At 59.7% G+C, this 55,459-nt stretch carries 55 protein-coding genes and 7 pseudogenes (1 of these 62 cut by a window edge); 34 read left to right on the top strand and 28 right to left on the bottom strand.

Annotated features, from left to right (window positions below):
- A pseudogene (locus FHT71_RS31970) lies at positions 1-192 on the top strand (hypothetical protein); its annotated part reaches 140 nt to the left of the window's first position; the annotation flags it as partial.
- Positions 193-556: 364 nt separating this feature from the next.
- Here FHT71_RS31970 and FHT71_RS28065 read toward each other — a convergent pair.
- Positions 557-769, bottom strand: coding sequence for a hypothetical protein (locus tag FHT71_RS28065; protein WP_165933232.1), 213 nt, complete (start codon positions 767-769; stop codon positions 557-559).
- A 120-nt stretch (positions 770-889) separates the two neighbouring features.
- Between FHT71_RS28065 and FHT71_RS28060 the strand changes: the two genes are divergently transcribed.
- Positions 890-2,410, top strand: coding sequence for a type II toxin-antitoxin system VapC family toxin (locus FHT71_RS28060; protein ID WP_183722945.1), 1,521 nt, complete (start codon positions 890-892; stop codon positions 2,408-2,410).
- 512 nt (positions 2,411-2,922) lie between these two features.
- On the opposite strand, the gene FHT71_RS28055 is transcribed toward FHT71_RS28060, so the two are convergent.
- Together FHT71_RS28055 and FHT71_RS28050 are read right to left on the bottom strand one after the other, a co-directional pair.
- Positions 2,923-4,521 carry a DHA2 family efflux MFS transporter permease subunit gene (locus tag FHT71_RS28055; protein WP_183722944.1) on the bottom strand — a complete coding sequence of 533 codons (1,599 nt, stop codon included), beginning with the start codon at positions 4,519-4,521 and terminating at the stop codon, positions 2,923-2,925.
- A gap of 38 nt (positions 4,522-4,559) precedes the next feature.
- Complete coding sequence (locus FHT71_RS28050) at positions 4,560-5,753, bottom strand: HlyD family secretion protein (RefSeq protein WP_132594248.1); 1,194 nt, start codon at positions 5,751-5,753, stop codon at positions 4,560-4,562.
- Between the two features lie 122 nt (positions 5,754-5,875).
- Between FHT71_RS28050 and FHT71_RS28045 the strand changes: the two genes are divergently transcribed.
- Complete coding sequence (locus FHT71_RS28045; RefSeq protein WP_183722942.1) at positions 5,876-6,529, top strand: TetR/AcrR family transcriptional regulator; 654 nt, start codon at positions 5,876-5,878, stop codon at positions 6,527-6,529.
- A gap of 220 nt (positions 6,530-6,749) precedes the next feature.
- Positions 6,750-7,400 (top strand): TetR/AcrR family transcriptional regulator, encoded by a 651-nt coding sequence (locus FHT71_RS28040; RefSeq protein ID WP_132594244.1) that lies wholly within the window; start codon positions 6,750-6,752, stop codon positions 7,398-7,400.
- Positions 7,401-7,446: 46 nt separating this feature from the next.
- On the opposite strand, the pseudogene FHT71_RS31965 reads toward FHT71_RS28040, so the two are convergent.
- Positions 7,447-7,569: pseudogene (locus FHT71_RS31965) on the bottom strand (LysR family transcriptional regulator); the annotation flags it as partial.
- 306 nt (positions 7,570-7,875) lie between these two features.
- Between FHT71_RS31965 and FHT71_RS28030 the strand changes: the two are divergent.
- Positions 7,876-8,706: an alpha/beta hydrolase gene (locus FHT71_RS28030; protein WP_007792703.1), complete on the top strand. Its 831-nt coding sequence runs from the start codon at positions 7,876-7,878 to the stop codon at positions 8,704-8,706.
- Positions 8,707-8,841: 135 nt separating this feature from the next.
- Positions 8,842-9,780: an MBL fold metallo-hydrolase gene (locus FHT71_RS28025; RefSeq protein ID WP_165933196.1), complete on the top strand. Its 939-nt coding sequence runs from the start codon at positions 8,842-8,844 to the stop codon at positions 9,778-9,780.
- Positions 9,781-9,792: 12 nt separating this feature from the next.
- Here the strand turns inward: FHT71_RS28025 and FHT71_RS28020 are convergent, their stop codons facing one another.
- Positions 9,793-9,966 carry a hypothetical protein gene (locus FHT71_RS28020; protein WP_165933195.1) on the bottom strand — a complete coding sequence of 58 codons (174 nt, stop codon included), beginning with the start codon at positions 9,964-9,966 and terminating at the stop codon, positions 9,793-9,795.
- A 211-nt stretch (positions 9,967-10,177) separates the two neighbouring features.
- Between FHT71_RS28020 and FHT71_RS31960 the strand changes: the two are divergent.
- Together FHT71_RS31960 and FHT71_RS28015 are read left to right on the top strand one after the other, a co-directional pair.
- Positions 10,178-10,431: pseudogene (locus FHT71_RS31960) on the top strand (DUF2188 domain-containing protein).
- A 2-nt stretch (positions 10,432-10,433) separates the two neighbouring features.
- Positions 10,434-10,760, top strand: a complete 327-nt coding sequence (locus FHT71_RS28015; RefSeq protein ID WP_132594242.1) for a hypothetical protein — start codon at positions 10,434-10,436, stop codon at positions 10,758-10,760.
- A gap of 240 nt (positions 10,761-11,000) precedes the next feature.
- Here FHT71_RS28015 and FHT71_RS28010 read toward each other — a convergent pair whose 3' ends face one another.
- Positions 11,001-11,198 carry a hypothetical protein gene (locus FHT71_RS28010; RefSeq protein WP_132594240.1) on the bottom strand — a complete coding sequence of 66 codons (198 nt, stop codon included), beginning with the start codon at positions 11,196-11,198 and terminating at the stop codon, positions 11,001-11,003.
- A gap of 228 nt (positions 11,199-11,426) precedes the next feature.
- Entirely contained in the window at positions 11,427-12,455 is a 1,029-nt protein-coding gene (gene ftsZ, locus FHT71_RS28005) for a cell division protein FtsZ (protein ID WP_007792717.1), read from the bottom strand.
- Positions 12,456-12,651: 196 nt separating this feature from the next.
- Between ftsZ and FHT71_RS28000 the strand changes: the two genes are divergently transcribed.
- Together FHT71_RS28000 and FHT71_RS27995 are read left to right on the top strand one after the other, a co-directional pair.
- Positions 12,652-12,867 (top strand): hypothetical protein, encoded by a 216-nt coding sequence (locus FHT71_RS28000; protein WP_037117532.1) that lies wholly within the window; start codon positions 12,652-12,654, stop codon positions 12,865-12,867.
- Between the two features lie 70 nt (positions 12,868-12,937).
- Positions 12,938-13,945: a 2-dehydropantoate 2-reductase gene (locus tag FHT71_RS27995; RefSeq protein WP_132594238.1), complete on the top strand. Its 1,008-nt coding sequence runs from the start codon at positions 12,938-12,940 to the stop codon at positions 13,943-13,945.
- Positions 13,946-14,034: 89 nt separating this feature from the next.
- Here the strand turns inward: FHT71_RS27995 and FHT71_RS27990 are convergent, their stop codons facing one another.
- The gene (locus FHT71_RS27990) at positions 14,035-15,192 is read right to left on the bottom strand and encodes an aminotransferase class I/II-fold pyridoxal phosphate-dependent enzyme (RefSeq protein ID WP_183722940.1); all 1,158 of its coding nucleotides are present in this window, start codon (positions 15,190-15,192) and stop codon (positions 14,035-14,037) included.
- Between the two features lie 210 nt (positions 15,193-15,402).
- On the opposite strand from FHT71_RS27990, the gene FHT71_RS27985 reads away from it, so the two are divergent.
- The 5 genes from FHT71_RS27985 (at position 15,403) to aat (ending at position 19,217) form a co-directional block, all read left to right on the top strand.
- The gene (locus FHT71_RS27985) at positions 15,403-16,161 is read left to right on the top strand and encodes a DsbA family protein (RefSeq protein ID WP_007792729.1); all 759 of its coding nucleotides are present in this window, start codon (positions 15,403-15,405) and stop codon (positions 16,159-16,161) included.
- Between the two features lie 144 nt (positions 16,162-16,305).
- The gene (gene aroQ, locus FHT71_RS27980) at positions 16,306-16,743 is read left to right on the top strand and encodes a type II 3-dehydroquinate dehydratase (RefSeq protein WP_007792731.1); all 438 of its coding nucleotides are present in this window, start codon (positions 16,306-16,308) and stop codon (positions 16,741-16,743) included.
- Positions 16,744-16,765: 22 nt separating this feature from the next.
- Positions 16,766-17,239, top strand: coding sequence for an acetyl-CoA carboxylase biotin carboxyl carrier protein (accB, locus tag FHT71_RS27975; protein ID WP_007792734.1), 474 nt, complete (start codon positions 16,766-16,768; stop codon positions 17,237-17,239).
- Positions 17,240-17,249: 10 nt separating this feature from the next.
- Complete coding sequence (accC, locus tag FHT71_RS27970; protein WP_007792735.1) at positions 17,250-18,596, top strand: acetyl-CoA carboxylase biotin carboxylase subunit; 1,347 nt, start codon at positions 17,250-17,252, stop codon at positions 18,594-18,596.
- A gap of 6 nt (positions 18,597-18,602) precedes the next feature.
- Positions 18,603-19,217 carry a leucyl/phenylalanyl-tRNA--protein transferase gene (gene aat, locus FHT71_RS27965; protein ID WP_007792737.1) on the top strand — a complete coding sequence of 205 codons (615 nt, stop codon included), beginning with the start codon at positions 18,603-18,605 and terminating at the stop codon, positions 19,215-19,217.
- A gap of 3 nt (positions 19,218-19,220) precedes the next feature.
- Here aat and FHT71_RS27960 read toward each other — a convergent pair whose 3' ends face one another.
- From FHT71_RS27960 to gatB, 5 genes and pseudogenes are all read right to left on the bottom strand, one after another.
- Positions 19,221-19,646 (bottom strand): DUF2155 domain-containing protein, encoded by a 426-nt coding sequence (locus FHT71_RS27960; protein WP_007792740.1) that lies wholly within the window; start codon positions 19,644-19,646, stop codon positions 19,221-19,223.
- A gap of 104 nt (positions 19,647-19,750) precedes the next feature.
- Positions 19,751-20,149: an NADH:ubiquinone oxidoreductase subunit NDUFA12 gene (locus tag FHT71_RS27955; protein WP_007792741.1), complete on the bottom strand. Its 399-nt coding sequence runs from the start codon at positions 20,147-20,149 to the stop codon at positions 19,751-19,753.
- 104 nt (positions 20,150-20,253) lie between these two features.
- Positions 20,254-20,716: pseudogene (locus FHT71_RS27950) on the bottom strand (GNAT family N-acetyltransferase).
- A 13-nt stretch (positions 20,717-20,729) separates the two neighbouring features.
- On the bottom strand, positions 20,730-21,233 hold the full coding sequence (locus tag FHT71_RS27945; protein ID WP_007792746.1) for a GNAT family N-acetyltransferase: 504 nt from the start codon (positions 21,231-21,233) through the stop codon (positions 20,730-20,732).
- Positions 21,234-21,237: 4 nt separating this feature from the next.
- A complete protein-coding gene (gene gatB / locus FHT71_RS27940) occupies positions 21,238-22,740 on the bottom strand; it encodes an Asp-tRNA(Asn)/Glu-tRNA(Gln) amidotransferase subunit GatB (RefSeq protein ID WP_132594234.1) in 1,503 nt (500 codons plus the stop codon).
- A gap of 139 nt (positions 22,741-22,879) precedes the next feature.
- On the opposite strand from gatB, the gene FHT71_RS27935 reads away from it, so the two are divergent.
- The gene (locus FHT71_RS27935) at positions 22,880-23,194 is read left to right on the top strand and encodes a DUF1294 domain-containing protein (protein WP_132594232.1); all 315 of its coding nucleotides are present in this window, start codon (positions 22,880-22,882) and stop codon (positions 23,192-23,194) included.
- On the opposite strand, the gene FHT71_RS27930 is transcribed toward FHT71_RS27935, so the two are convergent.
- Positions 23,186-23,692, bottom strand: a complete 507-nt coding sequence (locus tag FHT71_RS27930) for a GNAT family N-acetyltransferase (protein WP_132594230.1) — start codon at positions 23,690-23,692, stop codon at positions 23,186-23,188. The genes FHT71_RS27935 and FHT71_RS27930 overlap by 9 nt on opposite strands.
- 293 nt (positions 23,693-23,985) lie before the next feature.
- Here FHT71_RS27930 and FHT71_RS27925 point away from each other — a divergent pair.
- Positions 23,986-24,242, top strand: a pseudogene (locus FHT71_RS27925) (YjhX family toxin).
- A 36-nt stretch (positions 24,243-24,278) separates the two neighbouring features.
- On the opposite strand, the gene FHT71_RS27920 reads toward FHT71_RS27925, so the two are convergent.
- From FHT71_RS27920 to FHT71_RS27900, 5 genes are all read right to left on the bottom strand, one after another.
- The gene (locus FHT71_RS27920) at positions 24,279-24,554 is read right to left on the bottom strand and encodes a hypothetical protein (RefSeq protein WP_132594228.1); all 276 of its coding nucleotides are present in this window, start codon (positions 24,552-24,554) and stop codon (positions 24,279-24,281) included.
- Between the two features lie 24 nt (positions 24,555-24,578).
- Positions 24,579-25,043, bottom strand: coding sequence for a GNAT family N-acetyltransferase (locus tag FHT71_RS27915; RefSeq protein WP_132594227.1), 465 nt, complete (start codon positions 25,041-25,043; stop codon positions 24,579-24,581).
- Between the two features lie 21 nt (positions 25,044-25,064).
- A complete protein-coding gene (gene gatA, locus FHT71_RS27910) occupies positions 25,065-26,546 on the bottom strand; it encodes an Asp-tRNA(Asn)/Glu-tRNA(Gln) amidotransferase subunit GatA (protein WP_132594226.1) in 1,482 nt (493 codons plus the stop codon).
- Between the two features lie 54 nt (positions 26,547-26,600).
- A complete protein-coding gene (gene gatC / locus FHT71_RS27905) occupies positions 26,601-26,888 on the bottom strand; it encodes an Asp-tRNA(Asn)/Glu-tRNA(Gln) amidotransferase subunit GatC (RefSeq protein WP_007792766.1) in 288 nt (95 codons plus the stop codon).
- Between the two features lie 125 nt (positions 26,889-27,013).
- The gene (locus tag FHT71_RS27900; protein WP_007792769.1) at positions 27,014-27,718 is read right to left on the bottom strand and encodes a metal-dependent hydrolase; all 705 of its coding nucleotides are present in this window, start codon (positions 27,716-27,718) and stop codon (positions 27,014-27,016) included.
- A 117-nt stretch (positions 27,719-27,835) separates the two neighbouring features.
- Here FHT71_RS27900 and ruvX point away from each other — a divergent pair, with 117 nt between their 5' ends.
- Complete coding sequence (ruvX, locus tag FHT71_RS27895; RefSeq protein WP_007792771.1) at positions 27,836-28,330, top strand: Holliday junction resolvase RuvX; 495 nt, start codon at positions 27,836-27,838, stop codon at positions 28,328-28,330.
- Here the strand turns inward: ruvX and FHT71_RS27890 are convergent.
- The 4 genes from FHT71_RS27890 to FHT71_RS27875 all read right to left on the bottom strand — a co-directional run bounded on the left by FHT71_RS27890 (position 28,267) and on the right by FHT71_RS27875 (position 31,972).
- Positions 28,267-28,599 (bottom strand): DUF6105 family protein, encoded by a 333-nt coding sequence (locus FHT71_RS27890; RefSeq protein ID WP_007792773.1) that lies wholly within the window; start codon positions 28,597-28,599, stop codon positions 28,267-28,269. The two genes, ruvX and FHT71_RS27890, sit on opposite strands and share 64 nt — an antisense overlap.
- A gap of 294 nt (positions 28,600-28,893) precedes the next feature.
- The gene (locus FHT71_RS27885) at positions 28,894-29,556 is read right to left on the bottom strand and encodes a TetR/AcrR family transcriptional regulator (protein ID WP_007792778.1); all 663 of its coding nucleotides are present in this window, start codon (positions 29,554-29,556) and stop codon (positions 28,894-28,896) included.
- Between the two features lie 149 nt (positions 29,557-29,705).
- Positions 29,706-30,323: a GNAT family N-acetyltransferase gene (locus FHT71_RS27880; protein ID WP_132594224.1), complete on the bottom strand. Its 618-nt coding sequence runs from the start codon at positions 30,321-30,323 to the stop codon at positions 29,706-29,708.
- The gene (locus tag FHT71_RS27875; RefSeq protein WP_132594222.1) at positions 30,323-31,972 is read right to left on the bottom strand and encodes an acyl-CoA dehydrogenase family protein; all 1,650 of its coding nucleotides are present in this window, start codon (positions 31,970-31,972) and stop codon (positions 30,323-30,325) included. Before FHT71_RS27875 ends, FHT71_RS27880 begins: the two co-directional genes overlap by 1 nt.
- Before the next feature lie 178 nt (positions 31,973-32,150).
- On the opposite strand from FHT71_RS27875, the gene FHT71_RS27870 reads away from it, so the two are divergent.
- The 4 genes and pseudogenes from FHT71_RS27870 to FHT71_RS27855 form a co-directional block, all read left to right on the top strand.
- The gene (locus FHT71_RS27870; protein WP_132594220.1) at positions 32,151-33,107 is read left to right on the top strand and encodes an aspartate carbamoyltransferase catalytic subunit; all 957 of its coding nucleotides are present in this window, start codon (positions 32,151-32,153) and stop codon (positions 33,105-33,107) included.
- Positions 33,104-34,393 carry a dihydroorotase gene (locus FHT71_RS27865; protein ID WP_132594218.1) on the top strand — a complete coding sequence of 430 codons (1,290 nt, stop codon included), beginning with the start codon at positions 33,104-33,106 and terminating at the stop codon, positions 34,391-34,393. Before FHT71_RS27870 ends, FHT71_RS27865 begins: the two co-directional genes overlap by 4 nt.
- Before the next feature lie 20 nt (positions 34,394-34,413).
- Positions 34,414-35,034 carry a glycerol-3-phosphate 1-O-acyltransferase PlsY gene (plsY, locus tag FHT71_RS27860; protein WP_183722938.1) on the top strand — a complete coding sequence of 207 codons (621 nt, stop codon included), beginning with the start codon at positions 34,414-34,416 and terminating at the stop codon, positions 35,032-35,034.
- Position 35,035: 1 nt separating this feature from the next.
- A pseudogene (locus tag FHT71_RS27855) lies at positions 35,036-35,158 on the top strand (DNA-protecting protein DprA); the annotation flags it as partial.
- Here the strand turns inward: FHT71_RS27855 and FHT71_RS32210 are convergent.
- Positions 35,151-35,279, bottom strand: coding sequence for a hypothetical protein (locus FHT71_RS32210; RefSeq protein ID WP_281040991.1), 129 nt, complete (start codon positions 35,277-35,279; stop codon positions 35,151-35,153). The pseudogene FHT71_RS27855 and the gene FHT71_RS32210 sit on opposite strands and share 8 nt — an antisense overlap.
- Before the next feature lie 258 nt (positions 35,280-35,537).
- Here FHT71_RS32210 and topA point away from each other — a divergent pair, with 258 nt between their 5' ends.
- The 5 genes from topA (at position 35,538) to rpmG (ending at position 42,754) form a co-directional block, all read left to right on the top strand.
- The gene (gene topA, locus FHT71_RS27850) at positions 35,538-38,189 is read left to right on the top strand and encodes a type I DNA topoisomerase (RefSeq protein ID WP_132594252.1); all 2,652 of its coding nucleotides are present in this window, start codon (positions 35,538-35,540) and stop codon (positions 38,187-38,189) included.
- Positions 38,186-40,558, top strand: a complete 2,373-nt coding sequence (rnr, locus tag FHT71_RS27845; RefSeq protein ID WP_132594215.1) for a ribonuclease R — start codon at positions 38,186-38,188, stop codon at positions 40,556-40,558. The genes topA and rnr overlap by 4 nt, the downstream gene beginning before the upstream one ends.
- Before the next feature lie 32 nt (positions 40,559-40,590).
- The gene (locus FHT71_RS27840) at positions 40,591-41,046 is read left to right on the top strand and encodes a DUF983 domain-containing protein (RefSeq protein ID WP_007789728.1); all 456 of its coding nucleotides are present in this window, start codon (positions 40,591-40,593) and stop codon (positions 41,044-41,046) included.
- A gap of 259 nt (positions 41,047-41,305) precedes the next feature.
- Positions 41,306-42,493: an MFS transporter gene (locus FHT71_RS27835; protein ID WP_007789726.1), complete on the top strand. Its 1,188-nt coding sequence runs from the start codon at positions 41,306-41,308 to the stop codon at positions 42,491-42,493.
- A gap of 93 nt (positions 42,494-42,586) precedes the next feature.
- A complete protein-coding gene (gene rpmG / locus FHT71_RS27830; protein WP_003587245.1) occupies positions 42,587-42,754 on the top strand; it encodes a 50S ribosomal protein L33 in 168 nt (55 codons plus the stop codon).
- A 695-nt stretch (positions 42,755-43,449) separates the two neighbouring features.
- Here rpmG and FHT71_RS27825 read toward each other — a convergent pair.
- On the bottom strand, positions 43,450-44,820 hold the full coding sequence (locus tag FHT71_RS27825) for a PleD family two-component system response regulator (RefSeq protein WP_132594213.1): 1,371 nt from the start codon (positions 44,818-44,820) through the stop codon (positions 43,450-43,452).
- Positions 44,821-44,838: 18 nt separating this feature from the next.
- Complete coding sequence (locus FHT71_RS27820; protein ID WP_007531841.1) at positions 44,839-45,210, bottom strand: response regulator; 372 nt, start codon at positions 45,208-45,210, stop codon at positions 44,839-44,841.
- 132 nt (positions 45,211-45,342) lie between these two features.
- Here FHT71_RS27820 and FHT71_RS27815 point away from each other — a divergent pair, with 132 nt between their 5' ends.
- Both FHT71_RS27815 and FHT71_RS27810 read left to right on the top strand, forming a co-directional pair.
- Positions 45,343-45,651: a DUF3572 domain-containing protein gene (locus FHT71_RS27815; protein ID WP_183722936.1), complete on the top strand. Its 309-nt coding sequence runs from the start codon at positions 45,343-45,345 to the stop codon at positions 45,649-45,651.
- Between the two features lie 2 nt (positions 45,652-45,653).
- Positions 45,654-46,325: a hypothetical protein gene (locus FHT71_RS27810; protein WP_132594209.1), complete on the top strand. Its 672-nt coding sequence runs from the start codon at positions 45,654-45,656 to the stop codon at positions 46,323-46,325.
- Here FHT71_RS27810 and FHT71_RS27805 read toward each other — a convergent pair.
- A complete protein-coding gene (locus FHT71_RS27805) occupies positions 46,300-46,887 on the bottom strand; it encodes a GNAT family N-acetyltransferase (RefSeq protein WP_132594207.1) in 588 nt (195 codons plus the stop codon). The two genes, FHT71_RS27810 and FHT71_RS27805, sit on opposite strands and share 26 nt — an antisense overlap.
- A gap of 45 nt (positions 46,888-46,932) precedes the next feature.
- Between FHT71_RS27805 and FHT71_RS27800 the strand changes: the two genes are divergently transcribed.
- Both FHT71_RS27800 and FHT71_RS27795 read left to right on the top strand, forming a co-directional pair.
- A complete protein-coding gene (locus tag FHT71_RS27800; RefSeq protein ID WP_183722934.1) occupies positions 46,933-48,252 on the top strand; it encodes a DNA polymerase IV in 1,320 nt (439 codons plus the stop codon).
- Between the two features lie 94 nt (positions 48,253-48,346).
- Complete coding sequence (locus FHT71_RS27795) at positions 48,347-49,582, top strand: L,D-transpeptidase family protein (protein ID WP_183722932.1); 1,236 nt, start codon at positions 48,347-48,349, stop codon at positions 49,580-49,582.
- 2 nt (positions 49,583-49,584) lie between these two features.
- On the opposite strand, the gene dnaE is transcribed toward FHT71_RS27795, so the two are convergent.
- Positions 49,585-53,082 carry a DNA polymerase III subunit alpha gene (gene dnaE, locus FHT71_RS27790; protein WP_183722930.1) on the bottom strand — a complete coding sequence of 1,166 codons (3,498 nt, stop codon included), beginning with the start codon at positions 53,080-53,082 and terminating at the stop codon, positions 49,585-49,587.
- A 303-nt stretch (positions 53,083-53,385) separates the two neighbouring features.
- On the opposite strand from dnaE, the gene FHT71_RS27785 reads away from it, so the two are divergent.
- The 3 genes and pseudogenes from FHT71_RS27785 to FHT71_RS27775 all read left to right on the top strand — a co-directional run.
- Complete coding sequence (locus tag FHT71_RS27785) at positions 53,386-53,970, top strand: hypothetical protein (RefSeq protein ID WP_132594250.1); 585 nt, start codon at positions 53,386-53,388, stop codon at positions 53,968-53,970.
- Positions 53,971-54,039: 69 nt separating this feature from the next.
- Positions 54,040-54,504 carry a DUF5680 domain-containing protein gene (locus FHT71_RS27780; RefSeq protein ID WP_132594199.1) on the top strand — a complete coding sequence of 155 codons (465 nt, stop codon included), beginning with the start codon at positions 54,040-54,042 and terminating at the stop codon, positions 54,502-54,504.
- 142 nt (positions 54,505-54,646) lie between these two features.
- A pseudogene (locus FHT71_RS27775) lies at positions 54,647-55,459 on the top strand (ISNCY family transposase); the annotation flags it as partial.

Here is a 55,459-nt window from a genome sequence, read left to right as displayed (position 1 = left end):
CGAAATAACATTGTTTGGGTCCAGCCCACCCTGATCGCCGAGGTCGAGCATCGAGCCTGGACGCATGATGGAAAGCTTCGGCACGCGCTGCAGCAATCAACTCTATTCGTGGTTGGCTCGCTGCATTGTCACGAACGACATCGAGGATGCCGAGCAGCGCTTCCTTTCCTGCCACAGCCAAAGCCAGTGTAATCCGCCCCGGCGCTAAAGCTGAGCGATGCCCTATGCTATCTACGGTATGTCCCTGTGCAAACGGGATAAGCCATTAATATTTTGGAATCATCGCAATCTCTTCGGCGACCATTGCCTTTTTCATCGGATAGCTTACGCCAACCTTGTGAAGAACGATGCTTCTCGGCGTCTCGGGAATTAGCGGTGACACCGAGTTCCTTCTCAAGGACTTCAGCTCTGCCGCCAAGGAAGCGCTCGATCCGTTCTGCTTCAGAATTGCGGGTGAGACCGGCCGTCTAGCGGTGTCGATAGGCGGCGGGAGCCCATGGAGGGAGCTTTCAACGATCGCCCTTCGCCAAAAGCCGAGTTCTCGCCGTAGTCGCGTCTATAGGCGATCGTCGTCCTCGAGCTGGCCGGGACTCAGGGCCCAGTCCTTGACCGACCGCTTCAGACCTTCCTCGAACCGAAGAACAAACCTGCCATTCGATGCACTGATCACGACCGGCGCCTTCATGGCCGCATCAAGGGCGGGTGCAGGATTAGCTTCGAACTCTTCCCGAGTGCAGAAGTCGCGGATCGGAAGCCGATATTTGCTCATGCAATAGAATCTCTGACGGGTTGCATCTTTGTTTTTGACGCCAGCCTCAATCTACTGTTTCTTTTCGCCCAGAGCAATTTGCAGATTTTCATTGTAGTCATTTTCTTTTCTGGACTCGTGATGTTGCCTAGCAACCGTGGCCGCGAACTTGGGGCCAGACCTTTGCTGCTCCTGGACACGAACATCCTGACCGCTCGCGCCAGGAAGCGGCCGCCGGTCGGCTTGAGAGAGTGGCTGGCCGAGGCGAGCGAGACAGTCGACTTCTGCATCTGCTTTCCGGTCATGGTCGAAATGAAGCGTGGCCTCCTGCTCTCGTCCGACGCCGCGCAGTCCAGACGCATCCGCGATATGATAGAAGAAGTGCTGCAGGCGGATTTCCTCTACATCGGCACCGAGGGCTCGGCCGACATTTATGCTGAGATGCTCTCCGTGAACGCGCTAAAGCACCTTTGGCATGTTCAGCCCCACACCAAGCATCGCAGGATAGGTCACGACCTTCTAATTGCAGCGATCTCGATCAGCTACGGCATCCCCCTCGTCACGTCGGACTGCGACTACGGCCTGATCGATCGGTATTTCAAACTTCCCGGTGTATTCGATCCTCTCGCGGGTATGGGCGGTCGATCCTTGTTCGGCCGTCTGTACGAGATGGTGGCGCATGAAACGAGGGATCCCGCGTTCGATCCCATTCGCGACATCATGAAGGACGTCGCGATTAGGTCGCTTCCGCTCGGCCCCGGCGACGAATTCTTTGGCCCTGTCACCGAACGGCGACTTCATTCCGTACAGTCGGCGTCCAAGCAGTTCGACGTTCACCCGAAGCGTCTTTACAAGCTCCTGGTCAATTCCGGCACCGTCGACCCGAGGGGCCCGAAGAACACCTTCGAACGGATCCTCGTCGATGCCGCGGCGATGGAGCAGTTCGCGAGCGATGCGAAGGCGACGATCGACGTCAAGGAAACGAAGGACCGTCTCGGCCTGACGCGTCTCTGGTTTGAGGAGCTTGTGAGCGGAGGCGAACTGGTTCCATACGGAGGTGCCGGTGACGACAGTGAGGTCTCCAAGCGGGTTGATCGCCGTTTCCAGATCAGTCAAGCCGATGAGCTACTCGGCAAGCTGCGCTCGGCGATTACCACCGAGGCGATAGACAACATGGCGGATATCAGCTCGGTGCGCCGCCAGGCGAACTGCACCCTGCGCGAAATCTTCGATCTGCTTTTGGGCGGCCACCTCGAACGCGTTGCAACTGTTGCTCCGGAGTCGACCTTTGTCGACATCCGTCTCGACCCGGAAGAGGTCAAGTCGAAGACGCGGTTGGAGGATCATCATGGCTGCTTCACTCTTCGGGAAATCGAGAAGCTTCTTCCGGCCGCCAGCCGGATTGTGAAAGCTCTCATCGTGGACGGTCACCTGACCTCGAAGAAGGTTCGCAATCCGGTGAAGCGGGCGCTTCAAACAGTGGTCGAGCCAAAAGCTTTGTCACAATTCACGTCAACATACGTATCAATTGGGAATATCGCGACGGCACTTGGAACAAGGACCTGGAGCCTTCAGAACCGGTTTGAAGCAGCAGGAGTCTGGCCCGCCTTCGAAGCGGCTGGAACATCATTTTATAAGGCGTCAGATCTCGATCGATTGTAGTTGTTGACGTGATTAGCACCGTTTGAGGCCGGGTTTTGATCCCGGCCTTTTCTTTTGGCCTGCGACTTGGCCGGTTTTTGCTTCCAGCCCGGCCAGTTTCGGTTCGGGATTTGGCTTTCGATGACCAAAAATCAATGGGTTACAGACACATTGGCCAGGAATTGGTCCGTTTTCTCACGACTGACTGTAGTTAGTAGCGCGCCACTAGGTTCGCCACTGCGCCATTCAAATGTCACTAAAGTGACCTTTTTGGCGGACGAGTAATTACCTTTCCGGGCACTTCGGTGCCCGGAAAATGCCTCAAGGAACAAAACAGGAATCAACCCGAATGAGTGCGGTGGAAGGGCATGGCTGACGCGGTAATTGCAAACTGGGATGGTCGCGACTACCAGGCCCGGTCCTTCTGGATACATGCCTCTGGTCTACGCGACCCGGAGAAGCCTCTGTGTTGGGAGTAAACTATACGGATGGATGGTGGGCGGGGTGCGATGCCCCGCCACCAGCGGCTGCCGTCAATGGGCTCCAGCTCCTCCACCAGAGGTCCGCTGGGTCAGCAGCAAGGCGACTGCGGCGATGGCCAGAACGACGCCGATCACAGCGAAGGTGTCGCTGAAGCCCATGATCAGAGCCTGGCGCTTCACGGTCCTGCCGAGGGTTACGATCGCCTGCCCCGTCGCCTTTGCATGGTCGGAGACGCCATGCGACTGGAAGTATGCAGTGAGCGTATCGATGCGCTGGCGGACCTCATCCCTGCCCATCGTGATAGACTGCCCGATGATGTTCGAATGGAACTGTTCTCGCTTTGTCAGCACCGTTCCAAGCGTAGCCGTTCCGACGGCGCCACCAAGGTTACGCAGCATGTTCGTCAAGCCGGACGCAGCCGCAGCATCCTGGGGTGCGATCCCGCCTGTGGTGATGGCGGTGATCGGAGTAAGCACGAGAGCCTGCCCAATTGCGCGGACAATGTTCGGGATCCAGAATTGATCGCCAGCATTGTCAGCCGAAAGCAGGATATTCATAAAGCAGCTAATGGCGAAGATGCTGATACCGAGGAAGCCGATATAGCGAGCGTCGAAACGCTTCATCATGATCGGAACCAGCGGGATCAGCAACAACTGCGGCAACCCGGTCCATGCCAGGACATTGCCGATCTCCTGCGCGTTGTAGCGCTGCACCTGGCCCAGATACTGCGGCAGAATGTAGACCGTACCAAACAAGGCGACGCCGACCAGCACGTTGACGGCAACGCCAATGCCGAAGTTGCGCTGCTTTAGCAGGCGGAGCTTCACGAGCGGCTTCTCGACCTTCAGCTCGATCCAGATGAATGCAGCGAGGAACACGAAGGCGATGATGCTCAGCTTCACGATGAACGGCGACGAGAACCAGTCGTCCTTGTTGCCTTCCTCGAGGACGGTCTGCAGAGCTGCGAGTCCGATCGACATCGTTACGATCCCAGCCCAGTCGCCCTCGCGGAGAAGGCCAAGGCGCATCGGCTGCTTCTCGAGCGTAGCCGCAAGAGCGATCGCCATGATGGCGCTCGGGATCGTGTTGATGAAGAAAATGGCCTGCCATCCGTAGTTCTCGGTCAGATAGCCGCCGATGGTTGGGCCGATCGCGGGCGCGAAGGTGACCGAAAGTGCGAAGATGGCGAGACCGATGGGTTGCTGAGGCTTCGGCAGCTTGGTGAGAACCATGGTGAAGGCCATCGGGATCAGGATGCCGCCTGCGAAACCCTGCAGACCGCGCATGGCGATCATCGAGTTCAGGTCATGCGTGAAGGCGCAAGCCATCGAGAATAGCGGAAACAGGATCGTGTTGACCAGGATGTATCTCCTAAACGAGAACACGCTGCTGAAATACGCCGTCAGCGGAATGACAATGATCTCGCCGATCAGGTAGGAGGTCGAGATCCAGGCGCCGTTGTCGACGCCTGTCCCGATGCCTCCCTCGATGTCGAGGAGCGAGGCGTTTGTGATCTGGATGTTCAAAATGGCCATGAAGGCGCCGATCATCCCTGCGAGGACGGCGATCCATTCCTTCGCTCCGGCCTTCTGCGAGGCAGCCGGAGCCGCCATCGCCGCTGATGTCGGCAACGTTGCTACGTTAGACATGACTTGATCCTCCTGGATCCGGGCGATCGCCTCTAGGGCTACTCGTTGCCGACCTTGGTATCGATTGTGGGGGTTACGGACATGCCGGGACGAAGGTCGCCGGAAGCAACACTCTCGGCATCGATCACGATGCGGACCGGAATGCGCTGGACCACCTTCGTGAAGTTGCCAGTGGCATTGTCGGGAGGCAGAAGTGCAAACTCCTGACCGCTGGCCGGAGCAAGGCTGTCGACGCGGCCGTGGTAGACGCGGTCTGGGAACATGTCGACTTCGATATCGACTTCCTGTCCGGGCCGCACGTCGGTCAACTGCGTCTCCTTGTAGTTGGCGACCACGTAGGCTGCTTTCGTCGGAACGACCGTCATGAGCTGGGTACCAGCCTGCACGTACTGTCCGACACGCAGTGTCCGGTTGCCGACGACGCCGTCGATCGGAGCGACGATCTTCGAATACGAGAGGTTCAGTTCAGCCTGTCGCTGAACAGCTATATCACGTGCGAGCGCTGCCTCAGCCTGCGCAACCTCGGCCTTGAGGATGTCGACTTGCTTCGTCGCGCCTTCCAGGGCGGCAATGTCCCGAGCCGTGGTCGCCCGGTTCGCGGCAATCTGTGAGGATGCCTGCTGTGCAGTCTGGACCGGTGCGTAGCCATTGGTGGCGAGGCGAGTATAACGCTTGTCGTTTTGCTCGGCGAATGTCTCGTTGGCGCGATCCACTTCGATGGAAGCATGGGCGGCCGCTATGACTGACTGCTGTGTCACCAGGGCGGCCTTCTTCGCCTCGATCGTGGCGCGGGCTGCATCGACGTCGGCCTTGGCTTGGTCGAGTGCGGTGGCATAGTCACGGTCGTCGATGACGGCCAGCACGTCCCCTGCCGTTACGACCTGGTTGTCACCGACGAGTACCTTGGCCAGGTACCCAGCGATCTTCGGGGCGATGGCACTGTTGTCTGCCTTGATGTAGGCGTCGTCAGTCGACACCTCGAAGCGGCCGACTGTCCAGTAGTTGTGGCCATAGTAGGCGGCGCCGGCGATTACGGCAAGCAACGAGACGCCCATCACGAGCTTCTTGATGCCACCGCCCTTCCGTTCCGTGGCTACCGGGGCCGCGGGTGCGGCGGCCACTGGAGCGGCGGGTGCCGGACGGTTACCAGCATCAGCGGTAGGTGCCTCCGGGGCAGCCGGGGCGGCCTTGCGGTCGGACTTTCCGGTCAGCGCGATAACATTCTCATCCATCGATATCACTCCTGCTTTCGGTTGCCGTCGCTTGGGCCGCAGCCGCATTGCATTAAGGAAACTTGTTATTTTCCAAAATATGCCTTATCTAGCGGATGTCAACGATAATTTGGAAAATTTTCATGTTCCAAAATAAGAGCGACCATCCGAGGCATAGGGGGCGACCCAGATCGAGGTCCGACAAGGAGACGCGTGACCACATCGTTAGCGTCGCCGACGAAGGTTTCCGTAGCAGCGGTTATGCGAATTCCGCGATGAGCACGATCGCCCACGTATCGGGCATTTCCACGAAGACGATCTATCGCTTGTTCCCTGGAAAGGCTGAGCTACTTGCAGAGGTCATCTCTAGGCAGATCCATCGCTTCCTCATGGAGATCGATCTTGCGACACTGCGTGATCTGGATCTTCGCGAGGGCCTGACGCGGCTGATGACGACCTACGGGATTCTGACTCTGTCCGAAGATGCAGTGCGGATGGCGAAACTCGTTGTTGCAGAGTCCGCCAGATTTCCAGAGGTGAGCGCCGCCTTCTATGACAGGGCCATCGTGCCGACGAACAAGATCATCGAATGCTGGCTAGGAGAACGCATGGAGACCGGCGAACTCTCGATTGACAGTCCGGTGGAAGCAAGCGGAATTCTTCGCGGTATGATGATCATGGAGCCCCAGAGAGCGTCACTCCTTCTGAAGCAGAGAGCAATGACGCCCGACGAGATCAGGCGCCGGGCGTCAGAGTGCGTCGATTGCTTTCTATGCGGACGGTCGAACGCTCAATGAAAAAAGTTAGCCCCCCGAAGACAACGGCATCTGACGCCTCCATCTCTAAACTTGGGTTCGATCCGGAGTTCCCTAGTATCGAGCTATCGAGAGCGGATCACGACTAGGCGTATGATCGAGCATCTGGGAGCGGTGCTTCGGCGACATAGCCTTTAGGAAACTTGAAGTTTTCCTAAATAAACGCTATGGTAATGGGGAAGCCAAAGATAGGAATTGGGGAATGCAGGAAGTAGTGCAGGCTGAGAAACGTTCGCGAGGACGTCCTAAGGAGAGATCCGACGAAGAGACCAAGGGCGTCATCATCGACGCTGCGAACGACCAATTCAAGAAGGCTGGCTACGCATCTGCGAGCATCAGTGCCATCGCGCAGACCGCGGGCGTATCGACGAAGACCCTCTATCGCCTGTTTCCGGCCAAGGCAGACCTCTTCTCCGACGTGATCTCAGCGAAAATCAGTCGATACTTCCTTGGCCTCAACGCCGAGAGCTTATCAGGGAACTCGCTCGTCGAGGGACTCGAGCGCCTCCTGATAGCGTACGGCAGATTGACGCTTTCTTCCGAAACCATCGTGATCACCCGGCTCGTCCTCAGCGAGTCAGACCGCTTCCCTGAACTTGCCGCCGTCTTCTACGAGCAGGCGATTCGCCGCACGAGCAAGACGATGGAGGAATGGCTGACCCGGCAGGTCGAACTGAAGCGCGTCGTCATCAAGGACGTTCCCACGGCGACGGGTATGCTCCGGGGCATGATGGCGATGGAACCGCAGCGCGCAATTATGCTCGGGCAGATCCCCGAAATCTCAGACGATGATATCGTGGCACGAGCTAGGGTCTGTGCGCGCATCTTCGTTGAAGGATGTGGTCACACATAAAAGTCAATTCCCTGCTCGTCACCGTGACACCCGTGGCTTGAGCAGGTTCCCGCTGCAGCGCCTGCACATCGTTGGAAAGCGGCGGCTGGGCAATATAGACCGTGGCCGCCGCCCGGCCAAAATGCGGTTCCTCTGCCACCGCGTCGAAATAGGAGAGCCATTCGTGCATCTTGACGTCGGCAGCATACGGGCTTGGCCCGCATGTCTCGGCAAGAATTCGTTCGAATATGGCGCTCACAAGTTCTTGCCTTTCCTGCGCCATCATTCTTCAAACCGGCATCTTCCATTCTGGATCATTTGCATCAAATTAGCGTTGGTTCGCGACGCCGCTAAAAGCCTCGTCATGTGCATGACGTAGCGTGGCAGCGGTGAGGAGCGGGCTCTGCCCGGGTGCCCGATGACATGGGCGCCGGAGGGAGGCTCACGTGTCTTTGCCGCCATCAAAGCAATCAATCCAGAAAGAGGGACCCTGATCATGCCATTCATCAAGACCACGGACGGAACCGAAATCTTCTACAAGGATTGGGGTCCGCTCGATGCCCAGCCCGTTGTTTTCCATCACGGCTGGCCGCTCAGCGCCGACGACTGGGATGCGCAGATGATGTTCTTTCTGGACAAAGGCTATCGTGTGATTGCCCATGACCGGCGCGGACATGGCCGTTCCAGCCAGACGTGGCAGGGCAACGAGATGGACACCTATGCGGCGGACCTCGCCGCGCTTACCGATGCGCTCGATCTGAAGAATGCGATCCACGTCGGCCACTCGACCGGCGGCGGCGAGGTCGCCCACTACGTCGCGCGCGCAAAGCCCGGCCGCGTCGCCAAGGCGGTGCTGATCGGCGCTGTGCCGCCGATCATGGTCAAGTCGGACAAGAACCCGGGCGGCCTGCCGCTCGAGGTTTTCGACGGCTTCCGCGCGGCGCTTGTCGCCAACCGCGCCCAGTTCTTCCTCGACATCCCGGCAGGTCCCTTCTACGGCTTCAATCGCCCGGGCGCTAAAGTCAGCCAGGGCGTCATCGAGAACTGGTGGCGGCAGGGGATGATGGGTGCCGCCAAGGCTCACTACGATTGCATCAAGGCGTTCTCCGAGACGGATTTCACCGAGGATCTGCAGCGGATCACGGTGCCGACGCTGGTCATGCACGGCGACGACGATCAGATCGTTCCCTATGCCGACTCGGCACCGCTTTCGGTAAAACTCCTGAAGCACGGCACGCTGAAGACCTATGCCGGCTTCCCGCATGGCATGTGCACCACGCATCCTGATGTCATCAACGCCGATCTGCTGGAATTCTTCCTGGACTGAGATGGAGGATCATTCGCCCGGCTCTATACGGACCGGCGATCGTATGACGGATGAATACCGTTCGAACATTCGCAGGCGGATCCCTTGGGGACCCGCCTGCCGCACACCAGCATCTGCTCATCAAAGGAGACGCTCGTGACCTCACGAGATACCATTCCGAGCGGGTTGTCCCGACGCGACCTGCTGAAGCTGACGGCTGCCGCAGTGGCGATGCTTGCCTCACGCAACGCGATTGCAGCCGACTTCCACCGCTTCCAGCACAGCACGTTCGACATTACCGTCGTCAGCGACGGCTTCCTGACACTTCCCGCGGAGATTCTGCTTCCCGATGCCATGCCCGAGGAGCGCCAGGCGATCATGCAGCGGCTGGGCGGTAGTTCGGCGGTCGCCCCCGTTCAGGCCAACATTCCGCTGATCCGCCATGGCAACGACCTGATCCTCATCGATACCGGATCCGGCAGCCATTTCCAGGCAAGCGCCGGCAAACTGGCGGCGAACCTGCAATCACTCGGCATCGCGCCGGAAGCGATCACCAAGGTCGTTTTCACCCACGCCCATCCGGATCACTCCGGCGCCACGACCACCGCCAATGGCAAGGTGCTCTATCCGAACGCGCAGTATTTCGTCAGCGAAGCAGAGTGGAGCTTCTGGACCGACAAGGACTACGAGACGCACATGCCATCCGCGCTTCATGACTTTGCACGCGGTGCGCAGCGTGACCTGTTTGCCGTCAAGGACAGGCTGACGCTGGTGCGGCCCGATCAGGAGATCATTCCAGGGATGCGGATCGTGCAAACCCGCGGGCATACACCGGGCCATGTCTCAATCGAACTGGCTGGAGACGGCGACCTTTTGATCACAGGCGACTCCTGCACCAACGACGTGATCTTCTTTGAGCATCCCGCGTGGCATTTCGGCTTCGATACCGAGCCGGAGATCGCGCTGAAGACCCGTCAAACGCTGTTGGATCGTGCCGCGACCGACAAGCTCAAGATGCTCGGCTATCACTGGAGCTACCCGGGCGTCGGCTATGCTGAACGAAAGGATGCGTCCTACCGGTTTGTCTCGGCGTAGGTTTCGAAGCGGTTACTGCGCGTCGGCGGCTTCTGCCGGCGCGGCCGCCGACTGCGGCAGTTCTTCCGCAATCTCTTCGGCAACGGCTGCGAGATCGAGGTTCCCCCAGATCGACGCTGACTGGCGACGCTCCGTGCGACGGGATGATTTGACTTCGACGATGAACGGCTTCGACTGAGCGCGCATGGGGTTCCTATTGAAAGGCGTTGAACGAATCCATCAACGCCTCAAGCCTACGAAGCGTTCCGCGCTCGCGCAAGATCGCACCTCCCGCTGAATCCAGCCCCACACAGGCCAGGCACCGAGGAAACAAGCATGGGGCGAGCTCCGTTGCAGTTATTCAATCTGCGTGGAGCCCCATGCAAATTCCTGCGAAAAGTTCTTGAAGGAAAGATCGATGTCGATTACCTACCACGTCGCCGAACATGATGGCGCCTGGGCTTACGGCCTGGACGATGTCTGGTCGGAAACTTTCCCAACTCACGAGAAGCACTGGCAGCGGCCAAACACGCCGCAGAGCGACAACAGCTCGGTGGCCAGGATGCGGACATTACATATCAGCGTGCAAACGGCAGCTGGACAACGGAACGGTCGAACGGAGGCGACCGCCCCGAAGCCGATGTCGTCGATGACGCCAAGGAAAAAGACTAGGAATGACCATTAAAGAACGTTTTCTGAAGCAGCAGCATGCCTGGATGCTCAGCGCCTGCTATTCCCGCAAACATCCTGACTTCCATCGCTTTGGCGGCGTCGATGTTTCGATCTCCCCCCGCTGGAAAGACAGCGTTGAAACCTTCGTCAATGATATGATCGACACCCTGCCGCGCAGCCTCTCCGAACGCCGGATGGCGCTGAGAAACCCGCGCCGCCCGTTCGAGCCCGGCAATGTGGAATGGGTGTTCGCAAGCAAGCACTACGGCCTTCGCGCTCCTGATGGCACGCGGCCCGACATGGCGGACGCTCGTTTCCGCCGAGCGTAAGACGCTTCTGTACAGATCACATCCTTCGCCGGCGGAAGCTCCCCCAGAGGCTTCTTTTGCCGGCGAATTATTTTAGGGGCCTCAGATGCCAAATCCGGTGCCCCCTTGGCCTGCCCTCGCCCAGATCAATGTCACCAGCCAGTGATACCATGCAGGCAGCTTACCCTGCCCGTCCGTTGAATGTCGCAGTCCCGTCAGCGCGGTTGGCCACGCTGATATGCTACGCCACAGGCCCGATCGTTACCGGTGCTGCGCGTTTTTCGTCACCACAATCACAACAATTCCGACGATCGCGGCAAGAGCGCCCCAATAGACCCAAGGCGTCTGGTTGATCATGAAACTTTCTTCGGGATAGGGAAAATAGCCGCTGCCCTGCCCCATCCAGACCACTCCGATCAGGATGAGCAGACCGGCAGCAAAATAGCCAAACTTCACCATTCGATGTCCTCCATCACCAGCTGCGCGATGCCCGTTTCGCCTGCGCTCTGGTTCTGCAGGCGTCGGTGCTACGGAGGCGACCTTACGCCTTCGGGAAATCGGCCGCGAGGCTCGTTCGCGCCATTCCTCGATCTGCGCCAGCCGCTGGCGCAACGGCAACACCACACCGAAACGACATCAATCTGGAAAGCCCGCGCGCCCGATCGGACACGCAGGCGATAGGACGGTTTACTGCAGCGTACGCGTCTGCATGTCCTGGCCGAGTGCCACGCCCTGATGGGCCTGCGTTCCAACTGCCACCCCGTCGAGGCCTGTCGCCACGACCGAGACGCGGAACTTGCCGTCGAGGTTGCGGTCGAAGATCGCGCCAACGACGATATCGGCCTCATCCTGAACCTCGTCGCGGATGCGGCTTGCCGCTTCGTCCACTTCGAAGAGTGTCATGTCGGTGCCGCCGGAGATCGAGATCAGAACACCCCTGGCGCCCTTCATCGAAATATCGTCGAGCAGCGGATTGGCGATCGCAGCCTCGGCTGCCTTCATCGCACGCCCCTCGCCCGAAGCCTCGCCGGTACCCATCATCGCCCGACCCATGCCGCGCATCACGGATTTCACGTCCGCGAAGTCGAGATTGATCAGGCCTTCCTTGACGATCAGGTCGGTGATGCAGCCGACACCGGCATAAAGCACGCGGTCGGCGGTCATGAAGGCGTCCGCGAACGTGGTCTTCGCATCGGCGATGCGGAAAAGATTCTGGTTCGGGATGACGATCACCGTATCGGCCGCCTCGCGGAGCGCCTCGATACCGACATCGGCTGTCTTCATGCGGCGGTTGCCTTCAAAGGTGAAGGGCTTAGTAACCACTCCGACCGTGAGGATGCCGGCGTTGCGGGCGGCTTGGGCAATAACAGGTGCAGCCCCCGTTCCGGTGCCGCCCCCCATGCCTGCGGTGACGAAGCACATATGCGAGCCAGCCAGATGATCCATGATCTCATCGATCGATTCTTCGGCGGCTGCGCGACCGACTTCCGGCAGCGAACCGGCCCCCAGCCCTTCGGTTATATGCGCGCCAAGCTGTATGCGGCGGGATGCCTTTGATGTCGCCAGCACCTGCGCATCCGTATTGGCCGCGATGAAATCGACGCCTTCGAGATTTTCCGCTATCATGTTATTGATCGCATTGCCGCCGCCGCCGCCGACGCCAATTACTGTAATTCTCGGTCGCATTTCGGAAATCCCGTTCTTGGCGTTCGTCATCGCAATCTCCTTCGTGCGTTTTTGTCATGGCTCCGCCTCTTGTCGGGAACCGAATCGAGCATCAGCCTAGCCGCGCAACAAGGCAGAGCCGGGGCGAAAGAACAAGATGACACCGTCTGAAACTTTATCCGGAACCTTTTTTGCCCTCGCGCTTTATTTTGAATCGTCCCCTGCCAGAGAGAGGAGTACCGTGCAGATGCCTACGCCCGCCACCCGCCAGTCAGTTACGCCTCCAAACGAGCATATTCTTACCGCCCAAGAGGCCCTGGAACCGCTGTTCCTCAAGATCGAAGAGGAGGCCGAGGTCCGGATGATCGGCGCCGCCATTCGCGCGGGCTGGTCTGCGGAAGATGCGGTGGCAGCCATCGACGAGCTTCGCCGCAACGAACTTCTTCCCGGCAGCGGTCACTAAAAAATCATTCGCCTTGAGGAAGGGATGACCTAAGTTCTGCGCGACCCACCAATCGCGGAAAGATCATCGCATGTCCCTCAAGAATATCTGCATCTTCGGCGCCGGTGCACTCGGCGGCGCGATCGCCGCCAAGCTTGCCTTATCTCTCGGCGCAGAGGCAACGGTTTCGGTCGTTGCCCGCCGCGCTCATCTCGCGGCCATCCGAAGCGATGGGTTGCGCCTCATTGAGGCCGGTGTAGAAGCACCCGTCACCGTCAATCTGACAGCTACCGACGATCCGAGGGAACTGCCGCCGCAGGATCTCGTCATCACCGGGCTGAAGGGCCATCAGCTCAGCGCCGCCGCAGAGGGAATCGACCATCTGCTGAAAGATAGCGCACGCGTCATGATGATCCTCAACGGCATTCCGTGGTGGTATTTTCATCGCGACCAGGACAGCGGGCATGCGGAACGGCAGTTCGACGAGCTCGATGAGGATGGCAAGCTTTGGCGCCTTGTCGGTCCGCAGCGCGTGGTCGGCTGCGTCGCCCACCAGGGCGCCGAAGTCAGCAAGCCCGGCGAGATCAGGCTTAGCAACAAAGGCCACTTTATTCTCGGCGAGCCCTCCGGCGAGATCACTGCAGATTTGCGCGACATCGAAGTGCTCCTGCAGCGCGCCGATATCGGTGTGAGACTCTCGAGCCGCATCCGCGACGATATCTGGAGCAAGCTGATGGGCAACGCCTCCTTCAACCCGATCAGCGCGCTGACGCGATCATTGATGTCCGATCTGATGGCGGATGCCGCGATCACCGACCAGATCGGCAAGGTTATGAAGGAGGTAAAGGCTGTTGGAGAGGCACTTGGCGCGAATGTCGGGATGTCCGTCGAGCAGCGATTGGAACAGGCCCGGCAAATCGGGCCGGTTCGCACCTCCATGCTGCAAGACCTCCTGGCGGGGAAGTCGCTGGAGATTACCCCGCTGGTGGGAATGGTCGTTTCACTGGGCCGCCTGACCGCAACGCCGACACCGGTTTCCGAAACGATCCTGGCGCTGGTGTCGCAGCTTGACCGGGAGAATTGCCGACCGGTGAAGTGAGTGCGCGAACGGTCGAGCGGCTTGCTGCCTTCTAGTGAGCCGCTCAGAAATTGATTTAGGGAGCCTCCACAACTACCTAGGATATAGAATTATTGCAACCACGCTGCAATGCGCTCGACTGCTTCAACGATCTCTGCCTCGGAGCCGGCGTAGGACATGCGCATCGACCTATTGCCTTCCAGCGGATCAAAATCCAGACCCGGCGTCGCGGCGACGTTGATCTCTGCCAGCATCCGTTTGGCGAACGCCATGCTGTCATTGGTGAAGCGCGATACGTCGACATAGGCATAAAAGGCACCATCCATCGGCGAGGCAATGGACAGGCCGATTTCCGGCAGGCGCTTCAGCAGAAACTCGCGGTTGGCGGCGTAGCTTGCCTTGTAGACATCGAGTTCCGCGGTCGCGCTGAGCGCTGCCGTCGCGGCGATCTGCGAGAGTTCGGGCGGCGAGATGTAGAGGCTTTGCGCGACACGCTCGATGGGGCGCACCAGCCGCTCGGGCAGCACCATCCAGCCGATGCGCCAGCCGGTCATGCAATAATATTTGGAGAAGGAGTTGATGACGATCGCCTCGTCGGTCAATTCCAGCGTGCTGGTCTCTTCGCCGGCAAAAGTCAGCCCGTGATAGATTTCGTCTGAAATGAACGCGATCGAATTCGCCGCGCAATAGTCGGCCAACGCCTTCAGTCCCTGGCGAGCGGTCACCGTGCCAGTGGGGTTGGCGGGGCTCGCCAGCAGCACGCCCTTCAGTCTGACGTTGTTTGCAGTTTGGGCAGCCTCCAGGCTCTCGGGTGTTAACGTGAAATGCGTGTCGGCAGTCACCGGTACCTCGATCACCCTAAGCCCAAGAGCCCCGAGAATGTTGCGGTAGGCAGGATAGCCCGGCCGGGCGATGGCGACCGCGTCTCCGGCATCAAACAGCGAGAGAAAGGCAAGGTTGAAGCCGGCGGAAGAACCGGTGGTTATCGCGATGCGCGCCGGATCGATTTCCAGCCCGTGACGGTTGCGATAGTGCCCGGCCAGCGCATGTTTCAGCCTCGCCGTGCCGAGCGCGTCCGTATAGCCGATCCTGCCCTCGACGAGCGCTGCCTGCGCGGCCTCCAGAGCAGCGCGTGGCGCCGGATGGGAGGGCTGTCCGACAGCCATGGATATGACCGGGTGACCGCTCGCTCGCCGCTTTGTCGCTTCGGCCAGAACATCCATGGCATGGAAGGGCTCGACTTCACTGCGTTGGGAAATGGAAAACAAGATCGCTTCTCTCTAACTTTGCTTGCGGCCAGACAATTGCCGCAATAATCGGATCATCACAATCCCGCGATTGAACAGCGGATGCGAAAATTCTTGTTTGAAGACGACCGGACGCACCATAATTTGACGGCATCTGATTTCCGCCGTTAACCGGGCAGTGTTATCCGGCGCCTAGAACGATGCATACGAACTGCTGATAACGAGGATATAATGGCCATACTTCCGAAAATCTTCACCGCACTGGCGCTGACTGCCTCGGTGGCAACGGCCTACCCGGCATCGGCGCTCGATGAAGCGCAGAAGAAGGAGTTCGGCGAGTTCATCAAGCAGTATCTGATCGAAAATCCGGAGATCATGCTGGATGTTCAGGATGCCCTGCAGAAGAAGCAGGAGCAGGCGCGCCTCGTCAAAGCCAATGCGGTGATTGCTGACAACAAGTCAACGATCTTCGATTCGAAGTATGACATGACGATCGGCAACCCGAAGGGCGACATCACGATCGTCGAGTTCTTCGATTACAATTGCGGCTATTGCCGACACGCACTTTCCGACATGCAGACGATGCTCGAAAAGGACAAGAATGTCCGCTTCGTGCTCAAGGAATTCCCGATCCTCGGCCCGGAATCGGTCGCCGCCCACAAGGTGTCCGATGCGTTCCGCAAGCTGGCGCCGGAAAAGTATAGCGAGTTCCATATCGCGCTTCTCAGCAGTGATGGCCGCGCCGACGAAGCGAGCGCAATTGAAGTCGCCGGGTCGCTTGGCGTCAGCGAAAAGCAAATCCGTGACGAGATGGCCAAGAGCTCCAGCGATGCCTCCGTGAAGGAGACCTATCAACTTGCCCAGAGCCTCGGCATCACCGGTACACCGTCCTACGTGATCGGCAACGAACTGGTTCAGGGCGCAGTCGGTTTCGATGATCTCGAAACCAAGGTCAAGAACATGCGCGCCTGCGGTAAGACGAGTTGTTGAGACGACGCCCATCAAATCGCCAAAATCGAAGCGTTTCAGCCATGTGGACAAATGTGGCGCGATTCGGGCTGCGTTTCCCAAAGGGCTTTCATTAGGTTCGTTGGGAGTCTATAGGTTGCCGTCTCGCACTTGATGGAACACTCGATGACGCAAACGATATTCGTCCTGAACGGGCCCAACTTGAACATGCTCGGCAAAAGAGAGCCGGGCATCTATGGGGGCAAGACGCTTCAGGATATCGAGGCGGATTGCAAGGCGGCTGGGCGTGAGCTCGGTTTCGATATCGATTTTCGCCAGAGCAATCACGAAGGTATGCTCGTCGACTGGTTTCACGAAGCAAACGACAAGGCCGTTGGCGTGGCGATCAACGCCGGAGCCTACACGCATACGTCGGTCGCGCTCCACGACGCAATTCGCGCTATTTCCATTCCGGTGATAGAGCTTCATATCTCCAACGTCCACGCGCGAGAAGAATTCCGCCACAAGTCGATGATTGCGCCTGCGGTTAAGGGCGTCATCTGCGGCTTCGGGCCTCATAGTTATATTCTAGCGCTGCATGCGCTGAAGAATCTCACGGCATAAGAAGAACACAGGGCAAACACTCATGGCTGAGAAGAAAAACGGTATCGACCAGGCACTGATCCGCGACCTCGCGAACATCCTCAACGATACGGATCTGACGGAAATCGAAGTCGAGCAGGACGATCTGCGAATTCGCGTTTCGCGCGCCGGCAACACCCAGTACGTCCAGGCTCCGATCGGCGCGCCTGCATTTGCCGCCGCAGCGCCGGTCGCTGCAGCTCCAGCCGCCGCCGCGGCGCCTGCGGCTCCCGCGCGCAACCCTGCCAACACCGTTAGCGCTCCGATGGTCGGCACGGCCTACATGGCTCCGGCTCCGGGCGCGCGTCCCTTCATCGAGCTCGGCGCCACCGTCAAGGAAGGTCAGACGCTGATCATCATCGAAGCGATGAAGACCATGAACCAGATCCCTTCGCCGAAGTCCGGCAAGGTCACCGAAATCCTCGTCGAGGACGGAAGCCCCGTCGAATACGGCCAAGCCCTCGTCGTCATCGAATAAGGCGAGCGTCATGGTCTCGAAAATCCTCATCGCCAACCGCGGGGAAATCGCGCTTCGCGTGCTGCGCGCATGCAAAGAGCTCGGCATTCCTTGCGTCGTGGTTCACTCGACTGCCGACGCCGATGCCATGCATGTGCGCCTTGCCGACGAAAGCGTCTGCATTGGCCCGCCGCCCTCGCGCGAAAGCTATCTGAACATTCATCAGATCGTGGCCGCCTGCGAAATCACGGGTGCCGATGCCGTGCATCCGGGATACGGATTCCTGTCCGAAAACGCCAAGTTTGCGGAAATCCTGGAAGCGCATGGCATCACGTTCATTGGCCCGACGGCGGAACATATCCGCCTCATGGGCGACAAGATCACCGCCAAGACAACGGCGCAGGAGCTCGGTATCCCTGTCGTTCCGGGGTCCGATGGCGAGGTCAAGACCGAGGAAGACGCACTGCGTACTGCCGCTGAAATCGGCTATCCAGTGCTGATCAAGGCAACCGCAGGCGGCGGTGGCCGCGGTATGAAGGTTGCCAAGTCCGAGGCCGACCTGATCGAAGCCTGGTCGACGGCCCGTACCGAAGCGGCAGCCGCTTTCGGCAACGATGCCGTCTACATGGAAAAGTACCTCGGCAAGCCGCGCCACATCGAAATCCAGGTGTTCGGCGATGGCGAAGGCAATGCGATCCATCTCGGCGAACGCGATTGCTCGCTGCAGCGCCGCCATCAGAAGGTCTGGGAAGAAGCCAACTCCCCGGCCCTGAACGTCGAGCAGCGAATGAAGATCGGCCAGGTCTGCGCCGATGCCATGAAGAAGCTGAAGTATCGCGGCGCCGGCACGATCGAGTTCCTGTATGAGAACGGCGAGTTCTATTTCATCGAAATGAACACCCGTCTGCAGGTGGAACATCCGATTACCGAGGCAATTACCGGCATCGATCTGGTCCACGAGCAGATTCGCGTTGCTTCCGGCGGCGGGCTCTCCGTCAAGCAGGAAGAGATCAACTTCCACGGCCATGCCATCGAGTGCCGCATCAACGCCGAGGACGCGCGTACGTTCGTGCCCTCTCCGGGCACGATCACGCACTTCCATGCGCCGGGTGGTCTTGGGGTTCGCGTCGATAGCGGCGCCTACCAGGGCTACAAGATCCCGCCTTACTATGACAGCCTCATCGGCAAGCTCATCGTATTCGGTCGCACGCGTGTCGAATGCATGATGCGTCTGCGTCGCGCGCTGGACGAGTTTGTCGTGGACGGCATCAAGACCACGCTTCCGTTGTTCCAAGATCTGGTGGACAATCAAGACATCGCCAACGGCGACTATGATATCCATTGGCTGGAAAACTATCTGGCCAAAAAACCGGCGTAACAGAGAATGGCAGGATCGCGCAGGAAGTCTCCAGGCATAACACCGGAAATCCTCCTGCGCGCCTACTCTATCGGCCTCTTTCCGATGGCCGAATCGGCTGATGACCCAGAGATATTCTGGGTCGAGCCCGATCTTCGCGGTGTCCTGCCGCTTGATGAATTCCACGTTTCCAAAAGCCTCGCCAAGACGATCCGGCGCAAGCCTTTCGACATCCGCTTCAACCACGATTTCGATGCGGTGATCGCAGCCTGCGCGGCGGAGACCGGGGACAGGCCGAGCACCTGGATCAATCAAACGATCAAGACGCTTTATTCCACGCTGCATCGCATCGGCCACGCGCACTCGGTCGAGGCATGGGACGGTGACGAGCTTGTCGGCGGATTATACGGAGTGTCGCTGGGTTCGGCGTTCTTCGGCGAAAGCATGTTCTCACGTCGGACGGACGCTTCGAAGATCTGCCTCGTTCATCTCGTGGAACGGCTGCGGACCAAGGGGTTTACCCTGCTCGATACACAGTTTACGACCGAGCACCTAAAGACTTTCGGAGCCATCGATGTTCCGAAGGATGAGTACGCTCACATACTCGCGGCAGCAATTGAATCACCGCACCTGGAATTTTGAGAATTAGTTGGCTGCCTTGTCGGGCGCGGGCACGTCCGAGTTCTGCTTGCAGTCCTTCAGCCAGACGTCATAGATCGGATGCTCGACGGCATTGAGGCCGGGGCTGTCGGCAAACATCCAGCCGGTGAAGATGCGGCGGATCTTGCGGTCGAGCGTAATCTCGTCGACTTCCACAAAACCATCTATCTTCTGCGCTTCGGCCTGATCGCGCGAATAGCAGGCCTTAGGTGTCACCTGCAGCGCGCCGAACTGCACGGTCTCGTTGACATAGACATCGAACGTCGTGATGCGGCCGGTGATCTTGTCGAGGCCGGAGAAAACAGCGACCGAGTTCTCGATGCGCGCAGCGGAGGCGACCTGCGGCAGAAGGCCAAGCGCCAGGGAGAGCCCGGCGGCACGCAGGAGATTCTTCCGCGTGAAAAGCTTCATATCTGCCCGTCTCCACAGCATCTTGAAATCGAAGGCCGCAATCGCTGCGGCCATTCTGCGGGTAATGGTCAATTGTGGCCAAAAGCGGGGCCGGCGGGGCCTGCTCAGTTGCCAGGTGTCCAGGCATCGTAGTCGCCCGTAACCCGCGGACGTTCGCCAGGAACGACCAATGATCCAGGCGGGCGATAAGCCTGCGGCGAACCCGTCGGGTTTGCGCGATGCGGCTTCTGCCATTCCTTGGCGACGTAGTTTTCCTGGCTCGGAGGAACGTTCGTGCGGTGGTGCATCCAGCCGTGCCAACCCGGGGGAATTGCGGAGGCTTCGGCATAGCCCTTATAGATCACCCAACGCTTCGGAAGGCCGTAGGACGACATGCCACCTTCGTAATAAACGTTGCCCAATTCGTCTTCACCGACGCGCTTACCGAAACGCCATGTCGCAAAACGCGTACCGATCGTCTGACCGTTCCACCAGGTGAAGATTTGCACGAGGAGATTCTTCATGTCTTTTCCTTGAGCTAGCCGGACGGCGAGCGGGACCAGAATTTGATCCCTCGCTTATGCCGCCAGCGATCCACATTGTCCAGTGATTCCGGCGCCACACCGGCTCATTTCAGCGCCATCTTGAAGCCGAGATGCGATTGTTTGAAGCCCAGTCGCTCATAGAAACGGTGCGCATCCTTGCGGCTGGCATTCGAGGTCAGTTGCACGAGCCGAAGACCGCGACGTTTTGCCTCCGCGATGGCAAACTCGATCATCTGAGCGCCGATGCCCTGTCCTCGCATGTCGCCCCGCGTCTGCACCGCCTCGATGATCATCGAGGACGAGCCCCTGCCAACCAGCGACGTCACGATCATCGTCTGGAACGTGCCGACGACCTGCCCTTCGCGTTCGGCGACGTAGAGCGTCTGGTCGCGTGATGAGGCGACCCGCTCGAAAGCCCGGAGATAGTCGCCGAAGGCCTCAGGCGCCGTCGTATCGCCGTGGCCGCCGAGTTCATCCCCGGCAAAGATGGCAACGAGTGCCGCCACGTCCGGCGTTGCGCGCCTCGCGAATGATGGTTTGGCTCATGGTCACATTGTGGCTAGCGCTGTTCGAGAGGTTTTTCGAGGATCAGCGTCGGTATGCCGGATTGCCCCGGCCCGTCGTTTTCATTGCGGCCGACATCCTCGAAGCCGTGAGCATGATAGAAGGCGATCGCCGTCTTGTTCCGCGGCTCTACCTCCAAGCGCATGATCTCGGCATCGGGAAAACAGGTTTCCAACTCGGCAAAGATCTCCCGCCCGATACCCTGGCGATGCAGCGGTGGACGAACATAGAGCAGATGCAGCATGACGGTCTTCGTCATTTCATCCGACATGGCGGCGTAACCGATACCGCCGATATCCTTACCGTTATCGGCAACGAGGAACTCGGCATTCTTCTTCGCCAGTCGCGCCTGCAGCGCCGCCGGCGAAAACAGATGCGCAATGAGCTCGGCTACCTTCGCTTCGCCATAGAGGCCAGCATAGGTCGCGCGAAAGCCCTCATCCAGCAAGGTGCGCATCTTGCTTAGATCACCCTCGCTGGCGGTGCGCACGAAATACACGGTCTTACTCCTCGATGCCGAGCTTCGCCTTGACCAGAGCCTGGACTGCCTGCGGGTTTGCCTTGCCACCCGTTGCTTTCATCACTTGACCGACGAACCAGCCGGCAAGCGTCGGCTTGGCCTGGACCTTCGCCACCTGATCCGGGTTGGCGGCAATGATCTCATCGACCGCCCTCTCGATCGCGCCAGTATCGGTCACCTGCTTCATGCCCCTGACTTCGACGATCTCGGCAGGATCGCCGCCTTCGTTCAGCACGATTTCGAACAGGTCCTTCGCGATCTTTCCTGAAATAGTCTCCGCCCTGATAAGATCAATGATTGCGCCGAGTTGCGCCGGCGAGACAGGCGTCTCCTCGATGCTTTTGCCTGTCCGGTTCAAGGCACCGAGCAGATCATTGATGACCCAGTTGGCGGCTGCCTTGCCGTCGCGGCCTTCGGCCACGGCTTCGAAATAGTCGGCGATCGCCTTTTCCGAGACCAGAACGGAAGCGTCGTAGACCGAGAGACCGAGTTCGCGCACGAAGCGCTCCTTCTTGTCGTCGGGCAATTCCGGAAGGTCGGCTTCAAGCGCCTTGACGAACGCATCGTCAAACTCGAGGGGCAAAAGATCCGGGTCCGGGAAGTAGCGGTAATCGTGCGCATCTTCCTTCGAGCGCATCGACCGCGTCTCGCCCTTGTTCGGGTCGAAGAGACGGGTTTCCTGCTCAATCGCGCCACCATCTTCCAGGATGCCGATCTGGCGCCGGGCTTCGTATTCGATCGCCTGGCCGATGAAGCGGATGGAGTTGACGTTCTTGATCTCGCAACGGGTGCCAAAACCTTCGCCCGGGCGACGGACGGAGACGTTGACGTCGGCGCGCATGGAGCCCTCGTCCATGTTGCCGTCGCAGGTGCCGAGATAGCGCACGATCGAGCGCAATTTCGTCATGTAGGCCTTGGCTTCATCCGACGATCGCATGTCCGGCTTGGAGACTATCTCCATCAGTGCGACGCCCGAGCGGTTCAGGTCGACATAGGACATGGTGGCGTGCTGGTCGTGCAGCGACTTGCCGGCGTCCTGCTCCAGATGCAGCCGCTCGATGCCGATCTCAATGTCCTCGAACTGGCCCTGACGATCCGGCCCGAGCGAGATGACGATCTTGCCTTCGCCGACGATTGGATCCTTGAACTGCGAAATCTGATAGCCCTGCGGCAGGTCGGGATAGAAATAGTTCTTGCGGTCGAAGAGCGAGCGCTTGTTGATCTGCGCCTTCAGGCCAAGACCGGTGCGGACCGCCTGCCTGACACATTCCTCGTTGATGACGGGCAGCATGCCGGGCATGGCCGCATCGACGAGCGACACGTTGGAATTCTGCGGCTTGCCGAACTCCGTCGCCGCGCCCGAGAACAGCTTCGAATTCGACAGCACCTGTGCATGAACTTCCATGCCGATGATGACTTCCCAATCGCCAGTGGCGCCGGGAATGAAGCGTTTCGGATCAGGCGTACGAACGTCGACAATGGTCATTGAGATGCTCTTTTTGAGGCTGTTCTTTTCAACTCGTGAGGTAACGGAAATGGCTTGCCGGTGCAAGGCTTTCGGCGGTCCCGTTGGGCGGGCCAGCCGGTTTGGGGCGTGTTAACGCAATGTCGCTAGCGTGGCCCGCATGACGGCGACTGATATTCTCATGATCCTCGGGCTCTTCCCGGCACTCAATGCCTTCGTGTTCTCGATCTATTTCCTCGACAAGCAGGCTGCTCGCCATCATCGTCGCCGGATCAGCGAGAAAACCTTGCTGACGCTCGCATTCGTCGGTGGCAGCCTGGGCGCGGTTTGCGCGCAAAGGCTCCTACGTCACAAGACGCAGAAAGAACCGTTCCGATCGATCCTCAGGGCCATTGCCATGTTTCATATGCTGACCGCGCTTCTTTTATCAGGCGCCCTCGGCTACGTCGTGTCGGACGGCACGCTGCTAGACTAGACCGTATGTGCCGTCGTCCGCCGATTCCAGAGCCTTTGACAGACCGACTGACGGCACATCACGATCGAGCTTGGGATTGTAGACAATCGATAGCCAATGAATTGCGTATCCACGCTTCTGGAAGAAGCTGATCGCTTCGGAGTTTCCGGAGTGCGTCTGCATCATTGCCGTATCGAAGCCCTGCGCTGCTATGTCTTTCTCGATATCCTGCAAGAGTGCAGTTCCGAGACCATGACCGGTGAAGGCAGGATCGATCCAGAAATCCGAAATCTTCTCGTCGAGCGTCTCGCGCGCCGCCCATCCTGCCGCATGCCCGTTCCATTCGATGACAGTGACGGTGATCCAGCTACCCGTAACGAAATCGAAAAACGCGCTTCGCGCGGAATCGACCATGGCATCCCCTTCGCCGATGGATGCCATTGCCTTCTGCCAGGCCCTTATTCCGATCTCGCTCAAAAGCTCCGCTTCGCCTTCGCGGGCATTGCGAATGTGGATCAATAGCCTCTCCGCGTTTTCGCAGAAGTAAACACCGAATCACCGCGTTATCAAAGCCTTGGGTTTCGAGCGCGAGACCCAGCACAACATCCCCCATTGGTTGCAAAACTTGACGAAATTGAGGTCAGCGGATATGACGACCTTATGTTGAACTGGTCTTCTCAGACCCGGTAGGGGCCCTGCCCGCAGGTTTTTCTTGCGCGCACGGGCCCGAAAAAACGAAGCCCTGACGTCCAATCGGACGCCAGATCGTTTTTACGCGCCTCCTCAAGGCGCTACGACCGGATCAACATTCCATGGATATTTCACGCACGGAGCAGCGCATCCTGCACTATTGGCCCAAGGTGGCCGGATTGAAATCGAACGCGACGACAACCGGAAAATCGAGGCGGTGAAGTGCTTCACCCGCGACGGCTGGGTCTATCCCGGCTTCGGCCTCGAGCTGTTTCGCAAGCTGAAGCAGAAGAGGGCCATCAAATCCTCGGGCGGCAAGCCCTATCGCATCACCGAACGGGGATTGGTTCTGGTGAGAGCGGAACAGGACAACAGATAAACTCCTGGCCGCGCGTCGCCTCAGCGCGCGGCTTCCTCAAAGACGCGTGGTAAGCTCGGCCTTCATCGCCGACCACTCCTCGGCCACCGAGCCGCTCCCACGATGCTTGCCAGCACGGCGGTACCAGTAGTCAGCATTCCAGTCGTCGCCTTCGATACGATGGCAGAAGGCATGACCCCAATCGAAAGGCGCCTCGCCTTCGTGCGCCTGGCAGATTGCATGCACGGCCTGCCACTCCGCACCCACGGTGAAACCTGCCGCCGCGAGGCAGTCGAATGCTTCGATCATGTCCGCAATATTCTGTTTGGCCATAGGCCTCCTCCCGAAATTGCGCCTTCAGCCGAGACGCTTCTCCAGATGCACCTTTTCGAGCGGAATGCCGAGTTCCGCATCAAACTTCTCACCGCGCCAGACGATCGAGAAGCCGGCCCGCTCGTAAAGTCGGATGGCGCCGCCATTGGTAGCGCGGGTGTGGATTTTTGCAACTTTGAAGCCGTCAGCGGCAATGCGTTCAATGAAGTAGCGCACCATGGCGGAACCGATGCCGCGGCCCTGGCAGGCGGGATCGATCCAGCTGTCAGAAATGTAATTGGGTTTGTTTTCCCGGGCGCCCCAGCTGGCTATCCTACCTTCGAACTCAGCGACGATGACATCGCCCTTTGCTGTAGCGGGATAGTCGAAGAATGCTCTGCGGGCACCTTCGATGACGTCAGCCCGGTTGAAACCAGCTTCGCCAGCGCCGCTGGATTTCCATGCCGCAAAACCGACGTCGCCGACCATATGATGGTCGGCGACGGTCATTTTTCCGGATTGTCAGCTCGCTTACCACCACTTGGCAGGCGTGAACCTGCCCGCGGCCTGCTCGATCACATGCGCAGTCTTGAACAGCGTTTCTTCGTCGAACGGTTTGCCGATCAGCTGTAGACCGAGCGGCAGGCCCTTGTGATCGAGGCCGGCCGGAACCGCGATGCCGGGCAGCCCGGCCATGTTGACCGTCACCGTAAAGATGTCGTTCAGGTACATCTTGACCGGATCGGAGGCGAGGTTTTCGTCGGCGACGCCGAAGGCGGACGACGGTGTCGCGGGCGTCAGGATCGCATCGATACCGGCATTGAAGGCCAGTTCGAAGTCGCGCTTGATGAGCGTGCGAACCTTCTGGGCCCTGATGTAGTAGGCGTCGTAGTAACCGGCCGAGAGAACATAGGTGCCGATCATGATGCGGCGCTTGACTTCCTTGCCGAAGCCGGCGGCGCGCGTCTTTTCGTACATGTCGACGATATCCTTGCCGTCGACACGCAGGCCGTAGCGGACCCCGTCGTAGCGGGCGAGGTTCGACGAGGCTTCGGCGGGGGCGACGATGTAGTAGGCCGGCAGCGCGTATTTGGTGTGCGGCAGCGAGATGTTGACGATCTCGGCGCCTGCGTCCCTGAGCCAGGCAATTCCCTGCTGCCACAAGGTTTCGATTTCCTCTGGCATGCCGTCGACGCGGTATTCGTTCGGAATGCCGATCTTCATGCCCTTCAGCGACTGGCCAAGCGCGGCTTCATAGTCCGGAACCGGCAGGTCGACGGAGGTCGTGTCCTTGGAATCGACTGACGCCATCGACCTCAGCAGGATCGCGGCGTCGCGCACGTCGCGCGCAATCGGGCCGGCCTGATCGAGCGACGAGGCGAAAGCCACCGTGCCCCAGCGCGAGCAACGGCCATAGGTCGGCTTGATGCCGACCGTGCCGGTGAAGGCGGCCGGCTGACGGATCGAACCGCCTGTATCGGTCGCGGTAGCACCGGCGCAGAGGTGGGCTGCAACCGCAGCTGCGGAACCACCGGAGGAACCGCCTGGTACCAGTTGCTGGTTGGAGCCGCCCGAACGCCAGGGATTGATCACCGCGCCGTAGTAAGAGGTTTCGTTGGAAGAGCCCATCGCGAACTCGTCCATGTTGAGCTTGCCGAGCATGACGGCGCCGTCGTCCCACAGGTTCTGGGTGACGGTCGATTCGTAGTGCGGCTTGAAACCATCCAGGATGTGGCTGCAGGCTTGGGTATGAATGCCTTCGGTCGCGAACAGGTCCTTGATGCCGAGCGGGATGCCTTCGAGCGCACCGCCTTTGCCGCCGGCGAGACGCGCGTCTGAGGCTTCCGCCATCTGCAGCGCCTTCTCGGGCGTGACCTTAATATAGGCATTGAGCTTTTCGTTGGCCGCTTCGATTGCCGAGATGTAGGCCTCGGTCAGTTCGGTTGCTTTGATCTCCTTGGCGCGCAGCTTCGTGCGGGCTTCGGCAATGGTCAGGCTGGTGAGTTCGCTCATGGTAATTCGCTTCAAATCTGGAATGGCAACGGAGGTCGGAAAGCAGCGAGAGCCTTATTCGACGACTTTGGGTACCAGGAAGAAATTCTGATCGGTGACAGGAGCGTTCGAGACAATGTCGGCGGCCTTGTTCCCGTCGGTCACGTCGTCCCTGCGCTTCTTCATCTCCATCGGAGTGACCGATGTCATTGCCTCTACGCCTTCGACATCGACCTCCGAGAGCTGCTCGACGAAGCCGAGAATACCATTCAGCTCGCCCACCATGCGGTTTGCCTCTTCTTCCGAGACGGCAATACGGGCAAGGCGCGCTACGCGCTTAACGGTGGCAAAGTCGACGGACATAACATTCTCCGGATGGGATTTTTCCTACCCGCTATAAAGGCCATGCCCGCTGTGCGCAACGGGCATGGTCTTTGGATTGCGTGGAATTCCTTCTCCGAAATCGAAGCGATTTCGGCAGACCTCGACTAGAGAGAAAGGCTTTCGCCCGGCTTCGGCGTTTTCACAGCTGTCTTCGATCCGTCCATGCCGGAGACGAACTTCTCGGGCGTCTGGTCGATGATCGGGAAGGTGCCGTAGTGGCAGGGTATGGCGGTCTTGAAGTTGAAGTAGCGTTGGCAGGCCAATGCCGCCACCGCGCCACCCATGGTGAAGCGGTCGCCGACTGGCATGAGGCCGATGTCGGGCTGATGCAGCTCGTTGATCAATGCCATGTCGGAGAAGATGTCGGTGTCGCCCATGGCGAGGATAGAAGCCTCCTCGTCGAAGTGCAGCATCAGGCCGTTGGCATTGCCAAGGGCGTGCGAAACGCCATCCTCGGTGATCTGGGCGGAGGAATGCAGCGCGTTGGTGAAGGTCGCCGAGAAGCCGTCGAACGAAATCGTACCGCCGGTGTTGCCCGCTTCGATCTTCTTCAGGCCCTTCGAGCTCAGCCAGGCGGCAAGATCGGCGTTTGCGAGAACGACCGCGCCAGTCTCCTTGGCAAGTGCGACGGTATCGCCGACATGATCACCGTGACCGTGGGTCAGCAGGATATGTGTAACACCGCTCGCGACATCCTTTGCATTCTGGCCCGCAAAGGACGGATTGTGCGTGAGAAACGGATCCAGCAGGATTTTCGCCTTTCCGATCTCGATGCGGAAAGCGGAGTGACCAAGCCAAGTGATCTTCATGAAATTCTCCTCTTATTATGGGATGCAAAAGCCTGCTTTGCTGGTTATGGACATATCCGATGCGGCCACAAAGAAAAGCGGCGCTGCTTCAATTTCTTTTGACGGGATGAAACGACGATGACGGTGCTGACGATTGAGGAACTGGCGACGGTGCTGCAGCCGGGACAGGCGATCGCGGGTCTCGATCTCGGCACGAAAACGATCGGGCTCTCGATGTCCGATCTCGGTCGGCGCTTTTCGACGCCCCGGCCTGTCATCAAACGCGAGAAATTCACGATCGATGCGGTAACGCTGCTGGAGTTTGCCACGAAGGAAAAGGTTGCCGCCTTCGTTATCGGCCTGCCGATGAATATGGACGGATCGGCCGGACCGCGCGTACAGGCAACGCGCGCCTTCGTGCGCAACATGGAGCAGAAAACCGCCCTGCCCTTCGTGTACTGGGACGAGCGGCTGTCGACGGTCGCCGCCGAGCGTGCTCTGCTGGAAATGGACGTATCGCGCAGGCAGCGTGCCGAGCGCATCGACTCGGCCGCGGCAAGCTTCATTCTTCAGGGAGCGCTGGACAGGCTTTCCTTGCTCGGCAGAGCGGCATCCGACGACTTGGATCCGTGACGAGCACGCCACCAGGCGGCAATCGCCTTGCGTCGGCGGAACCCAATGATTGCGAAAACGACGAGACTGTCGACGACGATCGCACGCGCGACCAGCGGCGGAATGGTTTCCGGCGGAATGCCGAGGATCTTCCCATAAATCTCGAAGGTCAGGTCGTGAACCTGCCTGCTCAGCATGAAGATGCCGAAGCTCATGTCATAGTAGGAAAGCCAGTACCATCCCGCCAGAAAGACAATGGGACCGGCCCAGAAGATCAGAAACCACTTCATGCGGTCGTCTCTCGTTCTCTTCGAATGGATAGCCCCTCGTAAGAAACCAGCCATATCGACAACGCCATCGAACCCAGAACCAGCGCCGGCACAGCGATATCCAGCGCAAGCACAGCGAAAAACATCATCGCGGCAACAAGAAACGCGGCTCTCGCGATTTTGGTTCCCATGGTTCCGGACACCCAACACTTTGGACTGCCCCAGCAACCTGACTTCTTAACCGGAAAGGCGCAACGTAAACCATTTGTTAAGGTTAACGCGCGACGGAAGGCCTGTGGAAAGACTGTCTCTGCTTCAGCCGTAGACGCCGCGAACGATGCGTTTCAGGGCGGTTGCCGCCTTCTCCCAATCCTTCGGCGTCTTGAGTGCCAGCCCAGCGCACTGGCCGCCGGCGGAGGCGGAAAGCACGAGATGCTGAATGGCTGCGATCAGAATCGCATTGACGGCCACGACATCGACGCCCTTCGGCGGCGTCAGCGATCCGCGCATCCGGTCGAGCCAGTTTGCCAAGGCCTTCGACCGCGCCTCGGAAAGCCGCCTGACCTGCTCGGTGTTTTCGGAAACCTCCCAGGCAACGATACGACGAACAAGCGGATCATCCCTCAAGGCCTCGAGGAACAAGAGTGACAAGCGCTCCATCAGGTCGCCGTAAGTCAGAAGGAACATGCCGCCGGTGTCCTCGGGAATACGATCCTTGACCCAGGTGCCGAGATCAGCGCCGATCGCCTCCACCAAGCCGTTGAGGCCCCCATAGTAACGGTAGATCAACTGCTTGTCGCATCCCGCGCGGCGGGCAACTGCGTTGACCCCGAAATTCTGGAACCCCTCCTCCGCCAGCAGCGACTTGGCTGCCTTAAGGATTGCCTTCTCCGTCGCGCTTCGGTCTCGGATACGTTTTTCCGGTTCGACACGGATTGCGTCGGCAACGGGCGTTAGCACCATGGGATCATTGAGCATTAGGATTCGGTCCGAATTGTCACTTGCGGTGAGTAGCAACACCACCCAACACCGACAACGGACAAGCCTTTGAAAGATTGTGGACAGCCTGCCAAAGGTGACGGCAGTCAGGGCACTGTCACCGTTCGGCGACATGACGCTGCTTGACCCTAGAGCTCCTGGCCAAACCAGGCCGTCGGATCGGAAGCATCCACAAAGGGAGGTTCGAGACGTGCAAACCCACGGGAACCCCAGAAGCGCAGGGCACCATGGTTATCGGCGCTGGCACCGAGGTGGACTGCTGTTACGCCGGCGTCTCGGGCATTCGTCAACCATCGATCAAGAAGCCCGGTGCCCATCCCCTGGCCTTGAAGGCGCGGCAGAAGGTTCATGTGAATATGGGCTGGAAAGGTTTCGACGATCGCGGCAGGCACCAGAGACGGGTGATGGATCGCGGCGATATATTTCTGATCCGCATCCCAGCTGGCCGGATCGCCCTGTGGATCGGCGTACGTCTCTCGGAGCGCCGGCCACCAATCGCGTTCAAGCCGCTCCTCGAAGGAAATCGTGTCGAAGACACCGACAATATAGCCGGCAACCCCTTCAAAATCTTCTGCCACGAAAGCCGTTTCGGGACTGAGCAAGACGTAGGGCGCTGAGTAGACATGGCCGATCAGCTTGCCGTCGCGATGCAACTCGGACGCATCGCGGCCAGCATCGCCCGTCACCAGCGAGATTCGATAGATCTGTTCGAGATCATCGGCACGGACGGGGCGCAGTATAGTCATCAGCTTGCCGGCGGATAGAGCAGATCGACGATGTAGCTGGCGTCGAAGCGCGAATCCAGCATGCCGTAGGTCGAGCGCCAGCCGCCTGCGAGCCGCGTCTCAATGAAGGCGTCGGCGATCCGGCCTGCTCCCAGGCGATACAGTTCGGCCGCGCCGGCAGCGAGTGCGAGCTGTTCGACCAGCAGACGCGCAGCGCCTTCGTCCCGCTCGCAGAGCGCCATCGCGGCGCGCAGCACGTCGATCGTCTTCTTGCCGGCCGGCCCGAGATCGCGCGCGAGCCCGGCAAACACGGTTTCGAAGAGATCCTTGCCGCGGTTCAGGATGCGCAGCACGTCGAGCGCCATGACGTTGCCCGAGCCCTCCCAAATCGCGTTGACCGGAGCTTCCCGGTAATGGCGGGCGATCGGGCGCTCCTCGATGTAGCCGCTGCCGCCGATGCACTCCATCGCCTCGTAGATCAGTGCGGGCGCGATCTTGCAGCACCAGTATTTCGCAACCGGCGTCATGACGCGGGCGTAGGCCGCCTCTTCGGCACTGCCGCGCGCCCGGTCGAACGCATCGGCGAGGCGGAAGGACAGCGCTGTCGCGGCCGCCACATCGAGGGCCATATCGGCCAAGACACGCGTCATGATCGGCTGGCTGACCAGCATCTTGCCGAAGACGCTGCGGCCGCGGGTATGGTGCACGGCTTCCGCGAGCGAGGCACGCATCATGCCCGAGGAGGCCAGCGCGCAGTCGAGGCGCGTCAACGTCACCATGTCGAGAATAGTGCGGATGCCACCATCCGGCGTGCCGAGCAGGAAGCCGAAGGTATCGCTGAATTCGACCTCGGACGAGGCGTTGGAGCGATTGCCGACCTTGTCCTTCAGACGTTGGAAGTGGAGGCCGTTCGCCGAACCGTCTTCCAGCAGCCGAGGAACGAGGAAGCAGCCCATCCCATCCTTCGTTTGCGCCAGCATCACGAAAGCGTCGCTCATCGGCGCCGACATGAACCACTTGTGGCCGGACAGGCGGTAAATGCCTTCGCTGACCTTTTCGGCCGTCGTCTTGTTGGCGCGGACGTCGGTGCCGCCCTGCTTCTCCGTCATGCCCATACCGATCGTCACGGCGGACTTCTGCATGGCCGGCTTGTTCGTGGAATCATACTTGCGCGACAGTATCTTCGGCGCCCAATCCTTCTGAACGGCCGGCGTGGCGGAAAGGGCCGCGACCGAGGCGCTCGTCATTGTCAGTGGGCAAAGATGGCCAGATTCGAGCTGCGCCGTCAGATAGAAGCGCGCCGCCCTGACCTTGTGCGCCTGGTCCTTCGCCTCGGTATCCGCCTGCGGATCCCACACCGACGAGTGAAGCCCCGATGACATCGAACGGCGCATCAGCGCGTGCCAGGCCGGATGGAACTCGACGACATCCAGCCGCTCGCCGCGCGGACCATGCGTGCGCAGCTGCGGCGTTCCCTGATTCGCCATGCGCGCCAGCTCCTGCGCCTCCGGAGAGGTCACGTAGCGCCCCATATTGTCGAGATCATCGCGGATCCCGCGCGGCAACGTGCCGGTCAGGTCCACGATCAGCGGATCGGACCTGTAGGCATTGATCCCGGACCACAGGCTCGGCTGGTTGAGTTCGGCAAGTTTCTCTTCGGCGGGCATCATGAATCGCTTCTAGTGCAAGAGGCAGGCAAAGGGAAACCGGAAGTTATAATTTCCCTATCTCTGCAATGTTGAATTCGGGCAAAATTGCAGGGGGAGACGGGCCTTTCCCACAGCGCAAGCTTGCCGCCGCCCGGCGCACTCTTTATAGACCCCGCAGACGACAGCAAGAGGCAGGTTCATGGTCTTCTTTCCCCACCGCCACCTCATCGGTATCAAAGGGCTCACAGAGCAGGATATCACCTTTCTCCTCGACAAGGCCGACGAGGCCGTCAAGATCAGCCGGCAAAGGGAGAAGAAAACGTCGACGCTGAGAGGCCTCACGCAGATCAACCTTTTCTTCGAAGCCTCGACGCGTACACAATCTTCGTTCGAGCTCGCCGGAAAGCGCCTCGGCGCCGACGTGATGAACATGTCGGTCGGCAATTCCTCGGTGAAGAAGGGCGAGACGCTGATCGATACGGCGATGACGCTGAACGCGATGCGGCCCGATGTGCTGGTTATCCGCCACTCCAGCGCCGGCGCAGCCGCCCTACTCGCACAGAAGGTTTCCTGCTCGGTCGTTAACGCCGGCGACGGCCAGCACGAGCATCCGACCCAGGCGCTGCTCGACGCGCTGACAATCCGCCGCGCCAAGGGCAAGCTGTCGCGCATCATCGTCGCGATCTGCGGTGACGTGCTGCATTCCCGCGTTGCGCGGTCGAACATCCTGCTGCTAAACGCCATGGGCGCGCGCGTACGCGTCGTTGCTCCAGCGACGCTGCTGCCTGCCGGCATTGCCGACATGGGCGTCGAAGTCTTCCATTCCATGAAGGAAGGCCTGAAGGACGCCGACGTGGTGATGATGCTGCGCCTGCAGCGCGAACGTATGTCTGGCGCCTTCGTGCCCTCGGTGCGCGAATACTATCACTTCTACGGGCTCGACGCCGAAACGCTCAAGGCGGCGAAAGACGATGCGCTGGTCATGCATCCCGGCCCGATGAACCGTGGCGTCGAGATTTCCTCGGAGGTAGCGGATGGACCGCAGAGCGTAATCGCAGAACAGGTGGAAATGGGGGTGGCGGTGCGCATGGCCGTGATGGAGACGCTGCTTGTCTCGCAAAATCAGGGTCCACGCACCGAAGGAGCCGGCGCATGAGCAACTCGATCGTCTTCAAGAACGTTCGCATCGTCGACCCCTCGCGCAATCTCGACGAAGTCGGCACCATCATCGTCAAGGACGGCGTGATCGTTGCAGCCGGTGCGGATGCGCAGAACCAGGGCACGCCCGCTGGCGCCAAAGTGCGCGATTGCACCGGCCTCGTTGCCACGCCAGGCCTGGTGGATGCGCGCGTTCATATCGGTGAACCGGGCGCAGAACATCGCGAGACGATCGCGTCGGCGAGCCGTGCGGCAGCCGCCGGTGGCGTCACGTCGATCATCATGATGCCGGATACCGATCCTGTCATCGATGACATCGCGTTGGTCGAGTTCGTCAAGAAGACGGCGAAGGACAAGGCACTCGTCAACGTCTATCCTGCAGCGGCGATCACCAAGCACCTTGCCGGTGAAGAAATGACCGAGATCGGCCTGCTGATTGAAGCAGGCGCCGTCGCGTTCACCGATGGCCGCTCCAGCGTCCATGACACCCAGGTCCTGCGCCGGGTCATGACCTATGCGCGTGAATTCGGCGCGGTGATCTCCTGTGAGACTCGCGACAAATATCTCGGCGCCACCGGCGTCATGCATGAGGGACTGTTCGCGAGCTGGCTTGGTCTCGGTGGCATTCCGAAGGAAGCCGAGCTCATCCCGCTCGAACGCGACCTGCGCATCGCGAAGCTGACGCGCGGCAACTACCACGCCGCGATGATCTCCGTGCCGGAATCGGTCGAAGCGATTGAACTTGCCCGGAGCCGCGGCGCTACCGTGACCTGCGGCATCTCGATCAACAATCTCTCGCTCAACGAGAACGACATCGGCGAGTACCGCACCTTCTTCAAGCTCTACCCGCCGCTGCGGTCCGAAGACGACCGCGTGGCGATGGTGGATGCGCTGGCCCGCGGTGCAATCGATATCATCGTCTCCTCGCACGATCCGCAGGACGTCGACACGAAGCGCCTGCCCTTCGGCGAGGCCGCGGACGGCGCCGTCGGCCTCGAAACGATGCTCGCTGCGGCGCTTCGCCTGCATCACAGCGGTCAGGTAAGCCTCATGCGCCTCATCGATGCGATGTCGACGCGGCCGGCGCAGATCTTCGGCCTCGAGGCCGGCACGCTGAAGCCGGGAGCGAAAGCAGATATTACGCTGATCGATCTCGATGACCCTTGGCTTGTTTCGAAGGACATGCTTCTTTCCCGCTCGAAGAACACGCCGTTCGAAGACGCGCGCTTCAGCGGACGCGCTGTTGCGACCTACGTCGCCGGACAGTGCGTGCATACGATATAAAAAGACCACCGGAGGGGAACATGGTCTCGGATCTCATGACGTGGCAGATCACGCTGCCGATCGCTTTGGCGGCAGGCGCCATCGGCTACCTGCTCGGCTCCATCCCCTTCGGCCTGATCCTGACGAAGGCGGCCGGACTTGGCGACGTGCGCAGCATTGGATCCGGCAATATCGGCGCGACCAATGTGCTCAGAACCGGCAACAAGAAGCTTGCTGCCGCAACGCTTCTTCTCGATGCACTGAAGGCATCCGCAGCCGCCTGGATCGTCGGCTACTTCCTGGGTAACGAAGCAGCGCTGATTGCAGGCTTCTTTGCCTTCATCGGGCACCTCTTCCCGGTCTGGATCGGCTTCAAGGGCGGCAAGGGAGTCGCCACCTATATCGGCACGCTGCTCGGCGTTGCGCCGATCATGGTTCTTGCCTTTGCTGCGGTCTGGCTGGCGGTCGCCTTCACGACCCGGTACTCGTCGCTTTCCGCACTGGTTGCAATGCTTGTCATTCCGGTTGCATTATGGATACTGGGGGCCGAAAAGGTTGCAGCTGTCACGGCGATCATGACTGCAATCTCCTTCTGGAAGCACAAGGCCAACATCTCCCGCCTGAGGAGCGGGACGGAAAGCAAAATCGGGGCGAAGGGATAGGATGGACGCTCGCAGCGCAAGGCCAAAGGGAATTGCGCTGACAGAACGCCGACGCATCGCGTGGCTGCGTCTTATCCGCTCCGACAATGTCGGACCGGCGACCTTTCGCGACCTCATTAATCATTTATATCGGCGTTCTCTTTTTCGGCCACCCGTCGCAACTCAGCAAGCATCGGCCTTATGAAGGCGATGTTCTCATGCGAGCCGGATCGTCCGGTATCTTTCTTTGCGAACTTGGCCGCCATGGGATAGTCTCTCAGGAAAGAGAAACCCTGCCTTTTCGGCTAGCCTGAACCACACTTCAAAAACGATACCTCAATTATCACAAATTGTAATACGATTGCTATCTCGCATTGGTTGCGTAGCATTATAATGCGTAAAAATGCAGTCAAACCACTTGACCGAAACGATTTCCCTGTCCATGTCGAGGAACCGGTTATCTTGGCACGGCAGGGATTCCATCTGCTTATCCGCCGGCCTGGCCCATTTTTTAGAGAATCATGATGAATGTTGTAGTGGTAGAATCGCCTGCCAAGGCAAAGACGATCAACAAGTATCTGGGCTCCGGATACAAGGTGCTCGCCTCCTTCGGCCATGTCCGCGATCTACCTGCCAAAGACGGCTCGGTTCTTCCCGATCAAGATTTCGAGATGCTGTGGGAGGTCGATAGTGCGTCAGCCAAGCGGCTCAAGGACATTGCCGATGCGGTGAAGTCGTCCGACAGCCTGTTTCTCGCAACCGACCCGGATCGCGAGGGTGAAGCGATTTCCTGGCACGTCCTCGACATGCTGAACAAAAAGCGCGTGCTGAACGGCAAGACTGTGAAGCGGGTCGTTTTCAACGCGATCACGAAGAAGGCCGTCCTCGATGCGATGGCCGACCCGCGTGATATCGACGTGCCGCTGGTTGATGCGTATCTGGCTCGCCGCGCCCTCGACTACCTCGTCGGCTTCAACCTGTCGCCCGTACTCTGGCGCAAGCTTCCCGGTGCACGTTCAGCCGGCCGCGTGCAGTCGGTGGCGCTGCGCCTCGTTTGCGATCGCGAATCCGAAATCGAGCGCTTCATCTCTGAAGAATACTGGAACCTTTCGGCTCTCTTGAAGACGCCGCGAGGCGACGAGTTCGAGGCAAGGCTGGTTGCAGCGAATGGCAAGCGGTTGCAGGCTCGCTCGATCGCGAACGGCGAGGAAGCCGGCAAACTGAAAGCGCTTCTCGAGGGTGCCACCTATGTAGTGGATACCGTCGAGGCGAAGCCGGTCAAACGCAACCCGGGACCACCCTTCACAACCTCCACACTGCAGCAAGCCGCTTCCTCGAAGCTCGGCTTTTCAGCGTCTCGTACCATGCAGATTGCCCAGAAGCTCTACGAGGGTGTCGACATTGGTGGCGAGACGGTTGGTCTGATCACCTACATGCGTACGGACGGCGTTCAGATGGCGCCCGAAGCCATCGATGCGGCACGCAAGGCCATCGTCGATCAATTCGGCCAGCGCTACATGCCCGAGAAAGCTCGCGTCTATTCGACCAAGGCGAAGAACGCACAGGAAGCCCACGAAGCAATCCGGCCGACCGACTTCAATCGCTCGCCCGATCGCGTGCGTCAGTTCCTCGATGCCGACCAGATCAAGCTTTACGACCTGATCTGGAAGCGTGGTATCGCGAGCCAGATGGCCTCGGCCGAGATCGAACGCACGACGGCTGAAATCACGGCCGACAACAACGGCGAGAAGGCCGGCCTGCGCGCTGTCGGCTCGGTGATCCGTTTCGATGGTTTCATCGCCGCCTATACCGACCAGAAGGAAGATGGCGAACAGAGCGACGACGGTGACGAAGATGGTCGCCTGCCCGAAATCAATGCGCGCGAGAACCTCGCGAAGCAGAAGATCAATTCGACCCAGCACTTCACCGAGCCGCCACCGCGCTACTCGGAAGCGTCGCTGATCAAGAAGATGGAAGAGCTCGGCATCGGTCGCCCTTCGACCTATGCTGCGACGCTGGCGACGCTGCAGGACCGCGAATATGTCACCATCGACAAGCGCAAACTCATCCCGCAGGCCAAGGGACGGCTGGTGACGGCCTTCCTCGAAAGCTTCTTCACCAAGTATGTCGAATACGATTTCACGGCGGATCTCGAAGAGAAGCTCGACCGGATCTCGGCCGGCGAGCTGAACTGGAAACAGGTTCTGCGCGATTTCTGGAAGGATTTCTTCTCCCAGATCGAGGACACGAAAGAGCTTCGCGTCACCAACGTTCTCGACTCGCTCAACGAGGCGCTGGCGCCGCTTGTTTTCCCGAAACGCGAAGACGGCGGGGACCCCCGCATCTGTCAGGTTTGCGGCACGGGCAATCTGTCGCTGAAGCTCGGGAAATACGGCGCCTTCGTCGGCTGCTCGAACTATCCAGAATGCAACTATACCCGCCAGCTTTCATCCGAAGGCGGTTCGGAAGCCGAAGGCGTTGCACTGAACGAGCCGAAGAATCTCGGTGCCGATCCGGTGACCGGCGAGGAATTGACGCTGCGTTCCGGGCGCTTCGGTCCCTACATACAGCGTGGAGATGGCAAGGATGCCAAGCGCTCTTCCCTGCCGAAGGGTTGGAAACCAGAGGACATCGACTATGAAAAGGCGATGGCTCTGATTTCGTTGCCACGCGACATCGGCAAGCACCCGGAAACCGGCAAGATGATTTCTTCGGGCATCGGTCGTTATGGGCCGTTTCTGCTGCACGATGGCGGCTACGCCAACCTTGAAAGCGTCGAAGACGTCTTCTCGATCGGTCTTAACCGCGCTGTGACCGTGATCGCCGAGAAAGCGAGCAAGGCGCCGGGCGGACGCGGGCGGACGGCAGCAGCAGCGCTGAAGGAACTCGGCGACCATCCCGATGGCGGCGCAATCACCGTTCGTGACGGCAAGTACGGCCCCTATGTGAACTGGGGCAAGGTCAATGCGACGCTGCCGAAGGGCACTGATCCGCAGGCACTGACCGTCGAGGAAGCGCTGGCGCTGATCGCCGCCAAGGCGGGCAAGGCACCGGCCTCGAAGAGCAAGGCAAAACCGAAGGCGAAGGCCGCGGCCGCCGAAACCAAGACGACCAAGACCGCCGCCAAGCCGACGACGGCCAAGGCGCCGGCAAAGACGAAGAAGAGCAAAGAGTGAGCAAAATCCCGCGGGAGAGAACGAAGGGCACGGGCAAGCGTCCGGGCAAGATCGGACGCGCCAGCCAGCAACCCGCAGCCGAACCGCTGAACATGGCCCACGGCACGCTGCCTTCCCGCGAAGTGATCCTGCGTTTCATCGCCGATCATCCGCAAAAGGCGTCGAAGCGCGAACTGGCGAAGGCCTTCGGGCTGAAAGGCGAAAGCCGCGTCGAGTTGAAGCACCTCCTGCGCGAACTGGAGCAGGAAGGCATGCTCCAGAAGACGCGAAAGTCGCTGATCCGGCCGGGCGCCCTGCCGCCCGTCACCGTGCTCGACATCACGACGCGCGACAAGGACGGCGAACTGATCGGTCGTCCGGCGGAGTGGCCTGATGATCAGGGCGTTGCGCCCGCCGTCGCCATCCGCCAGTCGACGTCCCCGGCGGGACGCAACGGCAAGGGCAAGGCCCCTGTTGCCGGGATGGGCGATCGCATCCTGGCGAAGATCTTTCCGGCCGCCGACCGCGGCGGGCCAGCCTACACGGCGCGCATCATCAAGATCCTCGACAAGCGCCGCGGCGCGCTGCTTGGCGTCTTCAAGGATGCGCCGGGTGGAGCCGGCCGTCTGCTGCCGATTGAGCGGCGCGGCGAGGAAATGGTGATCGACCCTGAGTACAAGGGCGAGGCCAAGGACGGCGATCTCGTCGAAGTCGAAGTCGCTCGCCTCGGTCGCTTCGGCCTGCCACGCGCCAAGGTGCTGTCAATCATCGGTTCCGTTGCATCCGAAAAGGCGATCTCGATGATCGCCATCCATGCGCACGGCATTCCCTATATATTCCCGCCGGCAGTTGTCGCCGAGGCGGATGATGCCAAGCCCGCGACAATGTCGCATCGCGAGGATTGGCGCGATGTCCCGCTCATCACCATCGATCCGGCCGACGCGAAGGACCATGACGACGCGGTCTATGCAGAGACAGATCCTTCGTCGGACAATCCGGACGGCGTCATCGTCACCGTCGCCATCGCCGATGTTTCCTATTACGTGCGGCCGAATTCGCCACTCGACCGCGAAGCTCTGAAACGCGGTAACTCGGTCTATTTCCCCGACAGGGTCGTGCCGATGCTGCCGGAGCGGATTTCAAACGACCTCTGCTCGCTGAGAGAAGGTCTGGACCGCCCGGCGCTTGCCGTTCGCATGGTGTTTTCGAAGGACGGCCGCAAGATCGGCCATACCTTCCATCGCATCATGATGAAGAGCGCGGCAAAGCTCTCCTACCAGCAGGCACAGGCAGCGATCGACGGAAAACCCGACGACAAGACGGGACCGCTTCTGGAACCCATTCTGAAGCCGCTCTGGAATGCCTACAGGGTGATGACGCGCGGGCGCGAGCGACGCCAGCCGCTCGAACTCGACATGCCGGAGCGCAAGATCCTGCTGAAGCCGGATGGCACCGTGGATCGTGTCTTCGTGCCGCCACGCCTCGATGCCCACAAGCTCATCGAGGAAATGATGATCCAGGCCAACGTCTCGGCCGCCGAGACGCTGGAGAAGAAGCGGCAGGTCCTGATCTATCGCATCCATGACGGCCCGACACTCGCCAAGCAGGAAGTGCTGCGCGAGTTTCTGGCGACCCTTGGCATATCGCTCGCCAAGGGCGGCAACATGCGCGCCAACAATTTCAACATGATCCTTGCCAAGGCCGATGACACCCCGCATCAGACGATGGTCAACGAGATGGTGCTGCGCTCGCAGAGCCAGGCGATCTACAGCCCCGAGAATATCGGGCATTTCGGCCTGAACCTGATGAAATACGCGCACTTCACCTCGCCGATCCGCCGCTATGCGGACCTCATCGTGCATCGTGCGCTGGTCGGCTCGCTCGGCTTCGGCGAAGGTGGCATCACCCCCGATGAGGAAGGGGTGCTCGATGACATCGCCGCCGAGATCTCCACCTTCGAGCGGCGCGCCATGGCTGCCGAGCGCGAAACGGTGGATCGCCTGATCGCCCATCATCTTGCCGGTCGCGTCGGCGAGGAATTCGAAGGACGCGTATCAGGTGTGACGAAATCGGGACTATTTGTCACTCTCCCGGACTATGGAGCGGACGGCTTCGTTCCTATATCTACGCTCGGAACGGACTACTTCATCTATGATGAGGCACACCAGGCGCTGTCTGGCGAAAAGACCGGGCTTGGATATCGCCTCGGCGACGGTGTCACGGTCAAGCTTGCAGAAGCCATTCCGCTTGCCGGTGCGCTACGCTTCGAGATGATCAGCGAAGGGCGAAAGATGCCCACAGCTGTACGTTCGTTCCACAAGGCGGGCCGGCGCGACGCTAGCCGCGCGCGCAAGAAGGCCGGAACAAGGCCGCCAAGAGGGCGGCGATAGGCGGGTAGGGACGCCGCGAAAGGAAACGAACGATGACGACCACCTCTACCGACCAGGCAATCCGTTACGGAGGCAGTGAGGAGGTGGAGCGTCCGCTCGGCCGCTCTATCAAGCGCGGCATGCTGAACACCTGCCCCGCATGCGGCAGCGGCAAACTCTTCAAAAGCTTCCTGAAGCCGGTGGACAATTGTGCCGCCTGCGGCGAGGCCATGCACCACCATCGCTCGGACGACCTGCCGCCCTATCTCGCCATCGTGGTCATCGGCCATCTCATTATCGGCGGCTACATGGCAACCGACCTCCTCTGGCCAATGCCCCTCTGGCTGACGTTCGCGATCTGGACGCCTATCACGCTGCTGGCGACACTGCTGATCATCCAGCCGATCAAAGGCGGCGTCATCGGCCTGCAATGGGCATTGAAGATGCACGGCTTCGGTGGACAAACCGACGATCACGACGCCTACGAGATACCGGGCCGCAAACGCTAGGCGCGTACCTGCCCCTTCACCTTCACGACACAATTGACGTGTAGTGGCACGCCCAGCCGTGCCCCGGTTCCGCGGGGCGAAATCTCATGCCTATTCGGTAAGGTTCTTTGACTATATCCATTCAAGATCATCCAGGTTATTGCCGCCAGCGCGTTTCATCTTGTAAAGCACAGCCGTCACTCGGATTTGGTACTCCTGTGCCTTTCTATGGTGCTTCGCGGTGAGCGATTCTGTGCAGCAGGTCTCTAAGGATGCGTATATGTCTCAGCCGCGAAACGGCACAGCAGCAGGCGATGTCGAAGAAATTCATTGGCCTTCGCTGGTGGCAGCCGTCTCGTCCATCTCCGCTGTCGGCATAGCAATCGGCCTCGGGCTTCCGCTTCTCAGCATCATTCTCGAAAAGCGCGGCATTCCGTCGACGCTTATCGGATTGAACACCGCGATGGCCGGGGTTGCCGCGATGGCGGCTGCGCCCATCACCACGAAGCTGGCGCACAAATATGGTGTCGCCCCGACCATGATCTGGGCCGTCGTGATTTCAGCGATCAGCGCGCTCGCCTTCTACTACGCCCAGGATTTCTGGATGTGGTTTCCGCTGCGTTTCGCCTTTCACGGCGCGACAACGACGCTGTTCATCCTGTCGGAATTCTGGATCAACGCCGCCTCGCCGCCTTCCAAGCGCGGTTTCGTGCTCGGCATCTATGCCACTGTCCTGTCGCTGGGGTTTGCCGGCGGACCGCTGCTCTTTTCGATTCTCGGCAGCGATGGCATCCTGCCGTTTGCTGTCGGCGCCGGCGCCGTTCTGCTGGCAGCCATTCCAATCTATATCGCGCGGTATGAGAGTCCGGTCCTCGAAGAGAAACCCGAGCTGCATTTCATGCGCTACGTCTTCCTGGTGCCGACAGCAACAGCTGCCGTCTTCATCTTCGGGGCCGTCGAAGCCGGTGGTCTGGCGCTGTTCCCTATCTATGCAGTGCGCGCCGCCTTTACCGAATCGCAGGCAGCCCTGCTGCTGACCGTAATGGGAATCGGCAACGTGATCTTCCAGATTCCCGTCGGCCTACTTTCGGACCGCATGAAGGACAAGCGTCCGCTGCTGGCCGCCATGGCCTTCATGGGCCTGATCGGCTCCCTGATGCTGCCGGTCCTCGTGCACAGCTGGATTCTGATGGCGACGGTTCTCCTCTTCTGGGGCGGCTGCGTTGCGGGACTCTATACGGTGGGCCTCAGTCACCTGGGCTCGCGCCTGACCGGCTCCGACCTCGCGGCAGCCAACGCGGCCTTTGTGTTTTGCTATGCGGTTGGCACAGTGGCCGGACCGCAGGTCATCGGCGCGGCCATCGACGTTGCGGGCAACAACGGTTTTGCCTGGGCGATCGCTGGATTCTTCGGGCTTTATGCCCTGCTTTCCGCCGTCAGACTGCTTTTCCTCCGAAAGCGGGCTTGACTTTTCGGGCTGGATTCGTAGTTTCGCGCCAGAATTTGCCGTGGAGCCTATCCGGCCTGCCACGGCTTTCATTTTATTAAAGGCAGGACGACCATGGCCAAGGCTACCACAATCAAGATCAAGCTGCTGTCGACGGCCGACACCGGTTTCTTCTACGTCACGACGAAGAACAGCCGTACGATGACCGACAAGATGACGAAGACCAAGTACGACCCGATCGCTAAGAAGCACGTCGAGTTCAAGGAAACCAAGATCAAGTAATCGCTTGATCTGACGTCTTCAAAAAGGCGCGCGCCTACGGGCTGCGCGCTTTTTGTTCGCCGGCTTTATTGTCTGATTTCTGATGCCTGAAAACAGAAACGCCGTCCTCCCGAAATGGGAAAGGACGGCGTTTTCTTGAAAGGGGGTCGACCGGCAAGCAACGCGGCACGAGGAACCGCTAAATGTTGCAAACCAGCCGACCGACCCCACGACCCAGGAGATGCGGCGGACCTGAGCATCATGGGGTATCTCAGACTCCTCACGGGGAGTGCTTATCTCTTATGGTTCGATAATTTGCTCGAAAATGAAAGAAAATCAACAAATTCTTAATGGTTAGATCTCCGAGGTTGATTCTATGGTTAAAAGTACGGCTTTGGGACAGTTTTTAGAGCTTCGAGTCGCCTCCAATAGCAAGAATAGCGCCAAATTGACAAAGAATGGCGAAACTATAGGTCAATAGTATTAGCTTGCGCCTTTACGCCTCGAAACTTGGTTATCACAGCTACTTGCGAAATGTCGCCTAAATCTGATTGATCCTCACATTTATCACTGAGCCCGTACCGCATCTGCTATCGAGAGCCAACAAATGTTCAGGTCAAATGGCCGGCTTTGCATTCAAGTTACTTGGCTGCCACGCGTCGGCAGGCATGAATCAGGTAGCTGTGGATGACCCAAATGCTTCATAGAAGTGTTACTCAAGCCGCGGCGACGACCCGATTGCGACCGCCCGTTTTTGCCTCGTAGAGCGCAAGATCGGCCTGCTTCATCAGCTGCCCCGGCGTAACGACCGACGAGATTCGCGACGAGATGCCGAAGGAGGCAGTCACGCTCAACTCCTGCCCCGATGACTTCAGCAGGAACGGTGTCGTTTCGACCACAGAGCGCAACCGCTCCGCGACGGTTGCGGCCACCTCGGGCGAGGTATCGGGCATGACCACCACGAATTCCTCACCGCCGTAGCGGCAGGCAAGATCGGCGCCGCGGACGGTGGAGCGAATGCGGTTCGCAAACTCCCGAAGCACATCATCCCCGGCATCATGCCCATAGGTGTCGTTGACCTGTTTGAACCGATCGATATCGGTGATCAGCACCGATAGCGGGCGGCCCCGCGCCATTGAGCGATTGAACAGCGTGCTCAGGTGATTATCCAGGTAGCGGCGGTTGCTGAGCCCGGTTAGCGGATCCGTGACGGCAAGCTCGATCGTCTGCTTGACACTCGCGCGTAGGCGATCGTTGTAGTGCTTGCGGCGAATCTGAGTGAGGCTGCGCGCCACCAGTTCGTTGGGATCGACCGGCCGAACGATATAGTCGTTGACGCCGAGTTCCAGCGCCCGGATCACCATGTCGTCATCGCCCTGCTCCGTGATGATCAGGAGCGGCAGATAACGCGTGCGCTCCAGAGAGCGAAGCTGTGAACACAGACGCAGGGGATCGTAGTCGTCGAAATTGGCGTTGATGATGACGAGCTCAAAGGGATTTTCCGACGCCTCGAAAAGAGCCGCCTGCGGATCCGAGATCGCGCAGACGTCGGCGATAGGCTTCAGTGCCTTGATGATGCGTTCCTGCGAATTGGCGCGCCCGTCGACGAGCAGGACCTGGGCAGATTCGTCGCCCCGTCCCTCGCCCGAGCGTAGCAGTTCGTCGATTCCCATCGTATGGGCGGTGTCAGAGCGAATCCGTAATTCGTCGCTGAGCGTCTTCAGCCGCAAGAGGCTCTTCACCCGCGAGATCAATTGAAGGTCATTGACCGGCTTGGTGAGAAAGTCATCGGCGCCGGCCTTCAGGCCACGCACGCGGTCGGCCGGCTGATCCAAAGCCGTCACCATGACGACGGGTATATGCGAAGTCTTTGGGTTGGCTTTCAGGCGCTCGCACACTTCGAAGCCGTCCATTCCAGGCATCATGATATCGAGAAGGACAAGATCGACCTGGTTCCGCTCGCAGATTGCCAGGGCCTGATAGCCGTCGCCGGCGGTCAGTACGTCGAAATACTCGGCGACTAGCCGAGCCTCAAGCAACTTGACGTTGGCCGGAATATCATCAACCACCAGAATGCGCGCAGTCATAGGCTTCTTTCCGATGCGTCAGGCATCGCCCAGATAGGTCTTGATCGTCTCAATGAATTTAGGAACGGAAATGGGTTTGGAGACATAGGCCTCGCAGCCGCCCTGGCGGATGCGTTCCTCGTCTCCCTTCATGGCAAATGCTGTGACGGCGATAACGGGAATGACGTGCAGATCATCGTCTTCCTTCAGCCATTTCGTAACCTCGAGACCGGAAACCTCAGGTAGCTGAATGTCCATCAGAATCAGGTCCGGCCGGTACTTGCGCGCGAGATCGAGCGCCTCCATGCCATTTCGGGTCTGGATCGTCGTGTAGCCGGACGCCTCAATAAGGTCGCGAAAGAGCTTCATGTTGAGCTCGTTGTCTTCTACAATCATCACCTGTTTGGGCATGACACGCGTCCTACGTCCGTTCTGGTACCGCTTCCCCGCAAGAAGAAGACTTATGCGGCGGCTTGGTTCCATAGAACCGATGGCGGCACACTATCGCTATTTGGTTGAAAAATAGGTAATTTACCCAGAGAAATGCAAAGCAACTTCAAGACTTCGAAACAACTCGCGGCCGATCCACAGCTGACCGCAATCTCCGTTCTCACCTGGCTTGCCAACGAACCGGAACTGTTCAGTCGTTTCCTCGCGTTGACCGGCGTCGAACCGGCGCAAGTCCGCCACGCGATCAGCGATCCTGGGTTTATTTCCGGCATGATGGACTTCATCATGCAACACGAGCCGACAGCGATGGCCTTTTGCCAGGCGACCGGCACCGCGCTCGACGCATTGAATGCGGCATGGCTGCACTTTTCGCCGCCGGGACTTGGCTCGGGAGAATATTGAGCATGGATACTGCTACCAACATCAGCCAGGTGCGCCTCGGCGACCGGCCTTTGGTCGTCTGCGACATCGACGAAGTGGTTCTCGAGTTCCTCACTCCCTTTACCGCTTTTCTGCGCTCGCACAGTTACGACCTCCTGCCACGGTCGTTCCGCCTCTACGGCAATATCGTCTCTTTGCTCGATGGCAGCGAGTTGGATAAAGCAGCCATCGATTCGTTTGAGGAAGTATTCTTCGCGAACCAGCACCTCTGGCAGAGGCCGGCGGAAAACGCGGTCGAAACGCTGCAGGCGCTCTCGGCCGACGCCGACATCGTCTTCTTGACCGCAATGCCACCTCGGCACCACGGTATCCGACGAGAATTTCTCAACCAGCTCGACCTCTCTTTCGACCTGATCGCCACGGAGGAGCCCAAGGGGCCCGTTGTCGCAAGGCTTCATGATCGGCGAAGCCTGCCTGTCGCCTTCATCGATGATATGCAGCGCAATCTCCTTTCCGTTGCCGATCATCTGCCTGAGTGCCTGCTCCTGACCATGATGGCCAACGCGGATTTCAAGCCGTTCGCACTACCGCCGGTTGGAAACATCGTGGCGGCCACTGGCTGGGACCATGCCGCAGAGCTGCTAAGGGCACATTTCGCGGCCGATGCCCTCACGAGCGCAAATCCAGCCGCATGAGCGGCCGGCCATCCTTTCGCTTTGCCACGGTTTCAAATCCAGCCGCATCGAAGATCGCAGTCGACCCCGTACAAAGCGTCACCGACTTCGATTGCTTGACGTGGTCGATCGGACAGCCTTCAAGGTAGCGAGCGCCGTGACGCCGCGCATGATCGATTGCACCGGCAAGGAGACGATGGCTGAGCCCCTGCCCCCGCAAATGCGCGAGCAGGAAAAAGCAGCTTACTGCCCAGAATGACGGATCGTGAGCATCGCCTTCCTCCACCGGTCGGGACACCGTTCGCGGCGAATTAAATTGCGGCACGTCGTGCCGGGATCCGACTTGGACCCAAGCGATCGGCTCGTCATCAGCATAGGCCAGGATGCCTGGCGGCGGACCGACGGCTATCCGGCCCTGCATGTGCGATTTTCGCTCTCCCGGCCCCATCTTCGCTCGCACGGCATGAGGCAAACGGAGCGCAACGCACCAGCAGTCATAGAAGGCTCCACGAGGACCGAAGAGCCGTTCGAAGTCACCCCACCGGTTCGCGGTCACCGGCTCGAAACGGAGATCGATATCCAATGCAATCCTCCTCGCCTCTCTTGAGACTCAAAAGTTTAGAGGCTAATGTTGCAATGTTCAATCTTTGTTCTCGTCATGACACCTGTGTACGCCAAGACACCCGGCTTCTGTCGCGACTGCCTTGCCGAGCAGAAGGCCGAAACGCGCCGCTGCGCGGCGTGCGGAAGCCCTCGTCTCGTGCGGCACAAGGAACTGTACGAGCTGACGCTGGCGCACATCGATTGCGACGCCTTCTACGCAGCGATCGAGAAGCGCGACAATCCTGAGCTCGCCGACAAGCCTGTCATCATAGGCGGCGGAAAGCGCGGGGTGGTCTCGACCGCCTGTTACATCGCGCGCATCCATGGCGTTCGTTCGGCGATGCCGATGTTCAAGGCCTTGGAGGCCTGCCCGCAGGCAGTGGTCATTCGGCCCGACATGGAAAAATATGTCAAGGTCGGACGCGAGGTCCGCACCTTGATGCAGGAACTGACGCCGCTGGTTCAGCCGCTTTCGATCGACGAGGCGTTTCTGGAACTCGGCGGCACCGAGCGGTTGCATCACGATCCGCCGGCGCGCACGCTTGCCAGGTTCGTCCAGCGCATCGAGAAGGAGATCGGCATAACCATCTCCGTCGGCCTTTCCTACTGCAAGTTTCTCGCCAAGGTCGCGTCCGACTTGCAAAAGCCCAGAGGTTTCTCGGTCATCGGCCGGGAAGAGGCCGTCTCCTTCCTTGCCCCGCGGCCGGTGACGACGATCTGGGGCGTGGGGAAGGCATTTGCGGCTACGCTCGAGGCTGACGGCATCCGCACCATCGGCCAGTTACAGGGGATGGAGGAAAACGACCTCATGCGTCGATATGGCAGCATGGGGCAGCGGCTGGCGCGCCTTTCGCGTGGCGTCGACGACCGCGAAGTCCATCTGAACGATGCGGCAAAGAGCGTTTCGTCCGAAACGACCTTCTTTGATGACATTTCCCGCTACGATGAACTCGTTCCGATCCTCCGCAGTCTTTCGGAGAAGGTCTCCTGGCGGCTGAAGAAGCACGACATTGCCGGCCAGACGGTGGTTCTGAAAATGAAGACGGCGGACTTCAAGTTGCGCACTCGCAATCGCAAACTCGAAGACCCGACCCAGCTTGCCGACCGGATCTTCCGCACCGGGCTGGAACTTCTCGAGAAGGAAACGGACGGTACGAAGTTTCGCCTGATCGGGATCGGCGTGACCGATCTTTGCGACCCCGCGCGCGCCGATCCACCCGACCTTATCGATGCGCAATCCGGCCGCAGGGCAGCCGCCGAAGCGGCAATGGACAAGCTGCGCGACAAGTTCGGCAAAGGCACCGTCCAGACCGGATATACGTTTGGCGGCAAGCGCGAACACTAATATGTGAGCCTGCCTCAAGGTCCGCTATTTCAAGTTTTCCTTAAGCTTCGCCGATTAGGCTGGTGTTTCAAGTATTGCGTACCGGTTGAGTCATATGTTGTCGCGTCTCGTTTTTGTCCTCGGCCTGCTGTCGGCCACCGCACTCGTGCACCCCGCGCTCGCGGCGGATGCACGCACGCTGCAGATCTTCGTATCGAAGGATGCGCAGTCGCTCACACTCTATGACGGCGCCGAGGTCGTGGCGACCTCGAAAGTCTCGACCGGAAAGCCGGGCCATGCAACGCCGAGCGGCATCTTTTCCGTTATCGAGAAGCGGCGATATCACGAGTCCAACCTCTATTCGGCGGCTCCGATGCCCTTCATGCAGCGGCTGACCTGGTCCGGCATCGCGCTTCACGAGTCGGACTCCGTGCCCCGGTACCCGGCATCGCACGGCTGCGTCCGCATGCCGTCAGCCTTCGCCAAGCAGCTTTATCAGCTGACGGAGATGGGCGTTCCGGTTATCATTACCGATGGCGAACTAACGCCTGAACCGATCGATCATCCGACGCTCTTCCGGCCGGACATGCCAGAGCCCGCAGCGTTGCTTTCCGACGCGGCTTTGCGGCCGGCGATCGGCCAGGCTCCCGTTCAGGTCGCGATGAACGACGTCGCGCTACCGGCTGCCCAAACGCCGGCGGCAAGAGCGCCCGCGAACGACACGCCGATCCGCATTCTCATCACGCGCCGCAGTCTGCGCGAGGAGGTCATCGACCTTCAGACCCACCTCAATGAGCTCGGATTTGCCGCAGGTGGACCCGACGGCTTGCTCGGCTCGGCAACGCTGCAGGCGATCAGCGATTTCAAATTGAAATATCCGGTTGAGCCCACGGCAGACAAGTCACCAACGAGTGACGCACTCACCAAGGCGGTTTATGCCGCGGCCGGGAAGGGAACGCCGCCGAACGGCGTCATCATGATCCGCCAAGGTTTCCAGCCTGTTCTTGAAGCGCCGATCTCGATCGAGAACCCTCGCCTTGCCCTCGGCACGCATTTCTTGATGGCACGCAGTATCGATTTCGAAACCGGCTCGGCAGACTGGATGGGTGCGACGCTTCCAAATACACTCTCGCGCGCAACCATGACGCGGCTTGGAATCAGCAGCCTCGAGAGCTCAATCATATCAGGCACGCCGATCGCCAATGCTCTGAGCCGTATCGATATTCCCGATGAGACGCGGCGAAAAATCGACGCCATGCTGACCCCCGGCTCGACACTGACGATTTCCGACACCGGCCTCGGACTCGAGACCGGCAACGGAACCGACTTCATTACCCTAACAAGGGGCTGACGTCAGACCAACTCGACGTCAACGACGCCAGGTGCCGCACGAAGGGCCGCGGCAATCTCGGGCGTGATGCGATATTTTTGCGGAAGCTCGACTTCCACCTCGCGTTTGCCCTCCTCCTTAATCACGATGAAGGAGACGAGGCCATCACCCTTGGCATTGAGGTGCGCCGCGACCGCGCGAAGCGGCCCGGAATCGCGCACGTAGACGCGCAGAGCCTTCTGCATCTGCAGAGACTTCTCCTCAAGCGACTGTATGGTCTGCAGCCGAAGGCCGACACCTTCCGGCCGCTCCTCCCCGGTCGCGGTGATCACGAAGGACTTTCCGGATTCCAGCACATCGCGGTACTGGTTCAGCATCTCGGAAAACAGCACGGCTTCGAACTGACCGGATGAATCCGAAAACACGATGATGCCCATCTTGTTGCCGGTCCTCGTCTTGCGCTCCTGCTTGGAAATGACGGTGCCCGCAAGGCGTCCGTTGCTTGCTCCCTGCTTCACTGCCGCCGAAAACTCGGCGAAGGTCTGCACGCGCATCTTCTGCAGAATGTTTTGGTAGCTATCGAGCGGATGCGCGGTCAGGTAGAAGCCAAGGACCTGGAACTCCTTAAGCAGCTTCTCGGAGGCCAGCCACGGCGAAAACGGCGGCAGCGAGATTTTCTCGGGGCCTGACGAAAGAGCGCTGCCGAAGATATCCGACTGGCCGCTCAGCTTGTTTTCGTGTGCACGCTGGGCATAGCCCATGATCCGGTCGAGACCACCTGCCAGTTGCGCGCGATCGAGCCCAAAGCAATCGAAAGCACCGGCGAAGATCAGGCTTTCCAGCACGCGGCGGTTTACCTGTCGCGGATCGATGCGCAGGCAGAAATCTTCAAGGCTCGCGAATGGAGTGTCGCCACGAACCTCAACGATATGATCGACAGCCGATTCGCCGACACCCTTCAGCGCCGCCAGCGCATAATAGATCCTGTTGTCGCCGGTTTCGAAGTGGCGAAACGAAGTCTGCACCGAGGGTGGGATCACCTCGATGTCGAGGCGCTTGGCGTCCTGGCGGAAGTCGTTGACCTTTTCGGTGTTCGACATATCAAGCGTCATCGACGCGGCGAGGAACTCGACCGGATAATGCGCCTTCATGTAGGCGGTCTGATAGGAGACGATCGCGTAGGCGGCGGCGTGCGACTTGTTGAAGCCGTAGTTCGCGAACTTCGCCAGAAGCTCGAAGATGTTGTCGGCCTGCGGCTTCGACACTCCGTTCTTCACGGCACCATCGACGAAGCGCTCGCGCTGTTGGTCCATCTCGGCCTTGATCTTCTTACCCATGGCGCGGCGCAGAAGGTCGGCCTCGCCAAGCGAGTAGCCGGACAGGACCTGGGCGATCTGCATCACCTGCTCCTGGTAGACGATAACCCCCTGCGTTTCCTTCAGCAGGTAGTCGATCGTCGGATGGATCGATTCTATTTCTTCCTCGCCGTGCTTGCGGGCGTTGTAGGTCGGGATGTTCTCCATCGGACCGGGGCGATAAAGCGCCACGAGCGCGATGATGTCCTCGATGCAGTCTGGTCTCATGCCGATCAGCGCCTTGCGCATGCCCGCACTTTCAACCTGGAACACGCCGACCGTTTCGCCGCGCGAGAGCATTTCGTAGGTCTTCTTGTCGTCGAGCGGGATCGAAGCGAGATCCACCTTGATGCCGCGTTTGGCGACAAAATCGACGGCGACCTTCAGCACCGTCAGCGTCTTCAGGCCGAGGAAGTCGAACTTGACGAGGCCGGCTTGCTCGACCCACTTCATGTTGAACTGGGTGACCGGCATGTCGGAACGCGGATCGCGATACATCGGCACCAGCTTCGACAGCGGGCGGTCGCCGATGACGATACCGGCGGCGTGCGTCGAGGCGTGGCGGTAAAGGCCCTCGATTTTCTGGGCGATATCGAGCAGGCGCGCGACGACCGGCTCCTTGCCGGCCTCCTCCTGCAGCTTCGGCTCTTCCTCAATCGCCTTCGACAGTGGCGTGGGATTGGCTGGGTTGTTGGGAACCAGCTTGCAGATCTTGTCGACCTGACCGTAGGGCATTTCCAGCACACGGCCGACGTCGCGCAGTGCCGCGCGCGCCTGCAGCGAACCGAAGGTGATGATCTGCGCCACCTGCTCGCGGCCGTATTTGCGCTGCACGTAGCGGATCACCTCTTCGCGGCGATCCTGGCAGAAGTCGATATCAAAGTCGGGCATCGAAACGCGTTCCGGATTGAGAAAGCGTTCGAAGAGCAGCGAGAAACGCAGCGGATCGACGTCGGTAATCGTCAGCGCGTAGGCAACCAGAGAGCCCGCACCCGAGCCACGACCCGGACCGACGGGAATGTCATGCTGCTTTGCCCATTTGATGAAGTCCGAAACGATGAGGAAGTAGCCCGGAAACTTCATGCGTTCGATAACGCTGAGCTCGAATTCCAGGCGCTCGCGGTAGTCCTTCTCCTCGTAGCCGGGCGACATGCCGAGCGTGGCGAGGCGATTGTCCAGCCCTTCCTCTGCCTGCCGGCGCAGTTCGAGCGCCTCTTCGCGTTCCGCTTCCTCGGGATCGGCCGTGGCGCCCGTGAAGCGCGGCAGGATCGGCTTGCGCGTCTTGAGTATGAACGAGCAGCGGCGCGCGATCTCGATGGTATTTTCCAACGCTTCCGGCAGATCCGCAAACAGCTTCGCCATCTCGGCGCGGCTCTTTAGGTAGTGATCGGGCGTCAGGCGGAACCGCGTATCGTCCGAAACGATGGCGTTGTGGGCCACCGCCATCAGGGCGTCGTGGGCATCATAGTCGTCGCGCGTCGGGAAGAATGCTTCGTTGGTGGCGACCAGCGGCAAATCACACTCATAGGCAAGACCGATCACCTTCTGCTCATGGCGTTTGTCATAGGTGCCATGACGTTGCAGTTCGACATACAGTCGGTCGCCGAAATGCCGCTTCAGCAGCAGAAGGCGTGCTTCCGCCTGAGCTGTATGGCCGTCCTTCAGCGCCATATCGATCGGCCCCGTCAAGGCACCGGTCAGAGCAATTAGGCCGTCGGTTCCGATCTCATCGAGCCAAGAGGCACAAATGTGTATCGACTGACCGCCCTCACCGCCGAGATAGGCCCGACTGACGAGATCCACCAGCCGCTCGTAGCCGGCCTCGGTCGCAGCCAACAGTACCAAAGACGGGAGCTTGACGAGCGCCTGCTGGCCGCCACGCCGTTCCGTCTCCAGGCCGTCTTCCATGTCGATCGAGACCTGGCAGCCAATAATCGGCTGCAGTCCTTCATCCACCGCTTTCTGAGAAAACTCGAGGGCGACGAATAGGTTGTTGGTGTCGGTGATCGCGATCCCCGGTTGGCTATCGCCCGACGCCTTGTAGAGGATCTTCTTTAGCGGCAGCGCGCCTTCAAGCAGCGAATAGGCCGAGTGGACCCGAAGGTGAACGAAGCCGGGCGTACCGCCGATGAAACCGCTTACCGCGTCTTTCTCCGCACCCGCCATGACATGCCTTCCGATCACCTGAATCAATCAGAGCTATTCTCAGCATTGAGGGGTCGATGTCCAGAGAAGGGAAGCGTTCAGTCCGCATGGCGGTCATGCGGTCCCCGTAATTCTTACATTGCCATGCAGATCAGCGAGAAGCTGGCAACGAACATTGCGATGGAGGTGAATGCTGCGATATCACGGATCATGTCAGTCATTTGGCTCTCCTGTTCTCTTATGTTTTTATTTTGTTCTCCTAGTGTTCTATTGTCAACAGGATTCTTTTCCGCTCTGCTGGCGGTGTGGCGACGGGAGAAAAGCATGTTTAAGTTTGTATTAATTGCTGGATTGGCTTTATCGGCGGCGTTTACTGCCAATGCCGAGCAGATTGATGCTGCGCGCATCGTCGATGCTGCGACCGGTGATTGGGATGGCGACGGGGGAATGGATCTTGCACTGTTAGTCGCGCCAGCAGGCAGCGCCAGCGACGACCAGATCGGCATATACATCTATCTTCGCGACAGCGACCACGAGCTCTTGCGACTTTCGCTGAGTGCGCCAAACAAGATTTGGGGCAGCACCAGCGCTGAGGGCGTCTTCGGACAGGAACCGTCGTTGAAAGCCGTCGGCAAATCCTCGATCGCCGTACACTCACAAAACAGCGCCATCGGCCGTGATCGCTGGGACCAGACGCTGACGGTTGCCTATCGGAACAAGCAGTTTGTCGTCGGCGGCTTCACCTACAATCACTACGACACGCTCGACCCCAATGCCGGCGGTTCCTGCGACTACAACGCCTTGACCGGCAAGCTGCAGAAGAACGGCAAGGACGTCAAAGCCGAACCCCGCACCATACCGATCGCCCAGTGGAAGGACGACACAGGACAAGCAATCTGCGGGCAATAGCTTTGTTCCTATTTTGTTCTTTACAATTGGCACCATTATTGAGAGGCTGCCGAGCGGGAGGGCGAAGATATGGATATCGCCGAATTGAACCGCTTTATCGTCGAGGCCAAGGCCAATACCTATGTCGGCGGTGGAATTCCTTCGTCTGCCTGCCGGACGGGATCGCATGACATCGGCTATCAGCGCGGCCCGTGGCGCTATCTCGACAGCTACTTCGGCGGAACGGATTTCGCGGGGCAGGAAGTGGTGTGGCTGGACAGCGAACCGATCTGGGCGATGAACTATTTCGGCCGCATCGTTGAGCATTCGCTGATCGACGGAGAGCGAGCGGGGACCGTCATCAAGGCTGCGCTGTCGAAAATGTATGCCGAATACCGACGCTTTCTCGGCGGCATGGAATTCGAGCATGCCTTCGGTTTCTATGCCGATCAAAGCACCGGCGACTGCAGCCATTTCAGCGGCCGCGAAGTAATCGTCGTGAACGAGCGCCGGGCTTACGAACTCGATTATCAAGGTGGGCTCATCCACTCCTAGCTAGCGCCCGTCCGTAAACGGTAAACTGCTGAAATTATTAGATGAATCGTGATATCTGCGCGGGCAAAGCCCGGCGGTTTCAGGTATACTTTAGATCAAGCTACTGATTCTAAAGACAAACCCGTAACCGCCGGAGCCGACAATGCGCCAAGAACGCACGGTCCAAGCCAGTGTATTCGATCTTTTCGCGAACACGAGATCGGTCGTGAACTGAAGGCGATGTCGCAATGGCTGGATGATGATCGCGATCTGCTCGGGCTGGTGACGCGGGACCTGCGCCGGCATGGTCTCAAGGAGACCGGTCGCGAGGGGCTGCCGGCCGAGGGCTGTGCCTCAAGCAGCATCGCCAGTTGAGTTATCAGGAACTGGCCTTCCATCTCGAAGACTCCGCCTCGTTTCGGGCGCCTTTGCCCGGCTGCCGTGGGGGTGGATTCCGAAGAAGTCGGCCTTGCACAAGACGATCAGCGCGATCCGGGCGCAAACCTTTGAAAAGATCAACCAGGTGCTACTGGCGAGCGCCCGGCAGGAGAGGCTGGAAAGTGGCAAGGTCGTGGGTGTGGACAGCACCGTCACGGCCGCACTGATCCACGAGCCGAAGCAGCCTGTTATGGGACGCTGTCCGGGTGATGGTGCGGCTGTTGCAGCAGGCCGATGCACAGGGTCGTGCCATCCCATGGCGCGACCACTGCCGCGCGGCAAAGAAGCAGGCTCGGGCGATCGAATATTCCCGCGGCCGCCCGAAACGGATCAAGCACTACCGCACACTGCTCAAGATCACGCAGACAACCTTGAGTTATCTGCAGCAGGCGAGTGAACAGTTGCCCCTGGCGGCGGGCCCGGCGGTTGACCTCTGGCAGGCGCAAGTCCGCCACTATAAGCCGCTGATCGAACGGATCATCGCCCAGACCGAGCGGCGGGTCCTGGCCGGCGAGGCGGTGCCGGCTGGCGACAAGCT

It is taken from the genome of Rhizobium sp. BK060, from assembly GCF_014193145.1.
Classification (GTDB): domain Bacteria; phylum Pseudomonadota; class Alphaproteobacteria; order Rhizobiales; family Rhizobiaceae; genus Rhizobium.
Note: the sequence above shows the minus strand (reverse complement) of the source record. Positions and strands in the feature narration are given on the sequence as shown.

Bases quoted from the DNA above. Each gene is read 5' to 3' on its own strand.
- FHT71_RS28065 (WP_165933232.1), bottom strand. From the start codon at position 769: ATGAGCAAATATCGGCTTCCGATCCGCGACTTCTGCACTCGGGAAGAG.
- FHT71_RS28060 (WP_183722945.1), top strand. From the start codon at position 890: ATGTTGCCTAGCAACCGTGGCCGCGAACTTGGGGCCAGACCTTTGCTG.
- FHT71_RS28055 (WP_183722944.1), bottom strand. From the start codon at position 4,521: ATGTCTAACGTAGCAACGTTGCCGACATCAGCGGCGATGGCGGCTCCG.
- FHT71_RS28050 (WP_132594248.1), bottom strand. From the start codon at position 5,753: ATGGATGAGAATGTTATCGCGCTGACCGGAAAGTCCGACCGCAAGGCC.
- FHT71_RS28045 (WP_183722942.1), top strand. From the start codon at position 5,876: ATGTTCCAAAATAAGAGCGACCATCCGAGGCATAGGGGGCGACCCAGA.
- FHT71_RS28040 (WP_132594244.1), top strand. From the start codon at position 6,750: ATGCAGGAAGTAGTGCAGGCTGAGAAACGTTCGCGAGGACGTCCTAAG.
- FHT71_RS28030 (WP_007792703.1), top strand. From the start codon at position 7,876: ATGCCATTCATCAAGACCACGGACGGAACCGAAATCTTCTACAAGGAT.
- FHT71_RS28020 (WP_165933195.1), bottom strand. From the start codon at position 9,966: ATGCGCGCTCAGTCGAAGCCGTTCATCGTCGAAGTCAAATCATCCCGT.
- FHT71_RS28015 (WP_132594242.1), top strand. From the start codon at position 10,434: ATGACCATTAAAGAACGTTTTCTGAAGCAGCAGCATGCCTGGATGCTC.
- FHT71_RS28010 (WP_132594240.1), bottom strand. From the start codon at position 11,198: ATGGTGAAGTTTGGCTATTTTGCTGCCGGTCTGCTCATCCTGATCGGA.
- ftsZ (WP_007792717.1), bottom strand. From the start codon at position 12,455: ATGACGAACGCCAAGAACGGGATTTCCGAAATGCGACCGAGAATTACA.
- FHT71_RS28000 (WP_037117532.1), top strand. From the start codon at position 12,652: ATGCCTACGCCCGCCACCCGCCAGTCAGTTACGCCTCCAAACGAGCAT.
- FHT71_RS27995 (WP_132594238.1), top strand. From the start codon at position 12,938: ATGTCCCTCAAGAATATCTGCATCTTCGGCGCCGGTGCACTCGGCGGC.
- FHT71_RS27985 (WP_007792729.1), top strand. From the start codon at position 15,403: ATGGCCATACTTCCGAAAATCTTCACCGCACTGGCGCTGACTGCCTCG.
- aroQ (WP_007792731.1), top strand. From the start codon at position 16,306: ATGACGCAAACGATATTCGTCCTGAACGGGCCCAACTTGAACATGCTC.
- accB (WP_007792734.1), top strand. From the start codon at position 16,766: ATGGCTGAGAAGAAAAACGGTATCGACCAGGCACTGATCCGCGACCTC.
- accC (WP_007792735.1), top strand. From the start codon at position 17,250: ATGGTCTCGAAAATCCTCATCGCCAACCGCGGGGAAATCGCGCTTCGC.
- aat (WP_007792737.1), top strand. From the start codon at position 18,603: ATGGCAGGATCGCGCAGGAAGTCTCCAGGCATAACACCGGAAATCCTC.
- FHT71_RS27960 (WP_007792740.1), bottom strand. From the start codon at position 19,646: ATGAAGCTTTTCACGCGGAAGAATCTCCTGCGTGCCGCCGGGCTCTCC.
- FHT71_RS27955 (WP_007792741.1), bottom strand. From the start codon at position 20,149: ATGAAGAATCTCCTCGTGCAAATCTTCACCTGGTGGAACGGTCAGACG.
- gatB (WP_132594234.1), bottom strand. From the start codon at position 22,740: ATGACCATTGTCGACGTTCGTACGCCTGATCCGAAACGCTTCATTCCC.
- FHT71_RS27935 (WP_132594232.1), top strand. From the start codon at position 22,880: ATGACGGCGACTGATATTCTCATGATCCTCGGGCTCTTCCCGGCACTC.
- FHT71_RS27920 (WP_132594228.1), bottom strand. From the start codon at position 24,554: ATGGCCAAACAGAATATTGCGGACATGATCGAAGCATTCGACTGCCTC.
- FHT71_RS27915 (WP_132594227.1), bottom strand. From the start codon at position 25,043: ATGACCGTCGCCGACCATCATATGGTCGGCGACGTCGGTTTTGCGGCA.
- gatA (WP_132594226.1), bottom strand. From the start codon at position 26,546: ATGAGCGAACTCACCAGCCTGACCATTGCCGAAGCCCGCACGAAGCTG.
- gatC (WP_007792766.1), bottom strand. From the start codon at position 26,888: ATGTCCGTCGACTTTGCCACCGTTAAGCGCGTAGCGCGCCTTGCCCGT.
- FHT71_RS27900 (WP_007792769.1), bottom strand. From the start codon at position 27,718: ATGAAGATCACTTGGCTTGGTCACTCCGCTTTCCGCATCGAGATCGGA.
- ruvX (WP_007792771.1), top strand. From the start codon at position 27,836: ATGACGGTGCTGACGATTGAGGAACTGGCGACGGTGCTGCAGCCGGGA.
- FHT71_RS27890 (WP_007792773.1), bottom strand. From the start codon at position 28,599: ATGAAGTGGTTTCTGATCTTCTGGGCCGGTCCCATTGTCTTTCTGGCG.
- FHT71_RS27885 (WP_007792778.1), bottom strand. From the start codon at position 29,556: ATGCTCAATGATCCCATGGTGCTAACGCCCGTTGCCGACGCAATCCGT.
- FHT71_RS27880 (WP_132594224.1), bottom strand. From the start codon at position 30,323: ATGACTATACTGCGCCCCGTCCGTGCCGATGATCTCGAACAGATCTAT.
- FHT71_RS27875 (WP_132594222.1), bottom strand. From the start codon at position 31,972: ATGATGCCCGCCGAAGAGAAACTTGCCGAACTCAACCAGCCGAGCCTG.
- FHT71_RS27870 (WP_132594220.1), top strand. From the start codon at position 32,151: ATGGTCTTCTTTCCCCACCGCCACCTCATCGGTATCAAAGGGCTCACA.
- FHT71_RS27865 (WP_132594218.1), top strand. From the start codon at position 33,104: ATGAGCAACTCGATCGTCTTCAAGAACGTTCGCATCGTCGACCCCTCG.
- plsY (WP_183722938.1), top strand. From the start codon at position 34,414: ATGGTCTCGGATCTCATGACGTGGCAGATCACGCTGCCGATCGCTTTG.
- FHT71_RS32210 (WP_281040991.1), bottom strand. From the start codon at position 35,279: ATGGCGGCCAAGTTCGCAAAGAAAGATACCGGACGATCCGGCTCGCAT.
- topA (WP_132594252.1), top strand. From the start codon at position 35,538: ATGAATGTTGTAGTGGTAGAATCGCCTGCCAAGGCAAAGACGATCAAC.
- FHT71_RS27840 (WP_007789728.1), top strand. From the start codon at position 40,591: ATGACGACCACCTCTACCGACCAGGCAATCCGTTACGGAGGCAGTGAG.
- FHT71_RS27835 (WP_007789726.1), top strand. From the start codon at position 41,306: ATGTCTCAGCCGCGAAACGGCACAGCAGCAGGCGATGTCGAAGAAATT.
- rpmG (WP_003587245.1), top strand. From the start codon at position 42,587: ATGGCCAAGGCTACCACAATCAAGATCAAGCTGCTGTCGACGGCCGAC.
- FHT71_RS27825 (WP_132594213.1), bottom strand. From the start codon at position 44,820: ATGACTGCGCGCATTCTGGTGGTTGATGATATTCCGGCCAACGTCAAG.
- FHT71_RS27820 (WP_007531841.1), bottom strand. From the start codon at position 45,210: ATGCCCAAACAGGTGATGATTGTAGAAGACAACGAGCTCAACATGAAG.
- FHT71_RS27815 (WP_183722936.1), top strand. From the start codon at position 45,343: ATGCAAAGCAACTTCAAGACTTCGAAACAACTCGCGGCCGATCCACAG.
- FHT71_RS27810 (WP_132594209.1), top strand. From the start codon at position 45,654: ATGGATACTGCTACCAACATCAGCCAGGTGCGCCTCGGCGACCGGCCT.
- FHT71_RS27800 (WP_183722934.1), top strand. From the start codon at position 46,933: ATGTTGCAATGTTCAATCTTTGTTCTCGTCATGACACCTGTGTACGCC.
- FHT71_RS27795 (WP_183722932.1), top strand. From the start codon at position 48,347: ATGTTGTCGCGTCTCGTTTTTGTCCTCGGCCTGCTGTCGGCCACCGCA.
- dnaE (WP_183722930.1), bottom strand. From the start codon at position 53,082: ATGGCGGGTGCGGAGAAAGACGCGGTAAGCGGTTTCATCGGCGGTACG.
- FHT71_RS27785 (WP_132594250.1), top strand. From the start codon at position 53,386: ATGTTTAAGTTTGTATTAATTGCTGGATTGGCTTTATCGGCGGCGTTT.
- FHT71_RS27780 (WP_132594199.1), top strand. From the start codon at position 54,040: ATGGATATCGCCGAATTGAACCGCTTTATCGTCGAGGCCAAGGCCAAT.